Source organism: Acidimicrobiales bacterium (assembly GCA_035546775.1).
GTDB lineage: Bacteria > Actinomycetota > Acidimicrobiia > Acidimicrobiales > JACCXE01 > JACCXE01.
Map to the genome: position 1 here is coordinate 114,716 of DASZWD010000072.1, position 56,169 is coordinate 170,884.

The following is a 56,169-nucleotide window of genomic DNA, read 5'->3' on the forward strand; positions in this document are numbered from 1 at the left end:
GAGCTGGCCCGGCACGCGGTCCTTGAAGAACTCGGTGACGCTCCTCGCGTCTTGCTCGGCCTCACTGAGTGATGTCACCGGCGCATCATGGCGCGTCCGTTACGGGTTCGTCGTGACATTCGGCGCCGCGCACCCACTGCTCGGGCCGTCGACGGAACCCGCGTCGCTGGCGCTGCCGGGGCTGTCGTTGCTGCCCGCACCACCGTTGTTGCCGCTCGACGCGCCGTAGCCGCCGATGCCGGGGCTGGCGCACGACGTGGTCGTGCCCCCCGACGGCGGCGTCACCGTGAGCGAGGCCAGCACGACGTCGGACCCGTTGCGGCAGTGCAGGTTGTAGGCGCCCTGCTTCAACGTGACGGTGAGCGTCTTCTTCTTGCCCGCAGCGACATGGTCGAGCGACGCGATCGTCTGGCTCTGCTGCTCGACGGCGAAGGACGTGACCTTGGACGAACCGCGGTTGGTGACGTCGAAGGCGACCTTGCCCGCCTTGACGGTGGCCGCCGGTGGCGAGCACCCGGCGTCGGACAGCGACACCGCTACGTGTGTGGCAGAGGACGAACTGTCGCCGCAGGCGCCGAAGGCCAACGGAATGAGGGTGAGTACGAGGAATAGACGGAACAGCACGCAGAGGGCGTTACCCACCGCGGCACGGGAGTCAAAAGTCCCAGCGGGTGGCGCTCTGCGTGAAACCGTTGTCCTCGTCGACGAAGCCGAACGCCCGCGTCGGCCGTACGAGGAAGACGGGCGAATCCATGCCGGAGGGGTCGAAGTCCCACACGTCCTTGTAGGCGGCGACGAACTCGGCCGTGCGCGCCGCGTCGAGTAGCTCGGCTACGCCTTCGACGATCACCGATTGGGTGCCGCGCTCGGGCACGATCGAGACCCGCGCGTCGCGCGCGATGTGGCGCGCCTTGGCAGTGGCCGCACCGGTGCTGAAGGCGACGCCGTCGCCCAGCCACACCGCCCAGATCGGCATGAGATGCGGCGACCCGTCGGGGCGCGTCGTGGCCAGCCACCAGATGTGGCGGCCGCGTAGGCGCTCGTCGGCCCACGACCACGGCAACAGGCCGAGCCCTCCGTCGGCCGGCGCAATGCCGTATTCCGCCGGGACCTCGGGGCGCGAAGCGATAGGCGTCAACATGCAGCGCACGGTACGCCCGGGGTGTAGCGCGCTACGCGGCGGTGGGCACCGACGACGTCGGCAGCGGGCGGCTCGGCCGCGCCTTGCGGGGCCGCAGCACGTAGGCGGTCATCGGCAGGAAGTACACCAGCCAGCCGACGCCCTCGATCAGGGTGGGCTTGGGCTGGATGCCGAGCATGCCGGTAAGCAGCGCCGAGATCACCGAACCAGGCTTGATCAGCCACGACAGGTCGACGGCCTGGGCCTGGCCGACGTTGATCCAGCCCGCTTCGTGCCCGGTGTGCATCGCGAAGGCGACGAGGCCCGCGGCCACCAGGACAAGCACGAGGCCCGTCGCCTTGAAAAACTTGGCGAGGTCGATCTTGATGCCGCCCTTGTAGATGCCCAGGCCAATGCCGACGGCGACGAGCAGACCCAGCAGCGCGCCACCCCCGGCGGCGGCGCGGTTCTGCGCCGACTGGAACGCGGCGACGAGGAAGACGGCGGTCTCGAAGCCTTCGCGCAGCACGGCGAGGAAGGCCATCAACACGAGCGCACCTCCCGACCCCGCGGCCAGCGCTACGCCGGCACGCTCTTCGAGTTCGCCCTTGAGCGCCCGGGCGTGATGCGCCATCCACACGATCATCGAGGTGACCAGCGCCACCGCCACGAGCGCGATCACCGTCTCCAACTGCTCCTGCTGGCGCTGGGGCAGTTGCTGGTTGACAATTTCGAGCACGACGCCGGCCACCAGACACAACGCCGTTGCGAGGCCGACACCCAGCCACACGAAGCGCAGGTGCTTCAGAGCGCCGCGTTGGCGCAGGAAGGCGGCGATGATTCCGACGATGAGCGACGCCTCGACGCCCTCGCGCAGCCCGATGACAAAGGTAGGGAGCACTAAACCGAAATATTAGGCGCGCCTAACAAAGCGCGGCAAGTCATCGAATGTTCATGCCCGGAGGAACGAAACGGCAGTCGCGGTCGCTACCGTCGGCCCCATGGCTCCCGGGATCTGCCTGCTGCGCCGGGGTCCCCGCGCGGAGCCGACACTGCCGCCCGGCCACCTGCGCTGGTCCCGCACGCTGGTCCAGGGCCGCCCGGCGGTGTACGGCGAGGCGGGAGAAGGCCCGCCCGTCGTGTTCCTCCACGGCTGGGGGCTCGGCCACCACGCCTACAAGCGCCCGCTCGCCCGCTTGGCGCTCCGGGGCATGCGCGTCCTCGCGCCGGCGATGCCGGGCTTCGGTGGCACCGGCGATCTGCCCGCGGGCGCGGGCATTCACGCCTACGGGGTGTGGGTCGACGCCTTCATGGACGCGGTGGGCGTCGACGAACCGGCGGTCGTCATCGGGCACTCCTTCGGCGGTGGCGTCGCCATCTCGCTCGCCCACGACTACCGGTCGCGGGTGGCCAAGCTCGTGCTCGTCAACGCCGTCGGCGGTGCCGCGTGGGGCGAGGGCGACCGCTCGCTGTCGGACCGCCCGCTCATTCACTGGGCCGTGCAGTTCGGCAAGGAGTTGTGGCCGCCGCAAAAGGGCATCCGACTGGCGTTGTCCGTGCGCGAGGACCTGATTCCAAACCTGCTGTTCAACCCGCGGGCAATGTTCAGCGCCGGCGCCCTCGCGGCGCGCGCCGACCTGCGCGGCGAGCTAGAAATCCTGCGCGACCGGCGCTTGCCCGTCGTGGTGCTGTCCGGCGCCGACGACGAGGTCATCCCGATGTCGGCGTTCGACGCGCTCTGCAGTGCGCTGGGAATCGAAGGTCAGGTGTTGCCGGGCGACCACTCGTGGCTGCTCGCCGACCCCGACGCCTTCGACGAAGTCATGGCCAACGTGATGGGACTGGGGGGTTGTTAATGGCGACGATTCAGGAACTGCGGAAGGAACTGGCGGCGACGACGGTGCCCGACAACGTCATCGAGACGCTGCTCAAGGGCGCGTCGTCGCTGTGGCTGTCGAGCGACAGCGACGCCCAACTCGCGGGCGACCTGGCGATGTGCCACCCGCCGCTCAAGCGCAGCGAGGTGCGCGCCCGCGCCGTCGGCGGCGACGAGTCGTGGCGGCTCACGGTCGTCGCCCACGACCGCAAGGGACTGCTGGCCGACACCGCGGCGATCCTGTCGCAGGACGGCTTCTCGATTCAGAGCGCGTCGGTGGCGACGTGGGACGACCTCGACCTCGCGGTGTTCGCCATCACCATCGCCGGCGACGAACCGGCGACGGCGCGGCTCAACAACATCGGTAAGTCGCTCAAGGCGGCCAACAACGGCGACCGGCCCGTCGTGGCGTTCGCGCCGACCGGGCGGGCCTACGTACGCCGCACCGGCGTCGCCAACGGCGAGGACATGATCAGCGTCGTCGCGCCCGACCAGACCGGCCTGCTCGCCACGGTGTGCCGCTGGTTCTCCGACGCCGGCGTGAGCATCGAGGCGGCGTGGATCAACGGCGAGCACGACCAGGCCAACGACGTGTTCGTCGTCGACGGCGACGTCGACTGCGGCGCCCTCGAACGCACGCTCACCCTCGAGGTGCACAGCATCGAAGCCGTCGTCGGCTCGATGTTCGCAGACGCCCGCAAAGTCGGCGAGACGCTCGTGCGCGGCGCCGCCGACTTCATGCGCGGGCTGCTGCGCCGCCCCTAAAACGACCTTTGGCGCCAAAGGACGGGTGACCCGCCCTTTGGCGCCAAAGGTGCGTACTGCTGGAGCGGTAGACCGGGCTCGAACCGGCGACCTCGACCTTGGCAAGGTCGCGCTCTACCAACTGAGCTACTACCGCAGGAGACCGAAACCTTACTTGCTGTTGGCGAGTTTCAGAAGTTCGTCGAGCGAGTCGTCCAGATAACGGGCGATGTCGTCCACGTTCGGGATCGTGTCGGCGCAGGCCACGAGGCCGAAGTTCATCGTGTCCATGTAGCTCATCACCGTGATGTTGAGCGCTCCGCCGTCGGCGATCGGGCCCATCGGATACATGGCGATCATGCGGGCGCCCGCCGAATACAGCGGGAAGGGCGGACCGGGGACGTTGGAGATCGTCACGTTGAAGATCGGGCGGTGACGGTCGGCCATCTTCATTGTCGAATACAGCCGGGCGGCGCGCGCCGCGATGGCGGGCGCGGCGAACTCGGCCCAGTTGGTGAGCGTGTCGGCGCCGATCGCCTTGTCCTGCTCCTTGGCGTTCTTGGTGGCCTCGCGGATGGTGGCGAGCCGCTCGAGCGGGTCGTCGACGTTGCTGGCGAGGTCGACGAGCATCGACGAGACGCGGTTGCCCATCGCCCCCTTCTCGTCTTCGGCGCGCACCGAGATCGGGATCATGCCCACGAGCGACCCGTCGACGAGTTCGCCCTTGGCGTCGAAGTACCGCCGCAGGGCGCCCGAGCACAGCGCCAGCACGATGTCGTTCACCGTGCCGCCGAGCGCGTTCTTGACGTGCTTGACGTCGTCGAGGCTCATCTGGGTGAAGCCGAACTTGCGGTGCGGGCTGATCGCCACGTTGATCGACGTGGCCGGTGCGCTGAACGGCGCCGGCGGCGGCGTGGCGTTGGGTTCGCGATTGCGGCGGCGCAGGTTGAGCGCCATCTCGGCGGTGCGGCGGACGGCCTTCGCCGCCGCGATCGGCTGGCGCGCCAGGCTCTGCGCCGCGAAGCCGACGAGTTCGGCGTCCGACGGGATGCGATCCGGCTTCCAGGTGTCCTCAGCCGGGTCGAGCCACATGGTTTCGGGACTCAGGTCGAGCAGGTTGGCCGTCAGTTCCGCGCCCGAGACGCCGTCGATCGCCGCGTGGTGGGTCTTGGTGACGCACGCGATGTAGCCGTCCTCGAGGCCCTCGACGACGTACATCTCCCACAGCGGGCGGTCGCGGTGGAGCGGCCGGCTCATCACGTCGGCCGCGAACTCCGCCAGTTCCTTCGACCCGCCCGGCGCCGGCAGGGCGGCGCGGCGCACGTGGTAGTCGATGTCGAAGTCGGGGTCCTCGATCCACAGCGGGTGGTGCAGCCCGAACGGGATGGTGACGAGGCGGCGGCGGAACGGCGGCAGCAACGGCAGCCGGTTCTCGACCATCGCCTTGACCTTCTCGAACGAGTAGCCCTCGGGCACGTCGGTCGGGTCGAAGATGGCCGTCGACGCGACGTGCATCAAAATGCTCGGCGTCTCCAGGTAAAGGAAGGTTGCATCGAGCCCAGTCAGTCTCTGCATGCACGCAACCGTACGCCGGATTTGTTACGACTTCCCGAAGAAGCCGTGACAAACGGCCCTGGTTTCGCATCGGGCGGTTGCGGAGCATCGGGGCATGACACGGCGTTGGAAGCTGATAACTGCGAGCGCAGTGGCAGGGTTACTGATCGTCGGCGTCGCGGCGGTTGTCGCGCCGAGCAGCGGCAACGCGGTGCTGCTCCCGCAACCAATCACGTTGACCTTCGCGGGTGAGCTCACGGGCGGTGAGGGCCTTGGCAACTTCACGTCTCCGCACCCCCCGATCGAGGGCGGCGTGAACCGGACCTACACCGTGCCCCGAGGCCAGCGCCTCGTCATCGACTCGGTCTACGTCGAGGCCGAGGAATTCGTCGTCGCGCCCTACAGCGGCCGCAGCGGCATTCAGGCCGGCGTGGTCAGCGGTTACGACCTCGGCAAGAACTGCGCGTTCCCGGGCTGGGAGCGCGACTACGGCGTCACCCTGACGAACCCCGTCTCGCAGCCTCCCGAGGACAACATCACGCAGAAGCAGTTCTATGCCACGATCCCCGGGCCGATCTTCGTCGAGGGCGGTCGCACGGTTAGCGGCCTCGCCCTCGCGCCCGGCGGCGATGACGTCGTGTGGATGCATGTCGTGGCGCACGGACACCTCGAAGTGTCGCTGGTGAACCCGTCACCGCCGACCTGCGGTTAGCGCCCTACTTCAAGAGTCGAGACATCCTGCGGTCGGCCAGCGGCTTGCCCTCGGTCTGGCAGGTGGCGCAGTACTGAAGCGACTTTGTCGCAAAACTGACCTCGCGCACGATGTCGCCGCACACGGGGCAGGGCTCGCCGGTGCGGGCGTGGACGCGCATCCCGCTGCGCTTCTCCTGCTTGAGCCCGGCCGCCGGAAGCCCCCGACTGCGCTCGACGGCGTCGGAGAGCACGTCGCGCATGGCGGCGTGCAGACGCGTGAGTTCCTCCGCGCTGAGCTTGTTCGCCTTCTTGAACGGGCTGAGGCGCGCCGCGTGGAGGATGTCGTCGGAGTAGGCGTTGCCGATGCCGGCGATGAGGCGCTGGTCGACGAGGGCGCCCTTCAACTGCACGCCCCCGGCCTCCTCCAGGATCTGGCCGAGCGCGGCTTGGTCGAGGTCGAACACTTCGGGGCCGAGGGAGGCGACGAACTCGATGTCGTTCGGGTCGCGCACCACGTAGACCGACAGCCGCTTCTCCGTCCCCATCTCGGTGACGTCGAATCCGGACTTGTTGTCGAGGGCGATGCGCAGCGCCAACGGTGACTTGGTCGGCTTGATCGGCGTCGTCGGCACCTCGTCCATCCACTTGATCCACCCGCCGCGGGCGAGGTGGAGGACGAGCCACACGCCGCCGGTGTCGAACTCGAGGTACTTGCCCCGGCGCGTCACCCGCTCGATGGTGCGACCGGCGAGCGCGTCGATCGGCGGGTCGTAGGTCTTCAGCGCGGCGATGTGGGCGACGCGGACTTTGGCGATGACGTGGCCGGCGGCGCGTTCGCCGAGGAAGCGGGCAAGGGCTTCGACTTCGGGAAGTTCAGGCACGACCCGTCGACCCGAAGCCGCCTTCACCGCGCTGGTGGTCGTCGAGCGCGTCGACCTTGGTGAACACCGCCTGCTCGACGCGCTGGATCACCAGTTGGGCGATGCGGTCGCCGACCTCGACCTTGTAGTCCGAGTCGCGATCGGTGTTGACCAGCAGCACCTTGAGCTCGCCGCGGTAGCCGCTGTCGATCAGGCCGGGCGTGTTGAGACACGTAACGCCGTGCTTGAGGGCCAGGCCGCTGCGCGGCAGGACGAAGCCGGCGAAACCCTCGGGAATGGCGACGCGCAGGCCTGTCGCCACCAGCGCCCGACCGCCGTTGGCGTGCAGGGTGACGGGCTCCGCGGCCGTCAGGTCGGCGCCGGCATCTCCCGGGTGGGCGTACGCGGGCAGGGTCTCGCCGACGACGGGCACCTCAGGATTCACGTCTGCAATCTACGGTGTCGCCGATGCCTGACCGCCCGCTCGTGTGGATGGACCTGGAGATGACGGGCCTCGATCCGTCGCGTGATCGGATCGTCGAGATCGCCACGCTGGTCACCGACGCCGACCTGAACATCGTCGCCGAGGGGCCCGACCTCGTCATCCACGTCGACGACGACCTGCTCGAAAACATGAGCGAGGTCGTCAAGAACATGCACGCCAAGAGCGGGTTGACCGACGCCATCCGCGCCTCGACCGTCACCCTCGAAGACGCGGGCGCCCAGACGCTGGCCTTCATCAAGCAGCACGTCCCGTCGAACCGGATGGCGCCGTTGTGCGGCAACTCCATCGGGACCGACCGCCGGTTTCTCGCCGCCTACCTGCCCGAGATCGAGGACTACCTGCACTACCGCTGCGTCGACGTGTCCACCGTCAAGGAACTCGTCGACCGCTGGTACCCCGAGATCTACAGCAAGCGCCCCGACAAGACCGGCAACCACCGCGCCCTCGGCGACATCGTCGACTCCGTCAACGAACTCCGCTACTACCGCGACGCCGCCTTCCTTCCCCGGGTCTAGCGAGCACGCCACTTCTGGTGTCTCCACGGCAGGGTCTTTCTGTCCTGGAGACACCAGAAGCTGGGCGCACGCCAAGTACCCTCGTCGTCCGCCATGGCGCACGAGTTCATTTACACAATGCAGCGGGTCTCGCGGGTGCATCCGCCGGACAAGCAGGTCCTCGAGAACATCAACCTGTCGTTCTACCCGGGCGCCAAGATCGGAGTGCTGGGGAGCAACGGCGCCGGCAAGTCGTCGCTGCTCAAGATCATGGCCGGCCTCGACGACGGTTACTCCGGCGAGGCGCGGCTGACCAAGGGCTTCAGCGTCGGCTACCTGCCGCAGGAACCGCAGCTCGACCCGGACAAGGACGTGGCGGGCAACGTCGCCGAAGGCGTCGCCGAGACGATGGCGATGCTCAAGGAGTTCAACGAGGTGTGCGAGGCGATGGGTGACCCCGACGCCGACTTCGACGCCCTGCTCGAGAAGCAGGGCCAGCTCCAGGACAAGATCGACGCCGTCGGCGGCTGGGACATCGAGCGCACGCTCGACATCGCCATGGACGCCCTGCGCCTGCCCCCGGGCGACTCCCCCGTCACCCACCTCTCGGGTGGCGAGCGGCGCCGCGTCGCGCTGTGCCGGCTGCTCCTCCAGCGCCCGGACCTGCTGCTGCTCGACGAGCCGACCAACCACCTCGACGCCGAGTCGGTCGCCTGGCTCGAGCGGTTCTTGAAGGACTACGAGGGCACGGTCATCGCCGTCACCCACGACCGCTACTTCCTCGACAACGTCGCCGGCTGGATCCTCGAACTCGACCGCGGCCGCGGCATCCCGTGGGAGGGCAACTACTCGAGCTGGCTCGAGCAGAAGCAGACGCGCCTCGCCCAGGAGGAGAAGGCCGACAAGGTGCGCGAGCGCACCCTCGCCCGCGAGCTCGAATGGATCCGCATGGCGCCCAAGGCGCGCCACGCCAAGGGCCAGGCGCGCGTCAACGCCTACGAGCAACTCGTGGCCGAGGCCGAAGCCGCCGACCAGCGCCAGGAGCAGGTGCAGATCGCGATCCCCAACGGGCCGCGCCTGGGCGACGTGGTCGTCGAGGCCAAGCACATCACCAAGGCGTTCGGCGACAAGCTGCTGATCGACGACCTGACGTTCTCGCTGCCCCGCGGTGGCATCGTCGGCGTGATCGGTCCGAACGGCGCCGGCAAGACGACGCTGTTCAAGATGATCACCGGCGACGAGAAGCCCGACTCGGGCGAGCTCACCGTCGGCTCGACCGTCCAGATCGCCCACGTCGACCAGTCACGCGAGACGCTCGACCCCGACAAGACCGTCTTCGAAGAGATCAGCGACGGCCTCGACCACATGGTGATCGGCAACCGCGAGTACCGCAGCCGCGCCTGGGTCGCCGGGTTCGGTTTCACCGGGACGGATCAGCAGAAAGTCGTCGGCACGCTGTCGGGCGGTGAGCGCAACCGCGTGCAACTCGCCAAGGTGCTGCGCGCCGGCGGCAACTTGATCCTCCTCGACGAACCGACGAACGACCTCGACGTCGACACCCTGCGCGCCCTCGAAGAAGGGCTGCTCACGTTCCCCGGTTGCGCGGTGGTGATCAGCCACGACCGTTGGTTCCTCGACCGCATCGCCACCCACATCCTCGCCTTCGAGGGCGACTCGCAGGTGGTGTGGTTCGAGGGCAACTACCAGGACTACGAGGCCGACCGGAAGCAGCGCCTCGGGGGCGACGCGTCGCAGCCGCATCGGATCAAGTACAAGCCGCTCGTCCGCAACTAGACCATCGTCCATGGTCGCCGTTCGCCGCCTGCGCGCCGTCGTCATCGCCGTGTGCGCCGCCGCGATCCCGACGATGATCGTGGGGTCGGTGCTCGACCGCAACGGTGTCGCCCTCTTCGGCGGACTGTGCGCGGCGATCGCCATCGGTGGCCTACTGGTCGCCACCACCGTCGCACCGGTGGCGCGTCCCATCACGGCCGAGGACGAAGCGGCGCGCGTCGAAAGCCTCATCGCGGAAGTCACCGCCCAAGGCGCAGACGAGCCCACAGCGCGCGCGCTGGCGCAAGCTGCCATTCGGCTGGGACGCGCGCAACAGGGCGGCTCCGAGCAGGAGCGCCGAGGCCCGGAGCGCGGCGGACGCTCGACGGGCCCCGACGCCAACGGTGAGGGTTCGCCCGTTTGATCCGGCTGTCAACCCAAACCGCCTAGGGTTTTGCGCGATGAGTCAGTCACGAGCCGTCGAACGGAGCATTGAGCCGGGCAATAGTGCCGTATGCCCGGTTTGCGGCGAGACCGTGAAGTTCAAAGCGCGCACGCAAGGGCGTCAGGTCATCGCCAACATCTACGTGGACGGAAGCTGGGATCGCGTCGAGCACTACCACGTCGAGTGCTACGCGCAGGCGGGGCAGCCGTACGGCGAGCCGCAATAGTGGCGTAGTGCGCACCCGCGTCACCCGCAGCTTCAGCTTCGAAGCCGCGCACCAACTCGAGTGGCATCCCGGCGCGTGCCAGAACCTCCACGGACACTCGTACCGGCTCGAAGTCACCGTGTCCGGTCCCCTCACCGCCGACGGGATTGTCATTGACTTCAGTGATCTTTCAGCGCTCGTGCACCGCGAGGTGATCGACCGTTTCGACCACACCTACTTGAACGACCTGCTGCCGAACCCGACGGCCGAGTTGATCGCGGCCGACATCTGGGAGCGGCTGGCGCACGCGGGTGCCGTGCTGCATCGCATCCGGCTGTGGGAGACGGAGAACAGTTCGGTCGAGATCGAGGCATGATCCGCACCGTCGTGATCCTCTCCGGCGGACTCGACTCCACGGTGTGTCTCGCCGAAGCGGTGGCGTCGAGCGACGCCGTCATCGCGTTGTCGATCGACTACGGGCAGCGTCACGCCGTCGAACTGCAACGGGCGCGCGCCATCGCCGCGCACTACGGCGTCGAGCACATCGAGCAACGCCTCGACCTGTCGGCGTGGGGCGGCTCGGCGCTGACCGATACGTCGATCGACGTGCCGACCGCGGCTGACGCGGCCGCCGGCGGCGCCGGCATCCCGATCACTTACGTGCCCGGACGCAACCTCGTCTTCTTGTCGCTGGCGGTCGCGCTAGCCGAGGCGCGGGGCTATGACAACGTCAGCATCGGCGTGAACGCCCTCGACTATTCGGGGTATCCGGACTGCCGCCCCGAGTTCATCGCCTCGTTCCGCGCGACCGCCGCCCTGGCGCTGCGCACTGCCATCGAAGGCAACCCCGTCGACGTCGTCACGCCGCTGATCGACATGAGCAAAGCCCAGATCGTGCGCCGCGGTGTCGAACTCGGCGCGCCGCTCGCATTGACGTGGTCGTGTTACCGCGGCGGCGACGCGCCGTGCGGCGACTGCGACTCGTGCGTGCTGCGGGCCAAGGGCTTCAGCGACGCCGGCGTCGTCGATCCTGCACTGTGATCGTCGTCAACGAAATCTTCGGGCCGACGTTCCAGGGCGAAGGCCCCGCGCTCGGACGCCGCTGCGGGTTCGTGCGTCTCGGGCGGTGCAACCTCGCCTGCGCGTGGTGCGACTCGAAGTTCTCGTGGGACTGGTCGCAGTACGACCCGGCGAGGGAGTTGCACGAGATGAGCGTGGACGACATCGTCGCCGCGCTCGAACCGATGCACGTCGACACCGTCGTGGTCACCGGCGGCGAGCCATTGCTCCAGCGCTCGAAGCTCGACGAACTGGTGCGAGCGTTCGCGGCGCGCGGCTGGCGGACGCACGTCGAGACGGCGGGCACGCTGGCGTGGGACACCGCCCTCGTCGAGCAGTGGGTCGTGTCGCCCAAGCTGGCCAACAGCGGCATGGACGCCGACCGGCGCGTGAAGCTCGACGTGCTGCGCGGCTTCGCGGCGCGTGGCGCGGCGTTCAAGTTTGTCGTCACCGAGGTCGCCGAACTCGACGAGGTCGCGGCGATCGTCGACGCGGCCGGCGCCGCGAACGTGTGGATCATGCCGGAAGGCACCGACGCCGACACGGTCCGCAGGCGCACGGCGGAGCTCGCCGACGCGGTAGCGGCGCGCGGGTGGAACCTCACCACCCGCCTACACGTACTCGTGTGGGGCGACGAGCGCGCCCGGTAGCCCGCTAGCTGAACGCGGACTTGATCTTCTTGAACAGCCCGTGTGGAGCGTCGTTGACCTTTTCGCCGCGCAAGCCGGCGAACTGGCGCAGCAGCTGATCGGTCTCAGCGTTGAGGTCGGTGGGCGTGTCGACGGCGAGGTGAATGTGAAAGTCGCCGCGGCCGCGACCGCTGGTGTGGGGCACACCACGGCCACGCAGGCGCAACACCGCGCCCGACTGGGTGCCGGGAGAGATCGGGATCTCCTCGAGGCCTTCGAGGGTGAGCACCTCGACATTGGCCCCGAGCGCGGCTTGCGTCATCGGGATGTGCAACTCGGTGTGCACGTCGACGCCCTCGCGTTCGAAGTGGTCGTGGGGCTGCACACGGGCGTGCAGATACAAGTCGCCGGCCGGTCCGCCGCGGGGGCCCGCCGCCCCACGCCCGTGGCTGCGCAGCGTCTGGCCGTTGTCGATGCCGGCGGGCACGGTCACGACTTCGACGCGTTCTTCCAGGCGCCGCCCGTCGCCGCGACAGTCCTTGCACGGCGAGGCGATGACGGTGCCCAGACCAGCGCAGGCGTTGCAGCGGCCCGTGGTCACCATCTGGCCGAGAATGCTCTGGCGCACGCGGCGCACTTCGCCGGTGCCACCGCACTGCGAACAGTTGACCGGCGCGGTGCCGTCGGCCGCGCCGGAGCCCTTGCACGTGGTGCAGGTGACGGGGAGGCGCAGGCGCACCTCTTTCTCCGCCCCGAAAACCGCTTCCTCGAAGGTGAGGTCCACCACCGCCTCGGCGTCGGCGCCTCGCATCGGCCCAGCGCTGCGCCCGCCGCCGAATCCCGAGCCGAAGAACTGCTCGAAGATGTCACCGAGGCCGCTGGCGAAGAAGTCTTCGGCGTTGCCGGGACCGCCGGCGCTGCCCATGCCGGCCGAGCCGAACATGTCGTAGCGCTGCCGCTTGTCCGGGTCCGACAACACCTCGTAGGCCATCGAGACTTCTTTGAAGCGCTCATGCGCCTCGGTGTCGTCGGGATTGGCGTCGGGGTGCAGCTCGCGGGCGAGCTTGCGGTAGGCGCGCTTGATGTCGGCGTCGGTGGCGTTCTTCTCGACGCCTAGGAGCGCGTACAGGTCATTCATCGGAACTCAGATTCTCGCCCAGACGGCGACTCACCGCGGAAACCGCCGCCAGGGCGTGGGGATAGTTCATGCGCGTCGGTCCGAGCACGCCGACAGTGCCCGCGGGCTGACCGGCGATGGTGATGGGCGCGACGACGACGGCGCACTCCGCGAGCGGTGCGACTCCATGCTCGGTTCCAATCGCCACCGACCGCCCGGTGTTGAGCACGTCGCGCAGCAGCCCGACCACGACGTACTGGTGCTCGAGGACGCCGAGGACGCGCCGCACGGTGTCGACGGCTTCGAAGGCATCGGCGACGCGCGCCGTGCCGCCCACGAATACGTGGTCCTGACCGGCGACGACCGACTCGCGCCGGCGGTACGACGCCTTCACGGCGTCGATGACCGCGTCGACCCGGCGGTTGCCGGTGGCGAATCGGCCGGTGAAGGCGAGTGGCTTGCCGGTGAGGCGGGCGCTGAGCGCCGCGCTCGCGGCCGCCAGGTCGTCGTCAGTGGAGCCGGCGGGCAGGTCGAAGGTGAGTTTCTCGACGATCTGGTTCGACAACACGACGACGGCGAGGCCCTCGTTGCCGCCCATGTCCACGAGGTGGATCGAGCGCACGTGCGCCGCCTCGGAACCCGGCGACACCACGACCGCCGCGTAATTGGTGAGCGTCGCCAGCAGATTGGTCGTCTCCGCCAGCATCTGTTCGAGGGCGACGTGCGTGCGGTCGAAGAACTCCGAGACCCGCTGCTGCTCGGGCCGGTCGAGGTTGGGGTCGGTGAGGGCGTCGACGAAGAAGCGGTAGCCCTTGTCGGTGGGCACGCGGCCGGCGCTGGTGTGGGGATGGCTCAGGTATCCGTCGCGCTCGAGGGCCGCCATGTCGTTGCGGATCGTGGCCGACGACACGCTCACGCCCGCGCTCTGACGCAGATGGGCCGAGCCCACCGGTTGTGCCGTCTCGATGTATTCCTCTACCACCGCGCGCAGCACGGCGGCCTTGCGTTCGTCGAGCATCTGGCACTCGATGATACCGAGTGCTAACCAGGCTCGGCGGTAGCGTGGCCCCGGGATCGCGGCGTGAGAGACCGGGCATCGGACACGACGACAACGGATACGGCACCGTGACTAGCCTCGGATCAACCGTGGAGATTTCCAACCCCGAGTCGAACGTTTTCGACTACCTCCGAATCTTGTGGCGCCGACGCCTCTTGGTTGCGGCCGCGGCAGTCGTAGCGGCGGCGATCTCGCTGTTCCTCAGCGCTCGGGCCACACCGATCTACTCGTCAACCAGCCGCGTCCTGTTCGCGGCGCAGGACACGTCGGTGTTCCAGAGCGGCGGGTACGTGGCGCCGGATCCGGCGCAGATCGCGACCCAGGAACAAGTCATGACCTCGCCGGCGGTGTCGGGCGCCGTCGCCAAAAAGCTCGGAGCCGCAGCCGCGGCAGTCACCAGCGTCGAGGCACACGGCGTTGGGCAGACGCGCGTGCTCGAAGTCACCGTGCACGCCACCTCGCCGACCGTCGCGGCCAAGGCAGCAACCGCCTATGCCGAGACGTACCAGCAGCAAAAGCGCGACGAAGCGATCCGGCAGTCCGTGCAGATCAGCACCGAGCTCTCGCAGAAGACCGCCGAGGCGCAGCAAAAGGTGCAGGACCTCGAAGCGCAGATCGCACGGGCGACGGCAGCCAAGGCGTCAGCCGCCGAACTCGAGGGCCTGAAGATCCAGCGCGATGCCGCCCAGACGTCCTACATCGTCTACCAACAGAAGGCGGACCAGGCGTCGGTCGACGCGTCGGTCGCCAACGGCGGCGTCCAGGTGTTGGTCCGCGGCGTGGTGCCGCGAGCGCAGATCAGCCCGAAGCCGCGGCAGAGCGCCGCCCTCGCCGTGGCCCTCGGCCTGCTGCTCGGCATCGTCGCCGCCATCGGGCTGGACTTCCTCGACGACTCGGTCAAGAACGTCGAAGAAGTCGAGCGCATCGTGCGGCCGCTGCCCATTCTCGGCGCCATCCCGGCGATCGTCGACTGGCGCAACCGGCACCAGGCACGCCTCGTCACCATCGAAGACACCGGCTCGACGCCCGCCGAGGCGTACCGCTCCTTCCGCACCAACGTGCAGTTCGCCGGCCTGCGCCGCGAAGCCCACGTGCTCCAGATCTCTAGTCCAGTCGCCGCCGAAGGCAAGACCACGACGCTGTCGAACCTTGCCGTCACGCTGTCGCTCGCCGGCCAGCGGGTGACCGTCGTCGACTGCGACCTGCGCCGGCCCCGCGTGCACGAGTTCTTTGGTTGCACCAACGAGCTGGGATTTACCTCGGTGCTGCTCGGCGACGCGCCCCTCTCGCACGCGTTGCAGCGCGTGCAACTCCCGAACGGCGGCAGCATCCAGCTGCTGGCGTCGGGCCCGCTGCCGCCGAACCCCGCGGAGTTGTTGGGCACCGTGCGCGTCAACGAACTGCTCGCCGCGTTGCGGGCCGAGAACGACTACGTGCTGATCGACGCGCCCCCAGTGCTGCCCGTCACCGACGCCGTGGTGCTTTCCGCGCGCGTCGACGGGGTCGTCCTCGTAGCTACCGCCAAGGTCACAGGCCGGCGCGACCTGACGAAAGCGCTCAACACCTTCGAAGCGGCGCAGGCGCCGCTGCTCGGCGTAGTGGTCAACGGCGCCGAGGTCACGTCGAACTACGCGTACGAGTACTCGTATCGCCCGCACTCCGAGGACACCAACGGCAACGGCACGCGCGAGCGCACCCGCAGTCGGGTCCGCAGCAACTAGTCGAGCTTTGCCCGTGGGTTCAGTCGCGATCATCACCGGCGCGGGCGGCCTGATCGGCTCCGCCGCCGCCACGCGTTTCGCCTCGCTCGGCCTCGACGTCGTCGGCGTCGACAACGACATGCGCGCCGTGTTCTTCGGTGCTGAGGCGTCGACGGCGGCCAACCTGCGTCGCCTGGGCGACACCCTCGGTGCGGCCTTCACGCACCGCAACATCGACGTGCGGGACGAGGCCGGCATCGACGCGTTGTTCGCGTCGATCGGTCGCGAGATCGCCGTCGTCGTGCACACCGCCGCGCAACCGTCGCACGACTGGGCGGCGCGCGAACCGTTGACCGACTTCGGCGTCAACGCCGTCGGCACGCTCAACATGCTGGAGGCGACGCGCCAGCACTGCCCGGAGGCGCCGTTCATTTTCACGTCGACCAACAAGGTCTACGGGGACACCCCGAACCGCCTGCCGCTCGAGGAACACGCAACGCGCTGGGAGATCGCCGCCGACCACCCGTACGCGGGCGGTATCCGGGAGGACATGTCGATCGACCACGCGCTGCACAGTATTTTCGGCGTGTCCAAGACCGCCGCTGACCTCATGGTGCAGGAGTACGGCCGCTACTTCGACATGCCGACCGTGTGTTTTCGCGGCGGCACGCTCACCGGGCCGGCGCACGCGGCAACGGAGCTCCACGGCTTTCTCGGCTACGTGATGCGCTGCACGATGACGGGCACGCCGTACACCGTCTTCGGCTACGGCGGTAAGCAAGTGCGCGACGCGATCCACTCCGACGACGTCGCCAGCGCGTTCGAGGCGTTCTTCCGCGCCCCGCGAGTCGCCGAGGTCTACAACCTCGGCGGTGGGCGGCACGCCAACTGCTCCGTGCTCGAGGCGATCTCCATCAGTCAGGAGATCGCCGGGCGCGAACTCACGTGGACCTACGACGACACCAACCGCATCGGCGACCACCTCTGGTGGATCGGCTCGAACGACCGGCTGGCGTCGCACTACCCCGAGTGGGGCCTGACCCGCGACATCCCGATGATCCTGCGCGAGATCTACGACGCCAACGTGGAGCGGTGGACCACGTAGAGATCCGCCCGGCGTGGCGCGGCCTGCTCCACAGAGGCGCGGTGCCACTGTTCGCCATCGCCTTCGTCGCGTTGGCCGTCACCACCCCGTCGGCCCACGGCAATCGTCTCGCCGTTGTCGTCTACGGCCTCGGCGTGTTGGCCATGTTCAGCATCAGCGCCGCGTATCACGCGTCGACGAAGCGACCGCGCCGGTTGTCGCGCGTGCTGCAGCGCCTCGACCACGGCGCGATCCTGCTGGCGATAGCCGGCACGTACACCGCCGTCACCGCACTCGCGCTCACGCCGCCGCGGCGCACGCAACTGCTGACGGCCATGTGGATCCTGGCCGCGATCGGGATCGTGCTGCAGGTACTGATCGTGCGGGCCCCGCGCTGGCTCGGCGCGCTTGGCTATCTCGTCGTCGGATGGTTCGCCGCCTTCGACGTCCCCGGCTACCTGCGCGGCACGACAACGGCGGAATTCGCGTGGATCGTGATCGGTGGGCTGCTCTACACGACCGGCGCGGTGGTGTACGCCCGCAAACGACCCGACCCGTCGCCGGCGACGTTCGGGTACCACGAGGTCTTTCACGCGCTGACGGTCGTGGCGGCGGCCGCCCACTTCGTCGCGGTCGCCCTCCTAGTGTCGCGGGCGTGAACGTCCTCGACGCCTTCGGGCCGCGGTCCTGGACGCGGCCTGAAGCGATTGCGTTCGGCCGCGAACCGATGGCGACCTACCTGTCGCGCGGCGACGAGGTGTCGCTCGACGGCGAGTGGGCGTTCACGCTGCTGCCCAAGCCCGAGTCGGTACTCGCCGACCACGTGGAGGGCGACACCGCGCGCTGGTCCACGATCGAGGTGCCCGGCTGTTGGACGATGCAGGGCTTCGACCGTCCGCAGTACACCAACGTGCAGATGCCGTTTCCGGGTCCACCGCCGTCGGTGCCGCGCCACAACCCGACGGGCGTGTACCGGCACAGGGTCACGATCCCCGAGGCCTGGGACGCGCAGCGCATCGTGTTGCACGTGGGCGCGGCCGAAACGGTGCTGTACGTGTTCGTCGACGGCGCTCCCGTCGGTTTCGGCAAGGACTCGCGGCTGCCACAGGAGTTCGACCTCACGCGCTTCGTCACCGCCGGAGACACCGCCGACATCGCGTTGGTGGTCGTGAGGTGGTCAGAGGCCACCTACTTGGAAGACCAGGACCACTGGCACCACGCCGGCCTGCACCGCTCGGTCTTCCTCTACGCCACGCCCGCGGTCCACGTTGCCGACGTGCACACCGTGGCCGACATGGACGGAACCCTCACCGCGCGCGTGCGCGTCGGGGGCACCCCGGGCACGACACGCGGCTGGCGGCTGCGGGTGACGTGCGACGGACGCTGGGCCGACGCGAGCTGTCGCTTCGAGCACGACAGCTGGATCGTCAATTCCTACGCGTTCGAAGGCCGCGGTGCGACGCTTCAGGTGACGGTCCCCGAAGTCGAGTTGTGGAACGCCGAGAGACCGCGGCTGTATTCGGTGGCGGTCGAACTCGTCGACGCCCAGGATGCGGTCGTCGACAGCGTGACACTCGACGTCGGGTTCAGGCGCGTCGAGATTGTCGGGGCCGAACTGCGTGTCAACGGCCGACCGATCCTGGTGCGGGGGGTGAACCGTCATGACACCGACGCCCACCGCGGCAAGGCGGTCACCCGCGCATCGATCGAGCGCGATGTGCTGCTGATGAAGCAGCACAACTTCAACGCCATCCGCACCGCGCACTATCCCAACGACCCGTATCTGTACGACGTCTGCGACCGTCTCGGGATGTACGTGCTCGACGAGGCCAACATCGAGTCGCACGCCTACTTGCGGTCGCTGACCAAGGACCCGCGCTGGGCAGCGGCGATGCTCGAACGCGTGGCGCGTATGGCCCAGCGCGACAAGAACCACGCGAGCGTGATCATGTGGTCGCTGGGCAACGAGTCGGGCGTGTCGCCCGCGCACCGCGCGGCCGCGGCCTGGCTGCGGGCCTACGACCCGACGCGGCCCGTCCACTACGAGAGCGGGATCAGCGAGGACATGATGGCCGAAGGCGGCCAGTCGTACTCCGTCGCGATCCTCTCCAAGGAACGTCCCGAGACCGACGTGATCGCGCCGATGTACCCGCCGGTCGAGGCGCTGGTGCGCTGGGCCGAGTCGGGCCCGCCCACCAAGCCGCTGATCATGTGCGAGTACATCCACGCGATGGGCAACTCGTGCGGCGACGCCGACGAGTACTGGGAGGCGATCCGCGCCCATCACGGCCTGCAAGGAGGCTTCGTGTGGGACTGGGCCGACCAAGCCCTCGTGCAGGGTGACCGGCTGGCCTACGGCGGCGACTTCGGCGACTACCCGAACGACGGGGCGTTCTGTATGAACGGGCTGGTCGACACGTTCCGCGTGCCCCACCCGTCGCTGCTCGAACTGGCCCACGTGATGAACCCGGTGCAGATCACCGTCGAGGGCGACGGGTTTCGCGTCACCAACGACGACACCGGCGAGTCATCGTGGGTCGCCGCCGAGCCCGGCGACATCGCGACGCTGGAGGTCGACCGTGCGTTCGCGCAACTTGTGCGGCGCCTGCCCGACGACGCGCCGGGTGATGCGCCGGCGACGCGCCGCGAGGGGGAGCCGTCGTTGTCCCTGTGGCGGGCGCCGATCGACAACGAGACATTCGGCCCGGGCCACGCGGCGCGGTGGAAGACGCTCGACTTCGCCTCGGTCGCACTCGTCACCCAGCGCGACGGCGACGTCGTCACCCACACCGTCGAGCAACCCTTCGACGACATCGCCCGCGTCGGCGTGCGCCTCGACCTCGGCGCGGGCGTCCACGCCGTGGAGTGGTTCGGCAAGGGTCCGCACGAGAACTACTCCGACCGGTGCGCGTCGGCGCGCTACGGGCGCTGGACGACGCTGGTGGACGACTGGGCCGTCCCCTACGTGCACCCGCAGTCGAGCGGCAACCGCACGGGCATGCGCTGGATGCGGTTCCTCGACGCGGCCGGCGAGCCGCTGCTCGTCGTCGACCACATGAACGACCTCAACGTCGTCGTGGCGCGCCACACCGACGAGGAGATCGACGCCGTCGCCCACCTCGAGGAGCTCCCGCCGTCAGACCGCTGCTACGTGTGGATCAGCGTGCGCGAGCGCGGCGTCGGCTCCGGCGCCTGCGGCCCCGACGTCTCCCCGCCCCACCGCATCGGCCCCGGCACCTACACCTGGAGCTACCGCCTCCGCTAATCGCCCCGCTTCTGGTGTATCCACGGAAGGGTCTTTCTTTCCTGGAGACACCAGAAGCGTGAAGAAGCGCGACTGGTTACTTGGGGGCGAGGGCGCGGACGGCGGCCATCGTGTCCATGCCGAAGGGCATGGTGGCGAGGACGGGGGTGGTGACGCCGTTTTCGACGTAGCGGGCGATCTGCTCGCGGCAGTAGTCGGGGTGGCCGTGGACGATGAGCTGGTCGACGACGTGATCCGGGATCGCGGCGGTCGCGGCCTTGCGGTCGCCTTCCTTCCAGTGCTTCCACATCGCCGCGAGGTCGTCGCCGCGACCGAGCCACTCGTGGAACTTGGCGTACACCTCGACGTTCAAGTACGCGGCGACGGCGAACTTGCCGGCGGCGCGCACGGTGTCGGCGTCTTCGGACGGGCACACGAAGATGCGCGCCACGATCTCCTTGCCGGGGCCGACTTCCGGGGCCACCTGCTTGACGTCGTCGGGCGACAGCCAGTTGATGATGGCGCCGTCGGCTTCGCGCCCCGCCATGCGCAGCATGCCGGGGCGCAGCGCGGCCACGAGGATCGGCGGCGGCTGGGGCACCCGCATGGCGAGACGAAAGCCGCGCACGGTGAAGGTGTCGTATTCCTTGTCGACCTTCTCCCCCGACAACGCGTCCTTCAAGAAGCGGACCATGTCGCGGGTCTTCTTGTACGGCTCGACGAAGGGCACACCGTTCCACTTCTCGACGATCACGTCCGACGACGTGCCGATCCCGAACGCGCAGCGTCCGGGGGCGGCGGCCGCCAGCGACGCGGCGGACTGCGCCATCAACGCCGGCGCGCGCGTGTAGGCCGGCAGGATCGCCGGGCCGACGCGCAGCCGGGGCTCCCAGGCAGCGGCCAGGATCAGAGGCGTCAGGCCGTCGGCGCCGTTGGACTCACCCGTCCACACGTCGGTGTAGCCCAAGTCGGCGACTTCCTTGTACAGCGCGGCGTGCTCGCTCAGCGGAGCGTCAAAAGGAACAGTGATCCCGTACGGAGACATGCCGAATGTCTACCGCTTATCGCCACATCCTGACCTTGACCGACTGCGACGCGGTGGCGAGAAGGGTCCGGTCTTCTGACCAAAGGTGGACGAGGCCGTGGGCGAAGCCGCTGTGTATTGCCTGGATGCGCACGTCGAGCAGGACCCACTCGGTCGGTACGAGGGTGGCGACCCGTAGCGTGTTGTCGAGGCTGTTCCCGCCCGCCATCCGGCCCGTCGCCTGTGACACGCCGAAGGGCACGAAGTCGCCGAGCACGGCCAGCGCGGCGGGCGACATCTCGAGCAGCTCGGGCATGCGACACCACAGCGCGGCGCGACCGTCGCCGGGTGTGCCGTCCATGTCGCGGGGCGAGCGGCCCATGGCGACGCGCTCTTCGATGCGCGCCGAAATCGTGGCCGACGGGTCGTTGCGGAACTCGCGGTCGCGGCAGGCATCAGGCGGCGGCACGTCGGGACAGATCGCCCACTGGCCGGTGATGTCGACGTCGCGCGCACCGAGCGCCGCCTGGAGCGTGATGACCTCCTGTCCGCCGTCCGACATGACGACACGCCCCTGCGTGATCTGGTTGCCGACGACCGCCAGCGTGACGTCGAGGTCGAGCACCGCCGGCGGGCGGGCAAAACTCAGGTACTGGGCCGTGGCCCACACGAGGGGCCGACCGCTGGCCTGCTCGAGGGCGACGACGCCCGCCGCCAAGCCGGCGCCGCCGAAGAGAAACCGCCCACCGGTACAGATGCCGTTTGTCACGGGTAAACGGAATTTCAACGGGTCTTCGGTGGGTAACAAACCAAGGAAGGCAGCCGCATCCATTGGGCTCAATCTAGGGACGGAACAGCCGATCTTAAGAAGTGAAAGCGGAGTTCAAGCTAGAGCTGTACGGCCCTATTTCGGTGTTACACCCCTTCGGCACACTGGAGTCATGGCAGTGCAAGAACGTGAGCAGCTGCAGCAGCAGCTAGACATCAAGGAAGGACGACGCTCCTACTGGCGCCTTGACCCGCGCACCATCGCGCGAGGCAAAGAGGGCGTGCGCGCCGCGCGCGAAGCGCTGCGTGAAGCCCAGGCGCGGCGGGCGGCAACGTCTCACCACAAGCACGCGGCGTAACGGCGTAACTTCCCGCCCATGGGAATCATCGGGTGGGCCGTCGTCGGATTTGTCGCCGCGGTGATCGCGGGCTGGCTGACGGGCCGGCGGGGCGGCGGCTGCATCACCCACATCGTCGTCGGTGTCATCGGCGGCTTGATCGGCGGCGCACTCGATCGCTGGAACGGCGGCCCCGGGATCAACCACTTCGGATTGCGTTCGATCCTGGTGGCAGCGATCGGGGCCACGATTTTCCTCGCCGTCCTCAACGCCATCGGCAGCGGCCGGCTCCGGCGCTAGCTCAGCGGTACGCCCGCGCCTGGAGCTCGAACAACTCGGCGTACAGGCCGTGGCGGGCGACGAGCTCGGCGTGGCTGCCGACCTCCCGCACGGTGTTGCCGTCGAGCACCACGATCAGGTCGGCCATGCGCACCGTCGAGAACCGGTGCGACACCAAGACGGTGATCGCACCCGTCGCCGCCGCCGACTGGCGGGCGGCGCCGGCGTAGCGCTCGAACAGGGCGTGTTCGGTCTGAGCGTCGAGCGACGCCGTCGGTTCGTCGAGCAGGAGGAGCAGCGGGTCGGGCCGCATCATCGCCCGGCCCAACGCCAGCTTCTGCCACTGGCCACCCGACAACTCGGCGCCGTCGCCAAAGCTCTTGCCCAGCTGGGTCTCGAAGCCGGCGGGCAACGACTCGACCACGCCGTCGGCCGACGCCCGCTCGAGCGCCGCCTGCACGGCGCCGACGTCCTCGAGGTCGTCGAGTTGGCCGACGCCGACGGTCTCGCGGGCCACCAGCTCGAAACGGGCGAAGTCCTGGAAGCCGGCGGAGAGCCGCTGGCGCCACTTATCCGGATCGAGGCGCCGCAGGTCGACACCCTCGACGCGCACCGCACCCTGCGTCGGGTCGTAGAACCGGCACAGCAGCTTGACCAGCGTCGACTTGCCGGCGCCGTTGTCGCCCACGACCGCCACCGTGGCTCCGGCCGGAATGCGGAACGACACGTCGGACAGCACGTCGACGTCGGTGCCGGGGTAGCGGAACGACACGTGGTCGAATTCGATGCCGGTCACGAGGCGGTCGGGCGGCGGCGTTTCGTTCTCGACCGGCTTGGTGGCCTCCGCGGCGTAGTCGACGAGCCACAGGTAACGACCCGTCGTCTTGAGCCCCGAGATCAACCACGTCGCCATCTGCACGACCCCCGACACCTGCTGGTTGACCTGGCCCGCGAGCGTGATGGCGAGCACGACCTCGCCGGGCGACGCCTGGCCGCTGAGGGCGCGGTGGGCGACGAGCGTGAGCGCGCCGGCGAAGCCGAGGCCGAACACGCCCCACCCGATCGCCGAGAGCAGCGCCGCGAGACGGGCGGTGCGGTCCTGGATGGCGTCCATCTCGCGCCACAGCGCGCGGTGACGTCCGACGAGGGTCGGGTTGAGCCCGAAGATGCGGATCTCCTTGGCCGGCGCGGCGGTCGTCGCCGTCTCGATCAGGTGACGGGTGACGCGCATCGGCTCGGCGCAGCGCTCGAGCACGCGCTGGCGGCGCTGCTCGGCGGTGGCCGCCGTCAGCAACGACGGGATGCCGAACAGCGGCAGCAACACCAGGGCCGGGTGGATCGTCGCCAGTAGGCCGACCGTGCCGCCGATGCGGCACAGCATCCCGATGTTCAGCACGACGGCGTGGACCGACGAACTCAACTGGTCGCGCTGCGTACGCAGGATTTCGATCTCGTCGAGGTAGTCGGCGCGCTCGTGATGCTCGAGGGTCGGAATGGCCAGCGTGAGGGCCATCACCCGCCGGTCCATCAGCTCGCCCACCTTCTCGCGCAGGACCATGTTGAGGTTGAAGCCGCCCCAGCCGGCGCACACCGACGCCACGGCGCACAGGCCCATGATGACGGCGGCGCGCGTGGCCGTGTCGCCGTGATGCGCGGCGATGGCGTTGATGAGGTTTCTCAGCCAGACGGCCGAGAGCACGTCGGCCACCGGCTGGACGAGAGCGAGGCCGAGGTTGATCGACGCCCGGAACGCATCGGCCTGGAAGGCGGCGACGAACAGCACCCCGAAGCCGCGTGCCATCGTGCGCACGCTCGTGTGCTTGCCCGGGCGCACGTCAAACATCGATTCGCGCCTCGCGGTCGGTGAAGCGCGCCGCTTGCAGCCGGAACATCGTGGCGTAGCGGCCGCCGGCGGCGATCAATTCGTCGTGCGAACCGTCCTCGACGACTTGCCCGTGTTCGATGACCACGATCCGGTCGGCGCGGCGCACCGTGGAAAACCGGTGGGAGATCACCAGCGTCGTGAGCCCGCGGGTCAGGTCGAGGAACCGGTCGTACAACTCCGCCTCGGCGCGCACGTCGAGAGCCGCGGTGGGTTCGTCGAGGATGAGGATGCCGGCGCCGTGGTCGACGGCATACAGCGCACGGGCGAGCGCCAGGCGTTGCCACTGCCCGCCTGACAGGTCGGTACCGTCCTTGAACTGCCGCGACAGGACCGTGTCCCATCCGTGGGGCAGCGCGGCGACGAGGTCGGCGGCGCCCGCGCGCGCCGCGGCGCGCTCGAGCGCGGTGGGGTCGGCCGGCACGTCGGGATTGCCGAAGCTGACGTTGTCCGCCGCGGTGAGTTGGTACCGCGTGAAGTCCTGGAAGATGGCGGAGAGGCGCCGCTGCCACTCGCGGGGCGCCAGCTCGGTGAGAGGAACGCCGTCCACGAGGATCTGTCCCTCGGTCGGGTCGTAGAGCCGGCACAACAGCTTCATAAGCGTCGTCTTGCCGGCGCCGTTGTCGCCCACGATCGCCAGCGACTGTCCGGCCGTGATCGACAAGTCGAGCCCGTCGAAAACCTTCTCGCGTCCGGGGTAGGCAAACGACACGTTCTCGAAGCGCACTTCGCGCGCCGGCATCCCCGCCGCGGGCTGCGTTCCCGGTAACACCCGCGCCCGCTCGCGAACGACGGCCTCGAGGTCGGTCACGGCGCTGATGGCCGGCGCACCCCACATGATGTTGAGGTCGTTGTCGCTCAGGTTGGCGATGGCCCCCATTCCGCTCATGGCCCCGAGGAACACGACGGCGCGGTCGAGCGAGATCTCGCCGCGGATGGCGGCGTGGGCGACGATGAGGGTGGCGCCGCATTCGACGAGGAAGAAGAGCGGACCGCAGATCGCCAGGGTCTGCCAGCTGTCGTGCCGCTCGCGCCACAGGTCGCGCATGGCGCCGACCCACGACGTATGGAAGCGGTCGACCACCCACTCGCCCAGCCCGAAGATGCGCGTTTCTTTGACGGCGCCCGGGGTCAGGGCGAGGTCGCGGAAGTACTGCGAGCGCCTCAGCGTCTCGGCCTGGCCGGTGATGCCCTGCACGTCGCGGAAAAACTGGCGTCGAAACGTGCGGATGATCGCCAGCCACACGACCACGAGCGCCAGCGGAAACCACCAGTGGAACGCCAACAGCACCGCGCCCGATGCGAGGGCCGTGGCGTACTGCGCTGCCATGGCGAAGACACCGGCGACGACCAGGCGCGGCGTGACCTGGTTGGTGCCGACGCCCTGGGCGAGCATGACGAGGTCGAGCGTGGCCGGGTCTTCGAGGTGACCGATTCCCGCCGGCGCGCCCGCGGCCTCCATGGCGCGACTGCGCAGATGGCCGGTGAGGCGGCGCCCGAGGGCGTCGGCGCACAGGCTCAGCAGCGGGTTCATCAGCTGGGAAGCCACGAATGTGATGCCGAGGATCAGCAACCAGCGGTCGACACCGGCGCGGTCGTGGTGCAGGACCGCGCCGACGAGTTGTCCGCCCGAGATCGTGGCGATCGCCGGCGACGCCCCGGTGAGGACGACCAAGACGACCGCGCCAATCGTGAAGCCGAGGCTCGCCTGGGGCAGCACCACAGCCATGGTGCGCAGCGCCGGCCAGATCGACTTTTGCTTGCTGTCGCCCCCCAGCGAGTGCATCGCTACTTCTTGCGCTTCGGGTGGTCGACGGGGGCGTACAGCGCGAACAGCAGGGTGTAGCGGTCGGCGTCGACGTCGACGCGGTGGCGGTCGCCGTTGCCGTACTTGTCGAGCAGGTCGCCGAGCTCGCGCTTGAACGCCTCGCGCTCGTCGTTGGTCAGCCACAACTGCACGCGCCCGACGTTGGTGTCGACCGCCTCGTCGAGCTCGGCGCTCACGACCTGGAACAGGTTGTTGGTGACCTCACGCTTGAGGTCGACCGGCAGCGGCAGCGCGTCGCTGACGGCGAAGTGCTTGGCCACGAGCGCATAGGTCCGCTCGACGATGCCCGACACGATGCGGGTCTGCGTGACCCTCACCAGGCCGTGCTCTTCGAGCAGATTCACGTGGTAGTAGAGGCGATTGGGCTTCATGTCCATCGCCCGGGCGAGCGCCTTGACCGTGGTGGGCGCGGCACCCAACTCCTCGATCAAACGCAACCGCAGCGGGTCCGACAGCAACCGCAGCGTCGCCAGGTCTTCGATGATCTTGACGTCGGGGGTGGCCTCGTCGGCCTCTGCTTCCGGCACCGCATCCAACAGTTGCGTCATGCTCATGGAACCTACACCGTCCAATTTCTTTTGACAAGCATGCTGAAGTTGACAGATTAGAAACTGCGTTTTACAAATTCATACATGAACGACGAGGCTCGACGCAAGATCCTGGAGAAAGTTGCCGCCGGACAGATGGATCCCGGCGATGCCGCGGACGCCCTCGCCGCCCTCGACCGCGCCACGCCCGACGACGCTCCCGGCGAGCCCGCCTCGGCGGCCGAGTCCGCTCCCCCCGCGGACGCGGCCACCGAGCGGGTCGTCGGTCGACGCGTGCGCGTCGTGCGCGTCGACGCCAACTTCCGCCCCGTCGAGATCGTCGGCGACGAGGGCGTCCAGGAAGCCGTCGCCGAAGGCACCCACCGCATCCGCTGGGAAGGCGACACGCTTGTCATCGACGGCGCCACCGGTTTCGACGACGACGAGGGCTGGGACGACGACGACAGCCACGACTTCGGCGAGTGGTTCCGCACGCGTGGCCCGCGTATGGCGCGCAGCGTCCGGTTCAGCGGGCAGTCGCCGGCGGAGTACCGGCCCAAGCCGCTACGAGTCCGCATGAACCCCGACGTCGAGCTCGACGCCCGCGTCGAAGCGGGTCCTCTGCGCATCGTCCGGGTCAAAGCGCCGATCAAGGCGCGGGTCGCCGCGGGCCCGCTCAAGATCGAGGGCTTCGAGTCACCCCTCGACGTGCGCGTGGCCGCCGGCAAGGTCGACGCCACCGGTCGCATCGACCACGGCGACTCCACCATCGACTGCGACGCCGGCAAGGTGCGCCTGCACCTGACGCACGGCAGCCACGCCCGCGTCAGCGCGTCGGCGACGCTGGGCAAGGTCGACTTCGGCGGCCGCAAGGGCAAGACGAAGCGTGATTACTTCGAGGACGTGCGCGCCCACGGCATCCGCGGCGACCTCGGTGATCTGTCGGCTCTGGGCGATCGCATCTCGTCGATACTGAACAACGCCTTCTCCGACGAGCACGAAGTCGTCGTCGGCCGGGGCACCGCGACCGTCGACATTCGCGTGTCGATGGGCGCCGCCGACATCACCTTCGACGACTCTGCCGGGTCATGACGCCGCGCCACCACCACGCGCCGCGCGACTGCCCCGTCTGCGGGCAGCGCCTGGCGCTCACCCGCCTCTCATGCGAGGACTGCGGCACTGAGTTGTCAGGCGCTTTCGCTGCCTGCGAATTCTGCGCCCTCAACGACGAGGACCGCGATGTGCTGCGGGTCTTCCTGGCGTCGCGGGGCAACATGAAGGAAGTGGAGCGCCACCTCGGCGTCTCCTACCCCACCGCCCGCAGTCGCTTCGACGCGCTCCTCGGACGCCTCGGCCTCGCTCCGGCACCCGAGCCGGCGCCGGACGCTGCCCGCGACGAGCGCGTGGCGTTGCTGGAGAAGCTGGCGCGGGGCGAAGTCGACGTCGACGCCGCCGAAAACCTGCTCTCGTAACGCGTCACACCCCTCCGAGATAATCGAGGCATGCGGTGGCTGGTCCTCCTCCTGCTGTTCCTCACGGCGTGCGACGCGTCGCGGGCGGCTACGCCCGCCGCGCCGGTCGTGGGCTCGACTCCCGCGGGCACGGCGGTCGTGTCCGAAGAGGTCGACGGCGACACGATCCACGTTCGCATCAACGGGGCCGACGAGCGCGTCCGTTTCATCGGGATGGATACGCCCGAAACGCACGGCAAGGGTGGCTTGGTCGAGTGCTTCGGCCAGGAGGCGGCCGACCACACCGCGCAGCTGCTCCCGGTGGGCACGCCAGTGCGGCTGGTACGCGACGCCGAGTTGCGCGACCGCTACGGCCGTCTCCTCGCCTACGTCTACCGCGCCCGCGACGGGTTGTTCGTCAACCTGGCGCTCGCGCGCGACGGCTACGCCGACGTGCTCACCTTCCCTCCCAACGTGGCGCACGCGCCGGAGTTCGTGGCTGCGGTCGCCGACGCCCGCGACCACAACCGCGGCCTGTGGCAGAAGTGCGGGTCCGCCGATGTGCCGATCGACCCCAAGTGAGCCAATAACGTCTGCCGCGTGACGAACGCGGCCGCGCACCTCGGGCTTGATCCAGCGACGCCGCTCGTCATCGTGACGGCCGACGAGCTCGGCTTCGGCTACGCCAGCAACGAGGGCGTGCGCCGCGCCCTCGACCACGGCGCGGCCACCTCCGCCGGTCTGATGGTGCCGGCGCCGTGGGCCCGAGCGGCGGCGGCGGCGTATCGCGGCCAGGACGTGGGTGTCTCGCTGACCCTCAACGCCGAGCACGACCTTTACCGCTGGGGGCCGATCACGCAGGCGCCGTCGCTGCTCGACGGCGAGGGCGGCTTTCCCCGCACCCCGGCCGACCTGTGGGAGCACGCCGATGTCGACGAGGTGCGCCGCGAGCTGCGCGCCCAGCTCGAGCGCGCCGTGTTGTGGGGTTTCGACGTGAGCCACGTGTCGAGCCATCTCGACGCCGCCGTGCTGCGGCCCGAGTTCTTCGACGTGGTGCTCGAACTGGCGCTCGACTACGCCCTCGCCCTGCGCCTGCCCAACGCCGACGTCCAGGCCGACACCGGCTTCCCCTTCCGCGAGCTCGCGGGCGACGAGGGCGTCGTCGTGCCCGACCGCGTGGTCGTGTTCCGGGGTGCGGCGGCCGACGCCTACGCGGTGATCGGCGGCCTCGAACCGGGCGTCACCGAGCTCGTCTTCAGGCCGGCCGTCGACACCGAGGAACTGCGAGCGCAGACAACCGACGCCGCTGACCGCATCGGCCACCTCGACTTGCTGTGCAGCGCCGAATTCGCCGATGCCTTGGCGGCGCGAGGCGCCGAGCGGATCTCGTGGCGCGCCCTACGCGCCGTGCAGCGTTCCCGTCACCAGGGGTGAGCTCGTGGGCGCTACTGCGCCCTGGGCCCGTTCGATGGTGACCGCCAGCGTCGTGATCGGCACCTTGGCGCTGAACGAGGCCACCTTCGGGTCCGTACCCAGGATGCCGAGCGACACCATCTTGCCGGCGGAGTTAAGGCCCCACAGCTGATACGTGTGCGCCGCGTCGAGGCGGTGCATCGCCATGTGCAGCAGGTAGCCCTGCCCGCTCGACGTCAGCACGGCATCGGCGGCGACGGCGCCGTTCGCCGTGACCAGGTGCGCCCGGGAGCCGCCGCTGGCGCCGTAAGTACGTTCCGCCAGTGCCTGCAGGTTGGCGGTGCGCGACGGGCGCAGGTCACGAATCTCGTTGCGTTGCTGGATCAACACCGCCGAGTTGAGGGCGACGAGCAAGGCGGCAGCCACCGAGAGGGCCACGATGAAGCGCCGGCGACGTTTGTTGGTGAACGGGAGCACCCGCGCCATGTCGGGCGGTGGCATCTCGAGGTTGGCGGCGATGCGGTCCCAGAGGCCGTCGGGCGCCGGGGCGCCGGCGTGGGCGAGGAACGACGCCGTGTCGCGGTGGTCCCGCAATTCCGCACGACAGCGCGGGCAGGTTTCGAGGTGCGACTCGAAGGCTTGGGCCTCGTCCGGGTCGAGCGCGTCGAGGGCGTAGGCCCCGACCAACTCGTGCAGGTCGTCGCTATCCATGCGCCGCGCCATCTATGCCTCCGCTCCGACGATACCGGCGGCTCGCAGCACCACACGGAGGCGCTGCAAGCCGACCCGGATACGACTCTTGACGGTGCCCTCGGGCTCGCCCAGCAACTCGGCGACCTCCCGATACGTGTAACCGCCGAAGTAGGCGAGCTCGATGGCGCTGCGCTCGTTTTCCGACAACTCCCCCAACGCGTCGCGTACGTGTTGCGACATCGCGAGGTCCCACACTTCGTGCTCGAGGTCGTAACCGGCCTCGGCCGTCGTGCGCCGGGCGTCGACCTCTTCGCGCCGGCGGCGGGCGCCGCTCGAGCGGGCGAGGTCGACGGCCCGGCTGTGCGCTTGGGTCAACAGGAACGACCGCAGGGTGCCGCGATCGGGGTCGAAGCGGTCGGGGTTCGACCACAACTTGAGCAGCACCTCCTGCAGCACCTCCTCGGCCGAGTCGGTGTCGACCACGACGCGCCGCGCCAGCCCGTACACCGCGCCGGCGTGGCGGCGGTACACCTCGGCCAGGGCGTCCTGGTCGAAGCGCGCAATCGCCAACACCAGCGCGGCGTCACTGAGCTGTCGCGGATCGTCGGGCACTGCCGTCAGTCTTCCTTACAGCCCCGTACCGACGGCGACGGCGCCCTGCGTGGTGTGGAACGCCTTGGTCGGGAACTGGTCGGCCTTCAACACGCCGTTGAGCACCGCTGCGTGGCGCGCTTCGACGCCACCGACCGACATCGCCGCGGCGTTGTAGGCGAGGTTGTCGAAGGCACCGACCGTCGACTGATACGTGGCCGCGGCCACGTTCTCGAGATCGCGAGCGAGCATGACCACGTCGCCCTCGGTCTTGAGCGCCGCGATGCGCGCCGCCAGCGATTGCATGACAGCGGGATTCGCCGTCGTGAACGGCGTCCCGCCCGCTTCCTTCGTCGCCCCCTCGAACAACCCGGCGTGGTCCTTGTGCTGCGCCTGGAACAGCTTGGCGACGTCGGCGACCGTGGCGCTGATACCCAGCGCGCCGGCGTTGTCGATCGCCTTCTGGTAGACGTCGATGGCGACGTGCTCGAGCGAGCTGGCGGTGCGCAGGATCGCGATGTCGGTCATCGTGCCGTTGCCCTTGGCGGCCGTCGTGGCCGAAGCCGCCGACTTGTTGTCGTTCTTGCCGCAGGCGGCGAGCACGGCCGCCGACAGCACGCCGACGCCACCGATCTGGAGGAAGCGGCGGCGGTTGAGCCCGCTCAGGAGGATGTCCTGCTTCTCGACGTCGGACGCCTTGGACGACGGGTCAAGGATGCGGTTGACGAGATCGCGCATGCCGCCCATGGCGCCCTCGTGGGCGACCTGGGTTTCACGCGCTTCGCGTCGGAGGTGATCGCGGTTGATGTTCATCGTGGGTCAGGACTCCTTAAGCGAGCGGGAACTTGGCGGGATCGAGCGCGGCCTTCTTGGTTTCGAAGGGCGGCAGGTAGGTCTCGTCGGTGGCCGCCAACCCGAGGACGTTGGCCAGCACGACAGCGTGGGCGCCTTCGATCGGCAAGATCGACGCCGTGAGCTTGAGGGCGTCCGCACTCTGCAATGCGCCCAGGGCGAACAGGTACGTCGCGGCGGCGGCGTTCTCGGTGTCGTAGGCGATCTTGACGACCGCCTTCTCGTCCTTGGCGGCCGACAGCTGATCGCTCAGCGCCTTGAGCAGCATCGGGTTCGTGGCGTCCTTGGCGATCTTGTTGCCCGATGCCGACTGGAACGCGTCACCGTGCTCCTTGTGGTGGCCGGCGAACATCGTGGCCGCCGCGCCAATCGCCGCGGTCGTCACCTTGCCGCTGGCCGCAGCCGCCTTGTACGCCGCGACCGCCGTGTACTCCACGGAAGCAGCGAAGGCCGCGATCGTGGCGTCGTCGAGCGTGGCGGCGTTGGCGGCCACGAGACCACCGAGGGGCAGCACCGCGCTGCCGATGGTGACGGCGGCGCCGGTGATGGCGGCCGTCTTCATCAGGTCGCGGCGCGAGCTTGCCCGGACCTCGGCGTGCAGGTCGCGCACGTCGCCGGTCATGGTGCCCATGCCGTCGCGGTGGAGTTCGTCGACGTCGCGCAGGCGCGCTCGCAACTCCCGTTCGGTCAGTTCCATCAATGCTCCTATGAGGTGACGATGACGGTGCCCGTCATCGAGTTGTGGACACCGCAGATGTAGGGGTAGGTGCCGGCGGTGGTGAAGCGGTGCGAGAAGGTGGTTTGGCTCGATTGCGGACCGAACTTCGGACCGGCAACGTGCAGCGAGTCGATCTGCACCGAGTGATCGAAACTGTCCTTGTTGGTCCAGGTCACCGTGCCGCCGACGCGCACACGGATCGTTTTCGGTTGGAAGGCAAAGCTCTTCACCGTGACCGCCGCCGCGTTCGGCGTTTCGGCGCCGCCGCCGGCGCATGCTCCCAGGAGAACGCACGCAAGGCCGGCGGCGGCAACGAAACGGGGAAGCCGGGCAGTCACGGCTCTACTCCGTCGCCGCGGCGCGGCCTGGATGGAGTTTTGTTAGTGAGAGTTCTTGAGCAGGGCCAGAAGGGCGCGGCCGTCGCCGGCCGCCTTCACGCGGCCTTGCATGAAAGCAACGGCCAAGTCGAGCTTGCCGGCCTGTGCCAGCTCGGCGTCTTCGGGCGACGCCGTGAAGACGACTTCACCTTCGACGTCATCCGACGTCATCACCCACTGCGCGTCTTTCGGCACGAAGGATCAGGCGCGGGAGGGAACGTCGAGGCCGGCGAAGAGATCGGTCTCGACCTCGCCTTCGCCGCGGGGCCCGCGGGCGAGGACGTAGTCGTCGTAGGGGTGGATCTCCCGCATGACTTCCTTGGGCAGGCCGAACCAGAACTTCGACGTCGGGTCGATCTGCGTGGCGTGGGCCAGCAGGGCGTCCTGGCGCACGTCCTCGAAACCGCCGAGATAGATCTGCGTCGTCGTCTCGTTGTCGGACTCGTCGGGCTTGCGGTCTTGGAACCACTTCTCGTCGAAGGGCGATTCGAGGCCGAGTTCGAGGAACTTCTCGTGCATGCCCACGACGCGCTTGAACGACCACGCCGTGTAGTAGATCTTCGAGACGGTCCAGGGCTCGCCGGCGTCGGGATACTGCGCCGGGTCGGCGGCGGCGTCGACCGCCGCCATCGTGACCTCGTGCACCCGCAGGTGGTCGGGGTGCGGGTAGCGCTCCTGCTTCTCGTGGTAGGTCACGACGACTTGGGGACGCGTGCGGCGCAGCACGGCGACGAGGCGACCCACCGCTTCTTCGAGCGGCGCCTGCGCGAACGACGCCGGGTTCCGGTTCGCCTCGCTGTCGGGCATGCCTGAGTCGCGGTAGCCGAGCAGGACGACCTCGTCGTAGCCGATCACGTGGGCGGCGGCGTCGAGCTCGCGCATGCGCACCGCACCGATGTCGTTGCGCACCTCTTCGGTGTCCATCGCGGGGTTGAGGATGTCGCCCTCTTCGCCACCGGTGCAGCAGACCAGCACGGTGTAGACGCCTTCGGCGTGGTACTTGGCGATCGTGCCCGCGCCCTTCGATGCCTCGTCGTCGGGGTGGGCGTGCACAGTGAGGATGCAGCGACGCTCGTCCATAGCATCCACGCTAGTGGGCCGGTAAAGCATCGCTCGCGCCCGGTCCTGGTTGACGAATTCACGCTCCGGCAGCGCCCGGGTGAGTCCGGTGCGCCGCCGTGCCGTCAAGACGATGTCGCGCGCTTCGCGCGCCGCGTGGCCGATGTGGAGCAGCGCCGCCATCGCCGCCACGTCGTCGGGCGCCGGCTTCGGCTTGCGCTGTTTGGGCGCTGATACCTGGCGTTCGAGGCGCTCGATTTCGTCGTGGATGTGTTCGACGCGCATCGCCAGCTGTTCGAGCAGCGGGTCGACGTCGGCCGGGTCGTAGCCGCGATACCGCTCGCGGAAGCCGACCGTCCGCACCACGTCGGGGGTGAGATCGTCGAACTCGTAGTTCACGCGTTGACCGCGAGCCGCGGGTCAGAAGTCAACAAATCGTCGAGGTGCGCGGCCACGGGCGCATCGGCGGCGGAGGTGCACGCCAGGTACGTGCGCACGATCACGGCGCGATGGCGTTCGAGCAAATGGTCGACGAGGCGGTTGAGGTCTTCGAGCGACGGCATGTCGAAGGACTCTTCGCCCAGGAACTCCGACGACTCGTGGTCGAGGCCGGCCGTCAACTCGGCCGCCATCTCGACCTGCTTCGTGGGCGACAGGCTGCGCAGGCGGGTCCGGATGAGCTTGCCCATTCCGCCCTTGACGAACTTCGGGTCGAGGCGCACGTTGAGGCGTTGCGTCAGGGCGTTGCGCACCTGCGGCGGTGCCGCCTTGAGGTGGTCGTTCAAGTCGTCGAGCGTGATGGCCTCGAGCGTCTCGGAGAGCCGCTCACGCCGTTCGGCCAGCACCTCGGGCGGCGACGGGACGTACTCGTCGTCGTGCTCGTGCTCGTGTTCGCAGTCTTCGTCGTGGACGTGATCGTGTTCGGTCACAGCAGAAGGTTACGTGGGGCGAGTGGCTCCCACAGAATGGCTGTCTTCTTGGGCGCTCCGCTTCGCTACGCGCCGCGAGGAATCTCCGACCAGGGAATGTCGCGGTCGTTCGCCGGTTCCTTGGGCAGGCCGAGCACCCGCTCGCCGAGGATGTTGCGCATGATCTCCGACGTGCCGCCCTCGATGGTGTTGGCCCGGCTGCGCAGGAACCCACGCACGGCCGAGCCGTTGGTGGCGTCTTCCGGGCGCCACGCGGTGGCCGACGCGCCGAGCATGTCCATCGCGGTGGACTGCAGCCGCTTGTTGTACTCGGCCTGGAACAGCTTCGTGATCGAACCCTCGGGGCCAGGTCGCTTGCCACCCTTGCGCGCCGCGGCGGCGCGCAGGTTGGTGATCTTGTTCACGCGCCCTTCGACGAGGAGTTGCACGAGCTTGTTGCGCAAAACGGGGTCGCTCTCCCACTGCCCGCTGTCCTTGGCCTGACGGATCAGCGCGTCGACCGGGCCACCGCCGGTGTTGCCGCCGCTGACAGATCCCTCGCCCGACAGCGCGACGCGTTCGTTCATCAGGGTCTCGGTGGCGACGGCCCAGCCGTTGCCGACGTCGCCGACGCGCATCGAGTCGGGAATGCGCACGTCGGTGAAGAACACCTCATTGAACTCGGCGTCACCCGTCATCTGCTTGAGCGGGCGCACCTCGACGCCGGGCGCGTGCATGTCGACGATGAAGTACGTCAGGCCCTTGTGCTTCGGCGCGTCGGGATCGGTGCGGGCGACGAGCATCCCCCAGCGCGCCATGTGCGCCATGGTCGTCCACACCTTCTGGCCGTTGACGATCCACTCGTCGCCGTCGCGCACCGCCCGCGTCGCCAGCGTCGCCACGTCGGACCCGGCCGACGGCTCACTGAACAGCTGGCACCAGATCTCCTTGTGCTGCGCCATCGGCGGCAGCAGCGTGCGCTTGATGTCCTCGCTCGCCCACTGCATCAGCGTCGGGCCGCCCATGCCGATGCCGATCACGTTGAAACTGCGCGGCACCTTGTAGCGCGCCAACTCTTCCATGACGACGCGGGCGCCTTCGGGATCGAGCCCGCCCCCGCCGTACTCCTTGGGCCACGTGGGCGTGGCGTAACCCGCCTCACCGAGGCGGGCGCACCAATCGTTGTATTCGACCTTCTTCCGCCCCTCGGCCAGCTTGGCCGCGTCGTTGTTTTCGATGCCCTCGACCCACTCGGCGGGGAGGTTGGCGTGCAGCCAGCCGACGACTTCTTCACGGACACTCATACGAGCGCGGACCTTACGCGAAACTGCTGTCGTGACGGAGTTCGACGACGACACGGCGCTCACGCCTTCTAGCGACGGCGTGTTCACCGGCGCGGTAACCGATCGGTGGATGATCGGCGGCGGGCCGAACGGCGGCTACATCGCGTCGTTCCTGATGCGCGGCCTGATGGCGGTGTCGCCCCAACCCCATGCCCTGTCGCTCACGACCCACTATGTCGGCCGACCCGAGCCGGGGCCCTGCGAGGTCCGCGTCGGCATTACGAGCGCGACGAAAAGCCATGCGTTCATGGACGCGTCGCTGTCGCAGGGCGGCACCATCCGGGCCCACTGCATCGCCGTGTTCGGCCAGCGACGCGACGACCAACCCGTCGACATCCTCCGCACGTCGCCCGCCACAAGCGAGCCCGGTGTGGGAATGCCGCGTGAGTCGCTGGCGGGCAGCCCCTTCCCGATGAGCTTCCTCGACCGCTTCGACTATCGCGACCCATCGGCGACCGACATGTTCGCGGTGAGCGACGGGCCGGCGCGCGTGGGGGGCTGGACCCGGCTCGTCGACCGCGAGCTCGACGAGCTGGCGGTGCCGCTGTTCTGCGACTGCTGGCCTCCGCCGATGTTCCGCCGCCACGGCCCGGGCATGGCGCCCACAATCGAACTGACCGTGCACTTCCGCCACCAGCCCGAGCCCGGATGGACCTGGTGCACATTTGAGAGTCAGACGCTCGCCGGCGGGTACGTGGAAGAAGACGGCGAGATCTGGTCCGAGTCAGGCGTGCTCATCGCCCAGAGTCGGCAGCTGTCGCGCTTCAGCGTCTTCTAGGTTCGCGACCATGCCGGTGCGTGAGCTGCTCGACGAGTCGAAGGTCTGCTGGATCGACGTCGTCGACGCGACGCCCGACGAGATCGCACAGCTCGCGTCGAGGTACCACCTCGACGCGATGGCGGTCGAGGACATCAGCGAGCCGGGCCAGCGCCCGAAGCTCGAGCTGTACCCGCACCACGCGTTCCTCGTCGCCTACGCCGCCAACCTCGCCGAGGTCGACGTGTTCATCGGCGACGACTGGGTCATCACGGTGCGCGAGCGCAACCGCAACGGCGACGTGTGGGAGCCGACGCCGGCGCGCACGCGCTGCGACCGCGTCGAACCCGGCGCGCGCGGGACCGGCATCGTGGTGCACGCCATTCTCGACGAGATCGTCGACGGGTACTTCGACCGCCTCGACGCCGTCGAGGACCGCATCGAAGACCTCGAGAACGACGTGTTCGAGCCGCCCCGCGGCATGACCGAGACGCAGATCCAGCAGCGGCTCTTCGACATCCGCCACGAGCTCGTCGCGTTCCGCCGCAAAGTCATCCCGCTGCGCGAGGTGCTCGCCGCGCTGCTGCGCGGCGAGGTGCCGGCGTTGACCGGCCCGCTCCTGCCGCTGCTGCAGGACGTGTTCGACCATCTGCTGCGCGCCGTCGACACCATCGACAGCCATCGCGAGCTCATGGGCAACGCCGTCGACGCCCACCTCGCGATCATCTCGAACCGCATGAACGAAGTGATGAAGCTCATGACTTCTTGGGGCGCCATCCTTCTCGGGTCGACGCTCGTGGCCGGCATCTACGGCATGAACTTCCTGCACATGCCCGAACTCCAGTGGCGCTACGGGTACGCGTACGCGCTCGGCCTCATGCTGACCATCACCGTCCTCGGCTACTGGTACTTCCGCCGCCGCGACTGGTTGTGACCCGCACTCTGCGCTCGGCCAACGCCGAGTTCCAGGTGCTGCGGGCGCTGGCGGCGAACCGCCAGACGCGCAACCGCGAGAACGCGTTCGTCGTGCAGGGGGTGCGCAACATCGACGCGGCGCGGGCGCACGGCTGGACGGTGCGGATGGCGCTGACGCCGATGGGTGGGTCGCGCTCGACCTGGGCCGACGGTGTCGTGGCCGGCGTCGAGGACCACGTCGAGCTGGCGCCGTCGCTGTTCGACGAACTCGCCGAGCGCGAGGAGCGTCCCGAACTGCTGCTCGTAGTCGAGAAGCGACGCGTCTCCCTGGACGGTGTCGTGCTGGCAACGGTGCTCGACCGCCCGTCGAGCCCCGGCAACATCGGCACGATCATCCGCACCGCCGACGCGCTCGGCGGTGACGCGGTGATCGTCATCGGCCACGGCGCCGATCCCTACGACCCGCGCGCCGTGCGGGCATCGACCGGTTCGTTCTTTGCCGTACCGGTGGTCGAGGCGCCCAACGCCGACGCTCTCGGCGAACTCGGCGTCACCCTCGTGGCCACCGACGAGCACGGCGACACGCCCCTCGATCAGCTCCCCGCCGGACCGCTGGCGTTGCTGTTCGGCAACGAGACGACGGGGCTGAGCCGTGCGCTGCGCGAGGCCGCAGCCGTCACCGTGGCGATTCCGATGACGGGCACGGCGTCGTCGCTCAACGTGGCGGCGGCGCACGCCATCGTGTTACACGCCGCTAGTACCCGACGGGGATGAGTTCGTCGGCGCCGGTCTCGTCGTCTTCGATCAGCTCGTAGCCGCACAGCTGCGCCAGGAGGGTGTGGCCCTCGTCCGGACCGGTCGCGATCAGCTCGTCGCCCACCTGGAGCACGACCTCCTTGCGCGGCCGGTACAAATAACGGCTGTCGCGCCGGATGGCGAGCAGGTAGAAGCCGGTCTCAGTCTCGAGGCGCAGCGAGCCCAGCGACGCGCCCTCGGCGGTTGACCCGGCGGCCACCGGCACCCGCACGACGACCTCATCAGAGTCACCGAACGCGACACCGAGAATCGGGTGCAACTCTTCCCCCTCGGTGACGAGACGCACCATGCTCTGGGCCGCGCCGGTGACGACTTCGGCCGCCTGGGCGAGGTGCAGCAAGCCCCGCAGCGGCGACGGATCGATCTGGCCGTCGGCCGACCGCAGCACCCACAGCTCGAGGCGCTCCTTCATGTCGTCGACGCGATCTTCGAGGTGGTCGACTTCGGCGGCGAGGCCGCGGTCGCGCAGCACCAGCGCCGAATACGCCAGACCGACGGCGACCTCGGACAGGTTCTTCATCTCGACCAGCACGTCGATGGCGCGGTCGAGGTCGGAGGGGACTTCTTCGGCACTCGCCTCCGGCGGTTCGTAGTTCGGGGCACCGGCCATGGCGCGCAGCCGTGGGATTCCGGCCGACGCGCCTTGAGTGAACACCACATCCCCCGGCACGAGCACGACGTCGCCGTCGATGTCGGTCATCCAGTCGCGCACACGCCGGATCGCCACGACGCGCATGCCGCAGACCGTCGGCAGCTCGAGATCGCACAGTGGGCGGTGCGCCATGTGCGAGCCGTCGCGCACCCGCACCCGGTGGGACACCTCTTCGGCTGCCGAGAGATCGGCGACGAGGGCCCGCGGGATCCCGAGGCGGCGCGTGACAATGGCGCCGATGTCGACGGCCGCGCCGCCGACGCGCTCGATGGCGCTGATGACCGACAGCACGCTGGCCATTGCTTCGGCGTCGCGAGGCGAACGGGCGGCGATGACGGCGGTGGCGCGGCCCTGCTGGGCGAGCTCGGCGAGCCGATCCTCCAGTTCGTCGACCTCGTCGGCCATGCCCGGGTCGCCGAAGTAGAGCGCGGCGTACGCCAGGTCGACCATCAGCTCCGAGGTGTCTTTCGCCTCGGACAGCAGGGTCCGCAGATTGCGGGGTTTATCGGTGTCCATATGTCGCGTTCAGCCTCATGAATGTACGCCAAAAAGGAGCAGGGCCAAGATGAGTGCCATCGCGCCGACCAGATCCATCGAGGACGTGATCAGCGGAATGCCGTGATTGTCGGGGTCGAACCCGAACCGGTACGTGACAACGCTGCCGTAATAGGCGATCAGCGTCGCCACCAGCGTCGAGAGGAACCCGCCGACGAGTGACACCGCCACCATGCGCAGCGACCCCGGGCTGGCGAGATGTAGCACGAAGGCCACGAGGTCAGACGACAGCGCGACGAACACGAACGTCGGGACGGCGAAGACGAACGCCATGGCCATGTCGTCGCGCGCCGACCGGTTGGGCACGAGCTCGCTGGTGACGGTACCGAGGTGCAGCTTGCTCGCCAGGCGGCTGGCGACGATGCCGCCGAGCGCGCCGGTGTCTTCGAGGAACGGCGGGATGAGCACGAGCAGCGCCGGGAATGCGCTGAAGGCGTCGAGCCGCTTCTGGATCGTGAGCCCGGCGACGAGGTCGATGGTGCCGGCGATGAGGAGGATCGGCAGCGACTCGACGACGACACGCCGCATGATCGGCAGCTTCGTTCGCCACGCCGAGAACGCGCCGGCGAGGGCGATAACGGCGAGCACCGGCGCCAACGTGTTGGTGACCGCCCCGTGGCCGACGAGCAGGCTCGCCAGTACGAGCGCCGGCAACGTGACGATGTCGCCCGCAGCGGTGACGAGCGGTGCGGCGACGTTGTCCATGTCCCAGCCGCGGTTGGCCGCCTGCGCGGAGACCGCCAACGTGAGCGCCAACACGACGATCGACGACAGCACGCCGCCGATCACCGAGACCACGACGTAGTCGGCAACGGTGATGGTGTGCTCACCAAAGACCGAGCCGACGGCTTGGGCGAGCACCGCCAGCGCCACCGACAGCAGCAGCGTGAGCGCCACGGCCGCCAGCACGTTCTGACCGACGAGCGTGTCGCGCCGGCGCGTGAGCGTGAAGGTACCGGTGTGGATCGACGTCCCCAGGCGGCTGCCGAGGGCGCCGAAGATGTTGCCGCGCATGCCGATGGCCGCGGGGACGAGGATCAGCAGACCGGGAAGGCGTTCGAGGGTGTGGGTGGCGGAGCCGAGCGTGACGCCGGCGATCAGATCACCGAGCGACGAAACTGCGAGCGCGGAGACGCCCTGACGCAGCCCGGCTGCGTCGGTAACCAGAGTCGACCAGAAGCGTGTGAACGCGCGCTTCACGACTCGGAGGCTCCCCGTGGATCCGCATGCGGGCAAGGTTACCCTCGCGCCCACCCAGCCCACCCGGCATCTTCGGGTCGCCTCGCTACGCTCGGCTCCCATGTCTGATTTCGACGCGTTGGTTGACGAGTGGATCGACTACGAGCTGTCCGAAGTACCGGTCCGCGCCACGCAACTCGGTATCGACGGTCACAACGAGCTGCTCGGCGACTTCAGCGAGGCAGCGCACGCACGGCGCGACGTCGCCGACGACGAGTGGTTGGCGCGCGTGCAGCAGATCGACGAGTCGACGCTCACCTTCGACCAACGCATCGACCGGGTCCTGCTCGAGTCGACGCTCACCGGCCGCAAGATCAACCGCACATGGACGGGATGGCGGCGCGATCCGGGGAGCTACCCGAACGTCGGGCTGCAGGGCGTGTTCGCGCTGTTCTTGCACCGCGTCCATCCCGAGCCGGACCTGGCGCGCTTCGCCATCGCGCGGATGCAGGCGTTGCCCGCGGTCCTCGAGGACGCCAAGCGCAACATCGACCCTGACCTCGTGCCGCCGCTGTTCGTCGAGCGCGCCGTCGGCCCGTGCCGAGCGGGCATCGGTTACTTCCGTGACCTCGTGCCCGCCGAGATCGGCGACGAGAAGCTGCGCGCCGAAGTCGCCGAAGCCGGCGACGCAGCCGCAGCCGCGCTCGAGGGCTATCTGCGCTGGCTCGACGAGCTCGCACCCAAGGCGCAGGGCGATTGGGTGTACGGCGAGATGCGGTACAGCGCGCTGCTGCAGGAAAAGGAAGTACTCGGGTTCAACACCGAGGGACTCAACGCCCTCGGCCACAGCGCGTTCGACACCGTCGAGGTGGAGCTTGCCGAGGTGGCCAAGCGCATCGACGCGACCAGCGATTGGCGCACCATCAACAAGAACCTGACGCAGCAGCATCCGGCGTCCCCCGAAGACATGCGCGCCCGCTACGAAGCGTGCACCGCGCAGGCGCGCCAGTTCCTCGTCGACCGCGGCCTCGTCACGCTGGCCGACGGCGAGGAGTGCATCGTCGAGCCGTCGCCTCCGTTTCAGCGGCCGATTCTCGCCGTCGCCTCCTACGCCACTCCCCCGGCGTTCAAGCCGACCCTCACCGGACACTTCTTCGTGCCCTTCCCGCCCGACGGCACGCCCGCGGACCAGGTCCAGCAGCGACTGGCGACCAACAGCTTCCACTCGATCCCCACGATCACCGCGCACGAGGCCTATCCCGGGCACCACTGGCACCTCACGTGGATGCAGGGCAATCCGCGGCCGTTGCGCAAGATGCTCACCACGCCGTACTTCTCCGAAGGCTGGGGTCTCTACGCCGAGCGCGTGATGTACGAGAACGGCTTCTTCGCAAGCGACGCCGAGGTCCTCGGCCACCTCGACGCCCGCATCTTCCGGGCGGCGCGCATCATCGTCGACACGTCGCTGCACACCGGGTCGATGACCTTCGGCCAGGCAGTGGAGTTCATGACTGCGAATACGTCGTTGTCACCGGCGACGGCCGTCGCCGAAGTGAAGCGCTACTGCGCCTGGCCGACGCAGGCGGCCTCGTATCTCACCGGTTGCCTGGAGATCGAGCGCATCCGGCAACGGTTCCTCGACGCCGGCCGCGGTGACCTACGCGACTTTCACAACCGCCTCGCGGGGTCGGGCGCGCTGCCGATCGGGCTCGCCGAACGCGCCGTAATGGAATCGACCTGACCGACGCCCTCACCCTCCTGGTACTCGCCTTCATCGGCTATCGCATCTTCGGCGGCGCGCGCCTGCTCGGTCGGCCCGAAGTACGCGCCCATGTCGGCGACATCGTGCGCGGGTTGCGCTTCCGCCACTTCGCGCTGGCGTGGCCCGTGCTGTTCGTCGTGCTGCTCGTTGCCAGCGTGCTGCTGCTCGTACCCGGCTTGTCGTGGGGGTGGTGGAGCGCGATCGGTGGCGTCGGCACACCGGTGTTCGGTGTGTCCAACAACACCGCCGGTAGCCCGCTCGAGTGGGTCATCCCGGCGCTGTTCGCCGTCATGCTCATTCCTGCGCTGCCGCTGTTCGCCGAGGCCGAGGAGCGCATGTTCCGCCTCGGCGCCGAGCAGTGGTCGAACGGACGACGCGTCCGGCGTGCCGTCGAGTTCGGGTTGGCGCACGCGCTGATCGGTATCCCGATCGGCGTCGCGCTCGCGTTGTCCATCGGCGGGCTGTACTTCACGTGGGCCTACCTGCGCGGCGGCGTGCCCGAAAGCACGCGCGCCCACCTCGCCTACAACCTCACGATCGTGTTCATCATCGCGGTGGCGCTACTTGCCGGCTAGCTCCATGCCCTTCTCGACCCACGACAGGTCGTAGGGCGGGCCAAGACTGACCAGAACGTGGTCGGCCCCGGCCTCCACGTACTGCGGCAGCGCATCGATGAACGGCGCCACCACCATCACGGTCCGCTCGATCGCCTTCGGGTCGCGGCCGACCTTGTCGCACCACTCGTCGAGGATCCTGTTCTTGCGCCCAAACTCCTCGGGGGTGCCGCCGGCGTTCCAGGCATCGGCGTGTTCGGCCACGAGGCGCAGCGTCACCTTCTCGCCACCACCGCCGATCAGGATCGGCAGGTCGCCCATCGGCGGCGGGTTGAGCTTGGCCAGGCGCGCCTTGATGCGAGGCAGCGCCGCCTCGAGTTGCTTCAGCCGTCCGGGCGCGGTGCCGAACTCGTATCCGTACTCCTCGTAGTCGCGCTCGAACCAGCCCGAGCCGATTCCGAGATACAAGCGTCCGCCCGAGAGGTGGTCGACGGTGCGCGCCATGTCGGCTAGCAACTCCGGGTTGCGGTAGCTGTTGCACGTCACGAGCATCCCGAACTTCGCCTGCTGCGTTTCACAGGCGATGGCGGCGAGCAACGACCAGCCTTCGAAGTGTGCGGCCGACGGGTCGCCGTAGAGCGGGTAGAAGTGGTCCCACGTCCAGATCGAGTCGACGCCCATGGCGTCGGCGCCCTTCCACGCGGCGCGCAGTTGGTCGATCGTCGTGTCTTGCGGATGCAGTTGCACCCCCACCTTGCAGATAGCCATGCGCTGCAACGTAGTCAGTCGAGTTCGGCGGCGATCGCCGCGATGCCCGCCTTCGTCGTCACCGCGCCGACGTGGCCCGTGCGGATGTCGAGGGCGTTGTCGGCCGCCTGCGGCGGGCGGGCGTCGTCACCGGCGAACCGATCGCGGCTCGACCACAGCGCCGACCAGCGCGCCGCGGGTTTGGCCGCCACGTCGTCACGAAAGCGCGCGCAACAGGGCGCCGCGCCGCAGTCGAGCGCGCCCATGAGGTTGACCCCGCGAGCGCGCAGGCCGCGCAGCGCGGCGGCGACTTGGTCGACGCCGGGTCGATCCGGCGGACCGATCGACCACGGCGTCACCACGGTGACGAGGCGGGCGACGAGGTCAGGACGGCGCACGGCCACGACGCGTCCGAGCTGGCCACCGCGGCTGTGCCCCACCACGGCTACGTGGTCGCCGGCCGCGAATTCGTCGAGCCAGGACTCGAGGCGTTGCACCGTCGCCTCGCCGCAGTCGAGGTTGAAGCCCAGTGGCGCGACGCGCACGTCGTGGCCGGCGCCGCGCAAGGCGTCACGCAGCGGGCGGAGCAACGCCGGCGGCGCGCCGAACCCGCCGACGAGCGCGACCTTCACGCGCGATCGGCGGCGACGCGCCGGCGCAGCACTGCGGCGACGGCCGCCGCCCCCGCCACGGCGCCCACTGGCAACGACGGTCCGCCGGTTCGGGCCAGGATGCCGCCCCCGACGGGCACCGGATCAGACACCGTGGCCGCGCACACGGCGGTCTTCGGTTTCACGCCCGACTCCTGAGTCGGCATGTGCTGCTCCTGCCAACCCGAGACCTTCGGCAGCGACGCGCATTCGTCCTTGGCCACCTGTAACAGCTCGACGGCGTCGGGCAGCTGCGGCACCGACGCGTCGGTCACGCAGCCGAAGTTGAACGCCGAGGTGAGGTCACCCGCCGTCGTGCGCCGCCACGCGCTGAGGTTGGGTACCTCGACGCCGAAGCGCTTTTCGAGCAGCCGCAGCGTCGACGTGTGGTCGAACGTCTCGCTGCACACGTAGCCGCCGCGGCTGAACGGCGAGATCACGAGCGTTGGGACGCGAAAGCCGAACCCGATCGGCCCGGCGAAGGGCGTCGACTCGGGTGCAGCCGCCAACCCGCTGGCGGTGAGGTACTCGCCCTCCGTGCCCGGCGGCGGCGTCGGCGGCACGACGTGATCGAAGAAGCCGCCGTTCTCGTCGTAGGTGACGATGAACGCTGTCTTGGCCCACACCGCCGGGTTCGACGTCAGCGCGTCGAGGATCGACTGGATGAACACCGCGCCCTGCGCCGGCATCGCTTCGGGGTGCTCTGAGTTCCTCTTCGACTGGATGATCCACGACACCTGCGGCAGGTTCCCGCTCTGCACGTCGGCGCGGATCTTCGCGGCGGTCTGCCCGTAGGGGATCAGCGTGCGGCAGCGCCGGTTGAGCTCGCTGTTGGGCACCTGGTGCTGCAAGAAGTACTTGAGGACGTTGTCGTCGTAGTCGTCGGCCTCGGTGTACACCCACCAGTCGACGCCGGCCGCCTGGAGTCGCTCGGGATACGTCGTCCAACTGAAGTCGTAGTTGGGGTACTTCTGGTTGTTGGTTTCGGGACCACCGTGCTTGCCCTCGTGGTCGAGCATCCCCGTCATCATGTAGAGGCGGTTCGGGATCGTCGGGCCGAGCACCGAGCAGAAGTAGCGATCGCAGATCGTGAACGCATCGGCCAGCGCGTAGTGGAACGGCAAGTCGGCGCGGGTGAAGTAGCTCATGGTGCGAGCGCCACCGACCGTCGGGTCGTGGTCCGACACGAGGTCGGCCACCGAATGCGACGTGACGAACGCCGCGTTGGTGCCGTTGGCCAGCGACACGTGCTGGCTCTGCCACGTGTGGTCGACGTCGGCCATGCATTGCGCGGCGGACGCCGTCGGCTGCACGCGCCACGGCAACATGGTGGCGCCGACGCCGTTGAGCGGATTCGGGTCGATCTGCTCGAAGACGCTGCGACCGGTGATCGGGTCGCGATGCACCGTGGGGTCGGCGAAGCCGGCGACGCCCGCCAGCGTGCCGAAGTAGTGGTCGAAGCTGCGGTTCTCCTGGCACAGGATGACGAAGTGCTCGATGTCATCGAGCGCCGAACCGCTCGGCGCCACCGTCGCCAATGCGGCGCGCGTTGCAGTCGACATCCCCGCGAACGCGGCGGCGCCACCCACGAGCCCGGCGCCGAGCAACTTGCGTCGTGTGATCGTCACGCGCCGAACGCACCTCGAATCGTGTCGCGCGCCGCGGCGATGGCGTCCCAATACCCGTAGGTCCCCGCAGCCTTCAACTCGGTCGCGGCTGCAATCACGGCCGCGTACGCGGCGTACATGAGCGAGCCGCCGACCGAGATGCGCGCCGCGCCGGCGGCCGCGACCTCACCGACCGCCGGACACCCCTGCAGCACCAGGACGTTGACGGGCGCGTCGACGGACGACACCACCGCGCGCACCTGCTCGATGGCGCGCAGGCCCGGCACGAAGATCACGTCGGCGCCAGCCGCGCCAAACGCCTGGGCGCGGGCGATGGCATCGTCGAGATCGTCGACGCCGTGGATCAGGTTCTCGGCCCGCGCCGTGAGCACCAGGTTGTTGGCGTGCGCCGCCTCGGCCGCGGCGCGCACCCGTTCGACGGCGAGTGCCCGGTCGTAGATGGCGCTGCCCGACCAGTCCTCGATGGATACACCGGCCAGACCAGTGGCGCCCGCCCGGGCGACGCTGTCGGCCACGAGCATCGGTTCGTCGGCGAAGCCGTTCTCGTAGTCGGCGGCGACGGGCACGGCGACGGCTTCGCTCAGCGCCGTGCAGTGCTCCAAGACCTCGCCGCGGGTCATGCGCCCGTCGAGGCGACCGAACGTGCCCGCCGCCCCGCTGCTCGTCGTCGCGATCGCCTTGAAGCCCAGCGCCGCGAGGATCTTGGCGGAGCCCACGTCGAAGGCGTTCGGCTGGAGCAACGGGTCGCCCGGGACGTGGAGGGCGAGGAACTCCGCCGCCTTGCCCGAGAACGTCGTCATGGCTCTTAGGCTCGCACAATGGCCGCGGGACTGACCGAGATCGTCATCGACTGCAACGACATGCGACGCGTCGCCGAGTTCTGGAGCGCAGTGCTCGACTGGCCCGTGCGCGAGGCCGACAACGGCGAATTGTGGATCTCGGCCACGGGTGACTACGACGCCCGCCCCTTCATCGTGTTCGTGCCCGTGCCCGAACCCAAGACCGTGAAGGACCGCATCCACCTCGACATCAACCCGCGCGGTTGCGAGCAGGCCGAGGAACTCGAGCGACTGCTGGCGCTCGGCGCCACCCGCGTCGACGTGGGCCAGGGGGAGCAGCGCTGGATCGTGCTCGCTGACCCCGAAGGCAACGAGTTCTGCCTCCTCGCCCGCCGCATCGACTAGGTCGCGCCCCGCACTCGTCGGCCAGACTGCTCCCATGCTGGGGCACTTCCGACGTTCGTTCTTCGTAGCTGTCGCCGTGGCGACCTTGGTTGCCGTCGGTGCGCCCGACGCCCACGCGGCGGCCACCTATTCCAATCCGCAGTACCGCGCCCACGACCTCGACAACGTGGCGCGCTCGACGGCGCACGGGCGCCAGATCCAGTACGTCACCGACGTCGACTACGACCGCGCCTTCACCCCGGCCGCCGCCGAGTCGTTCCTCAAGGACCTCGGCCGCCAGGTCGCCGACCTACCCCACGGCCGCGTGTACGCCACGCTCGGCCAGCTGTTGCCGGGCGGATCCGTCGGCGACCCGACGCGCTACCACGAGGGCAACCCGATTCCCGTCGCCTTCGCGTCGCGCACCGGCGCCAAGCTCCTGGGCCGGCTGTGGACCGACGGCAAGCCCGGCCTGCACCCGGCGGTCGTCATCACCCCCGGCTCGATCCAGGGCACGCAGCACTTCTACTGGTGGGCGGCGCGCACGCTCGCCCGCGCCGGTTTCGTGGTGCTGACCTTCGACGCCCAGGGCCAGGGCGAGAGCGAGACGTTCGGTCACAAGCCGGGCAAGATCACCCCGACGCGCAATGGCTTTCCGTTCCAGCAGGCGCCGAACTTCATCAACGGCACCGTCGACGCCATCCGCTTCATGCTGTCGTCGACCGCCGCGCCCTACGTGCCCGGCGGCTGGAGCGACGCGAAGGCCGCGACGGTCCGCCACTCCGACGACTCGCTGATGTGGGTCAACCCACTCGAACCGATCGTCGATCCGAACAACCTCGGCCTCGCGGGCCACTCGCTCGGCGCGAGCGCCATCTCCGTCGTCCAGCAGTGCAGCGACGCCGCGACGCTGTGGAAGACGCTGTCGGTGTGCGCCGGGCGGTCGTATCCGATCCGCGCCGTCGTGGCGTGGGACGGCCTGTCGTCGGCGGGCATCGTGCCGGTCGTGCCGGCGATGAACCAGCAAGCCGACGGTTACTTCCTCAATCCCGAGCCGTCCTACACCGCTCCGTCCAAGACGGCCCACCTGGCGCCGATGCAGGCGTGGGAAGCGAAGGGCGTCGACGTGTACTCGTTCAGTGTGCGCGGTGGCACCCACATCGAGTGGGTCGACGTGCCCTACATCCTGCCGTCGACGACGTATGGCCACCTGCTCGCCGATCACTACACGCGGGCGTGGATGCAGCGCTACGTGGCGACGGACCCCGCAACGCGCGCCGCCGCGTCGGCCGAGTTGCTCGCCGCGCCGGTGCACCAGACGGGGGCCAAGGCGCAGCGCCCGTGGCGCGCCGACTTCTTCTCGGCGCGGTACCTCGGTGGGTTCGCCTTCCACGACCCGAGCGGTGGCCTGCACACGACCAACGACATCCGCGTGTACGGCGGCGTCAGCAAAGTCGGCGACTGGAAGGGCGCCAATGCCGACAAGCCGGCGGTGCGCTACTAGCGAAGAGGGACGCCTCCGCGAACCGGCGTTCGGGGAAGCGCGAGAGCGGTTCCGCGGAACCGATTTGCCCGCGCAGGGGTGGTTCGTCGAAGCGATCCTGGCGCTCCCCGGGACCGATGACGGGCGCTTGGAGCACGGCGACGAAACAGCGTTCGGGCGTTACGACGACGGTCCGGCCTGGCCGTGTCTGCCGTCGCCGTGGATTCGCCCGGTGATCTCGCGGGTTGCGCCGGGCTATCCAACCCATCCGACGTCTCTTCCCGAGTACTTCTGCCGGACGAAGTCGGTGGCGGCTGGCCCGCGCCTCTGCAATCGCGGCGGACTCGGTCCTCGCGCGGCGCTCACCCACCCGGGCATCGACCCGGCGATAGGAGACGCACAAGACTCATGCCCGTTTGTGGGGGTAAAAACTGTTCTCGGAGCCGAATTCGCCCCCAGAAAGCGTCGCCAAAGTGCCGGGAGACGACACGAACCGTCGGCTTAGCGGAAGTCCCGCGACTGCGGCACGGAGGCGATCGGCAAGGACAGCGTTTCGATCTTCTCGGCTCGCAGGTTGATCACGTTCGACGCCGACTCGACGACGCCACGAATCAACAGCGCGCTCGCGCCCCGCGCCGCGCGGCGGTAACGGTTCCACACGCCCTGCGAGCACACGACGTTGACCAGACCGGTCTCGTCTTCGAGGTTGAGGAAGGTGGCACCACCCGCGGTCGCCGGGCGCTGGCGGTGGGTGACCACTCCCCCGACGGTCACCTTGGTGCGGTCGGGCACGTCGCGTAGGGCGATCGCCGGCAGCGCGCCCAGCTTCACCAGGGTTGGTCGCAGGTGGGCCATGGCGTGGCTGTTGGGCGACACGCCCGTGGCCCACAGATCGGCCGCCGTGGTTTCGACCGCCGTCATGCCCGGCAGCCGCGGCGCACCCACGCCGACTACGACCCCGGGAATCGTGTTGGGTCGCGCCGCTTCGGCCACCGCGCCCGCCGACCACAACGCCTCACGCCGGGCGACGCCGAAACAGTCGAACGCGCCGGCCGTCGCCAGCGCTTCGAGTTGGGTGACGGTGAGCTGCGCGGCGCGCGCCACCTCGTCGATCGACGTGTAGGGCCGCGCCGCCGCGATGCGTTCGGCCACGTCGTCGCCGATCGAGCGCACCGCGCCGATGCCGAGTCTTATCCCGAACCCGCCCGCCGACTCCGTGTCCGCCTCGAGGCACGCGCCGGAGCGCGACGCGTTCACGTCGGGGCCGAACACCCGCACGCCGTGGCGGCGCGCATCCGCGGTCAACGTGGCCGGCGACCAGAAGCCCATCGGCTGGGCGTTGAGCAACGCGGCGCAGAAGGCCGCCGGATAGTGGTACTTGAGCCAGCACGACGAGTACACGAGGTAGGCGAAGGACACCGAGTGACTCTCGGGGAAGCCGTAGTTGGCGAACGCCGCGAGCTTGTCCCAGATGAGGTCGCCGGTCGCCTCGTCGATGCCGTTGCGCGCCATGCCGTCGAAGAACCGCTTGCGCAGCGCGTCCATGCGGGCGTGCGACCGCTTGGACCCCATCGCCTGACGCAGCTGGTCGGCGTCGGCCGCGCTGAACCCGGCGACGTCGATGGCCATCTGCATCAGCTGTTCCTGGAACAGCGGTACGCCGAGGGTCTTCTTGAGCGACTTCTCCAGCAGCGGGTGCAGGTAGGTGACGGGTTCCTCGCCGTTACGCCGCCGGATGTAGGGATGCACCGAGCCGCCCTGGATCGGGCCGGGACGGATCAGCGCGATCTCGACCACGAGGTCGTAGAAGTTGCGCGGCCGCAGGCGCGGCAGCGTCGCCATCTGCGCCCGCGACTCGATCTGGAACACGCCGACGGTGTCGGCCGCGCACACCATGTCGTAGATGCAGTCCTCCTGCGGAATGGTGGCGAGGTCGACGTCGACCCCGTGGAACTCGCGCACCAGGTCGACGGCGCCGTGCAGGGCTTCGAGCATGCCGAGACCGAGCAGGTCGAACTTCACCAGGCCGACGGCCGCGCAGTCGTCCTTGTCCCACTGCAACACCGTGCGCCCCGGCATGCGTCCCCACTCGACGGGCACGACTTCGAGCACCGGCCGGTCGCAGATCACCATGCCGCCCGAGTGGATGCCGAGGTGGCGCGGGAAGTGCTCGACCTGCAACGCCAGATCGATGACCGGTTGCGGGATCGTGATGTCGGTCATGGCCGCGGTCTTGGCCACCCCACCCCACGAGTCGACTTCTTTCGCCCAGGCGTCGAGCTGGCCGGGCGCCGCGCCCAGCGCCCGGCCCATGTCGCGCACCGCGGATTTGGCGCGGTAGGTGATGACGTTGGCCACCTGCGCCGCGTTCTGCCGTCCGTGCTTCTCGTAGACGTACTGGATGACTTCTTCGCGGCGGCCCGACTCGAGGTCGATGTCGATGTCGGGTGGGCCGTCGCGCTCAGGCGACAGGAAGCGTTCGAACAGCAGCCCGAGCGACACCGCGTCGGCGTTGGTGATGCCGAGGGCGTAACAGACCGCGCTGTTGGCCGCGCTGCCCCGTCCCTGGCAGAAGATGTTGCTGCGGCGGGCGAAGTCGCACAGGTCCCACACCACGAGGAAGTAGCCGGGGAAACCGAGTTGCTCGATCAGCGCCAGCTCGTGGTCGATCTGCTTGTAGGCGCCGGGCACGCGTTCTTCGCCGCGGCGGCCGTAGCGCTGCTGCGCGCCCATCTCGGTGAGCAGACGTAAGTAGGTCATCTCGGTGTGGCCCGGCGGCACGGGGAACGGCGGCAGGCTGGGCGCCACCAGCGACAGGTCGAAGGCGCAGGCGCGTCCGAGTTCCGCCGCCGCTTCGACCACGCCGGGATAGCGGGCGAAACGGCGCGCCTGCTCGCCGCCGGAGCGCAAACACGCGCTGGCCGACGACGGCAGCCACGGTTCGATGTCGTCGAGTGAACGACGGGCGCGCACGGCGGCCAGCGCAGTGGCCAGCGGGCGGCGCGCCGGTGACGCGTAGTGCACGTTGTTGGTGGCGACGACGCCGAGGCCCTGGCGCGCCGCCAGCTGCACCAGCGCGTCGTTGCGCGCCGAGTCCATCGGGTCGCCGTGGTCCCACAACTCCACGACGACGTTGTCGCGCCCGAAGCAGGCGACGATGTCGCTGAGTTCGCGCGCCGCGGCCGCTGGTCCCTCGCGATGCAGCGCGGCGGGCACGCGGGACTTGCGACACCCCGTCAGCACGACCCAGTTGCCCTTGTGCAGTTCGCACAGCCGCGCCTTCTCGTAGGTGGGATAGCCCTTCTCGCCGCCGGCGAGGTGCGCCTCACCGATGGCGCGGGCGAGCGAGGCGTAGCCCTGCGGGTTGCGGGCGACGATCAGCAGGTGGTCGGCGTGCGGGTCGGCGGCCGCCACCTTGTCCGAACCGGCGCGGGGTTCGAGCCGCTCGACGCCCGGCGGGCGCAGGCTCAACTCCGCGCCGAAGATCGTCGGCAGCCCCAGCGCCCGCGCCGCCTCGGCGAAGCGCACGACGCCGTAGAACCCGTCGTGGTCGGTGACGGCCAGCGCCTCGAGGCCGAGGCGAGCGGCCTCCTCGGCGAGTTCCTCGGGCGGCGACGCCCCGTCGAGGAACGAGAAGTTCGAGTGGCAGTGCAACTCGGCGTAGGGCGTCGTCGCCCGCCGACGGATGAGCGCCGGCGGTTCGGTGTACTTCTCCCGGTGGTTCGACCACGCCGGGCTGTCGCCCCCGTCGGCCCCCGCCGGCCGGTCGGTGAGGCGCCGGTGCAGCGCCGACCACGACATCGCCGGATTGTTGAACGCCACGATCCGAGGATATCGAACATCTGTTCGATCGTGTCAAGAGCGACCGTAGTTCCACCCCCGTGTGCGGAGTTGCTGCGGGTGTTCCCGGACCAACCCCGCACACGGGTACGTTTCAGGCCCGTGTCCGAGCCTGATCTCGCCGCGATCGTGGACCAGATCCAGCGGCGGGCGGAGGTGGCCGTCGACGCACGCGAGGCGGCCTCAGTGCGGCGAACCCTCGACGAACTTCCCCGCCTCACACGGCCCTTCGACGAGCACGCCGACCCCGTCCACATCACGGGCTCAGCGGTGATCGTGGGACCAAGGGGCGTCATCCTGCACAAGCACCGCAAGCTCGGCATCTGGGTGCAGCCCGGCGGCCACGTCGACCCCGGTGAGACCCCAGGTGAGGCGGCGGCGCGCGAGGCGACGGAAGAAACCGGCCTGCCCGTCGAGTTGGCCGACGACACCGTCATCCACGTCGACGTGCACCCGGGTCCCAACGGCCACACCCACCTCGACCTGCGCTACCTCTGCACCGCGCCCGACCGCGACCCCGTTCCCCCGCCCGAGGAGAGCCAGGAAGTCCTCTGGCTCAGTTGGGACGACGCCATCGAACGCGCCGACGACGGCCTGCGCGGCTTGCTCCTGGTGCTTCGCCCCTAGACCTGGCGGCCGAGGAACGCCGCCACCTGGTCGGCGGCGCAGGCACCCGCCGGCGCTTCCTGCTTCGGGCCGAACGGCATCCCTGAGCCCTCTGGGCCGCGGAACATGTCGGGAATCGACTGCTGGACCTGCGGCAGCAACTGCGCAGCCAGCTCGGGGTTGAGGTCGGTGGACTGACCGGTGGCCTTCGCCAGATCCCAGGCGTGGGTGAAGATGTCGGTCGTCGCCAAACCCATCAGTGCTCCGGCGGGCATCGGCCCGAACGGCAGCTGCGCCGTCTTCTCGAGTGCGCCGGGCGCCGTGAACAGCGCCAGCGTGCGCGCCGCCGCGTCGTCGAAGGCCGCCTGGTAGTCGCCGCCGGTCACGTCGCCGACGCCGGCGGCCTGCTCCCCCATACCGGCGGCAAAGAAGTCGGCGCCGTCGACGAGATGGTTCACGACGTCGCGCACCTTCCACGCCACACACGGCGACTGTTTGTCGAGGTCTTCCTTGCTCACGTTGGCCAGCACCCCACAGGCGGTGGCAATCGCTTGCTCGAGCGGTTCGGTTGCACTCATCGTCGGTTCTCCTTGTTGGATTGTCAGTAGCTTGCCTCTAACCACCAGCGGCCGCCTTCGATCAGGCACAAATGCGCCGCGCCGGATTCACAACGCACCTGGAGACGGGCTCGCCGGCGGCGCCCGTCCACATCCCACCAGCGTTCTTCGGCCGGCCACGGCCCGGCCCACCCGGTCACGCGGTCGACGCCGTGGGGCCCGACGATCGTCATCGGCGGCGACGACAGTTCCCCCCGCCCGCTGACCCGCACCGCGGCGCCGCTCATGTCGAGCACGTCGAGGGCGACGGGTTCGGCGAGCACGACCGCCGGCGACGGCGACGGCAGCCGCCCGGGCCACGGCGCTTGGGCGCGCACGGCGTCGACGGCGCGGGCGTCGCCCCACGGGATCATGCGGACCTGCTCCGCCGGCCCGCGCCCTCCGACGAGGACGGCGGTGGTGGCGGCGTCGGGCCCGAGCAGGCCCTGCACGCGGGCCACGGCGCGGGCGACGCGCTCGCCCGCTTCGGTCGCGCCCCCCCACAGGCTCTGCACGCTCGCTTCGTGGTCGTCGACTTCGTCGGGGCGCAGACGCAGCAGCGTGATGCCCGCCGTCGGCTCGTTCTCTTCGGCCCGGGTGGCGACGTCGGTGAGCCAGCCCTCGGCCTGCCAGCGCACGCGTTCGGCGACGGCGCGGGCGTCGAGGGCGCCCTCGGAGCGCCAGCGCCGCTCGCGCCGCTCGCCGTGTTCGGTTTCCACTTCGATGACGAGGGCGGTGGCGACGAGGCCCCGCGCCGCCAGCCCGTCGGCCAACTCGGACGCGAGGCCGCGCGCCGCGAACGCCACGCGGTCGACGGTGTCGGCCGGCGGGTCGAAGGTGACCTCGACGGCCAACTCCGGTGGTGGCTCACGCGGCGTGAGGGCCCGCACTTCGAGTCCGCGGGCGCGGCGGTGCGCGGCGACGCCGGCGGCGCCGAAGCGGCCGAGCACGTCGGCCGCGTCGAGGCCGGCGAAGACACCGAGGGTGCGCAAACCCAGGCGGCGGGCGACGTCGGCGATGGCCGCGTCGCCGATGGCCGCGATCGGCATGGGCGCCAAGAACTCCGCCGACTTGCCCGGCGGCACGACCAGCACGCGCTCGGCCGCCGAGTACGCGGCGCGCGCCGCGAGCGACGCCGCGAAGTTGCCGTCGGCCACGCCGATCGCCGGGCCGCGTCCGGTCTCGACGCCCAGCCGCGTGCGCGCCGCGTCGACGACGACGTCGCGAATCTGGACGCTCAACGCCGCGTCGCCCCCGAAGTACCGCGACGGGCCCCGCGCCGCGAACGCCAGCACGCCGGGGCGTACCACTTCGACGCGGGGGCACAACTCCTCCACGGCCGCCACCACCGCTTCGAAAGCACGCGCGTCGGCGCCTTCGTCGACGGCCAACACGTCGGCCGCCGGACACCGTCCTTGCGCCTCGCGCCGGCGCATCCCGACGCGCACGCCGTCGGCATAGGCAGCGACCGACACGGCGAGCACCTTGTTGTTCGCCACCACGACGACGGGGTCGCGGGCGCGTCCGGCCACGACGACCGGCCAGTCGTCCCACCACACCACCACGGTGCGGGTCGGCGTCACAGGACGAGGTCCACCTGGCGGGGTCGCACCGCGCCGCGGCCGTCGAGGTCGACGGTGACGCGGCACGACCGCAGCGTGCCGTGCCCGTCGCCCAAGCCGTCCCACGCCACCGCCGCGGTGACGAGGCGGGCGTCGCTGGGCCACGCGGCGACGCCGGGCCCGACGGCGACGATGGTGGTGCCGCGCTCGCGCGCCCGCCCGCTCAGGCGGCGCACTTCAGCGGGGCGCGGCCGGGCCGGGACCGACAGCACGACGACGTCGAAGGCGTCGACCGCGGCGATGGCGACGGTTCCCCAGAGGGTGACCGGGGCGTCGAAGAACACGAGGCGCTCGAGCGCCAGGCCGGCTTCGGCGGCAGCGAGGACCCCGAGACCGGGTACGCCGACGGCGGCCACCCAGCCCTCGGGCGGCACGACCCCGGCGGCCAGCGTGATGGCGTTGCGCATCGCCGCGCCATCGAGCGACGGCCGCCC

61 protein-coding genes and 1 tRNA gene (2 of these 62 only partly in view) are annotated in these 56,169 nt (G+C 69.4%); 28 read left to right on the forward strand and 34 right to left on the reverse strand.

Annotation, left to right across the window (positions count from 1 at the left end; translation table 11 throughout):
- The 4 genes in view from VHC63_18220 to efeU are tightly spaced (at most 31 nt apart) and all read right to left on the reverse strand, a layout consistent with a single transcriptional unit that may run on beyond the window.
- A protein-coding gene (locus VHC63_18220) for a PaaI family thioesterase (protein HVV38550.1) crosses the window boundary here: on the reverse strand, positions 1-78 show its 5' portion. Its footprint begins 360 nt before the window's first position; only the first 78 of its 438 coding nucleotides appear in the window; it begins with the start codon at positions 76-78; the stop codon falls past the left edge of the window.
- A gap of 21 nt (positions 79-99) precedes the next feature.
- Positions 100-642 (reverse strand): cupredoxin domain-containing protein, encoded by a 543-nt coding sequence (locus VHC63_18225; protein ID HVV38551.1) that lies wholly within the window; start codon positions 640-642, stop codon positions 100-102.
- 13 nt (positions 643-655) lie between these two features.
- A complete protein-coding gene (locus VHC63_18230; GenBank protein ID HVV38552.1) occupies positions 656-1,141 on the reverse strand; it encodes a pyridoxamine 5'-phosphate oxidase family protein in 486 nt (161 codons plus the stop codon).
- A 31-nt stretch (positions 1,142-1,172) separates the two neighbouring features.
- Entirely contained in the window at positions 1,173-2,021 is an 849-nt protein-coding gene (efeU, locus tag VHC63_18235; GenBank protein HVV38553.1) for an iron uptake transporter permease EfeU, read from the reverse strand.
- 100 nt (positions 2,022-2,121) lie between these two features.
- Between efeU and VHC63_18240 the strand changes: the two genes are divergently transcribed.
- Together VHC63_18240 and VHC63_18245 are read left to right on the forward strand one after the other, a co-directional pair.
- Positions 2,122-2,976, forward strand: a complete 855-nt coding sequence (locus tag VHC63_18240; GenBank protein HVV38554.1) for an alpha/beta hydrolase — start codon at positions 2,122-2,124, stop codon at positions 2,974-2,976.
- Positions 2,976-3,761, forward strand: a complete 786-nt coding sequence (locus VHC63_18245; protein HVV38555.1) for a hypothetical protein — start codon at positions 2,976-2,978, stop codon at positions 3,759-3,761. Before VHC63_18240 ends, VHC63_18245 begins: the two co-directional genes overlap by 1 nt.
- A 60-nt stretch (positions 3,762-3,821) precedes the next feature.
- Here the strand turns inward: VHC63_18245 and VHC63_18250 are convergent.
- Together VHC63_18250 and VHC63_18255 are read right to left on the reverse strand one after the other, a co-directional pair.
- Positions 3,822-3,897, reverse strand: a tRNA-Gly gene (locus VHC63_18250).
- A gap of 14 nt (positions 3,898-3,911) precedes the next feature.
- Positions 3,912-5,315, reverse strand: coding sequence for a wax ester/triacylglycerol synthase family O-acyltransferase (locus VHC63_18255; GenBank protein HVV38556.1), 1,404 nt, complete (start codon positions 5,313-5,315; stop codon positions 3,912-3,914).
- 94 nt (positions 5,316-5,409) lie between these two features.
- Here VHC63_18255 and VHC63_18260 point away from each other — a divergent pair, with 94 nt between their 5' ends.
- The gene (locus VHC63_18260; protein HVV38557.1) at positions 5,410-6,006 is read left to right on the forward strand and encodes a hypothetical protein; all 597 of its coding nucleotides are present in this window, start codon (positions 5,410-5,412) and stop codon (positions 6,004-6,006) included.
- 4 nt (positions 6,007-6,010) lie between these two features.
- Here VHC63_18260 and VHC63_18265 read toward each other — a convergent pair whose 3' ends face one another.
- Both VHC63_18265 and dut read right to left on the reverse strand, forming a co-directional pair.
- On the reverse strand, positions 6,011-6,868 hold the full coding sequence (locus VHC63_18265; GenBank protein ID HVV38558.1) for a DNA-formamidopyrimidine glycosylase family protein: 858 nt from the start codon (positions 6,866-6,868) through the stop codon (positions 6,011-6,013).
- Positions 6,861-7,292 (reverse strand): dUTP diphosphatase, encoded by a 432-nt coding sequence (dut, locus tag VHC63_18270; protein HVV38559.1) that lies wholly within the window; start codon positions 7,290-7,292, stop codon positions 6,861-6,863. The genes VHC63_18265 and dut overlap by 8 nt, the downstream gene beginning before the upstream one ends.
- A gap of 23 nt (positions 7,293-7,315) precedes the next feature.
- Here dut and orn point away from each other — a divergent pair, with 23 nt between their 5' ends.
- From orn to VHC63_18305, 7 genes are all read left to right on the forward strand, one after another.
- The gene (gene orn, locus VHC63_18275; protein ID HVV38560.1) at positions 7,316-7,867 is read left to right on the forward strand and encodes an oligoribonuclease; all 552 of its coding nucleotides are present in this window, start codon (positions 7,316-7,318) and stop codon (positions 7,865-7,867) included.
- 93 nt (positions 7,868-7,960) lie between these two features.
- Entirely contained in the window at positions 7,961-9,640 is a 1,680-nt protein-coding gene (gene ettA, locus VHC63_18280) for an energy-dependent translational throttle protein EttA (GenBank protein ID HVV38561.1), read from the forward strand.
- 10 nt (positions 9,641-9,650) lie between these two features.
- On the forward strand, positions 9,651-10,043 hold the full coding sequence (locus tag VHC63_18285; protein ID HVV38562.1) for a hypothetical protein: 393 nt from the start codon (positions 9,651-9,653) through the stop codon (positions 10,041-10,043).
- A gap of 112 nt (positions 10,044-10,155) precedes the next feature.
- Positions 10,156-10,290 carry a hypothetical protein gene (locus VHC63_18290; GenBank protein HVV38563.1) on the forward strand — a complete coding sequence of 45 codons (135 nt, stop codon included), beginning with the start codon at positions 10,156-10,158 and terminating at the stop codon, positions 10,288-10,290.
- A gap of 7 nt (positions 10,291-10,297) precedes the next feature.
- Positions 10,298-10,645, forward strand: a complete 348-nt coding sequence (gene queD, locus VHC63_18295; GenBank protein HVV38564.1) for a 6-carboxytetrahydropterin synthase QueD — start codon at positions 10,298-10,300, stop codon at positions 10,643-10,645.
- The gene (queC, locus tag VHC63_18300) at positions 10,642-11,310 is read left to right on the forward strand and encodes a 7-cyano-7-deazaguanine synthase QueC (GenBank protein ID HVV38565.1); all 669 of its coding nucleotides are present in this window, start codon (positions 10,642-10,644) and stop codon (positions 11,308-11,310) included. Before queD ends, queC begins: the two co-directional genes overlap by 4 nt.
- The gene (locus VHC63_18305) at positions 11,307-11,978 is read left to right on the forward strand and encodes a 7-carboxy-7-deazaguanine synthase QueE (protein HVV38566.1); all 672 of its coding nucleotides are present in this window, start codon (positions 11,307-11,309) and stop codon (positions 11,976-11,978) included. The genes queC and VHC63_18305 overlap by 4 nt, the downstream gene beginning before the upstream one ends.
- Positions 11,979-11,982: 4 nt before the next feature.
- Here VHC63_18305 and dnaJ read toward each other — a convergent pair whose 3' ends face one another.
- Together dnaJ and hrcA are read right to left on the reverse strand one after the other, a co-directional pair.
- Entirely contained in the window at positions 11,983-13,095 is a 1,113-nt protein-coding gene (gene dnaJ, locus VHC63_18310) for a molecular chaperone DnaJ (protein ID HVV38567.1), read from the reverse strand.
- The gene (gene hrcA, locus VHC63_18315) at positions 13,088-14,092 is read right to left on the reverse strand and encodes a heat-inducible transcriptional repressor HrcA (protein HVV38568.1); all 1,005 of its coding nucleotides are present in this window, start codon (positions 14,090-14,092) and stop codon (positions 13,088-13,090) included. Before hrcA ends, dnaJ begins: the two co-directional genes overlap by 8 nt.
- Before the next feature lie 128 nt (positions 14,093-14,220).
- Here hrcA and VHC63_18320 point away from each other — a divergent pair, with 128 nt between their 5' ends.
- Genes VHC63_18320 through VHC63_18335 form a run of 4 tightly spaced genes read left to right on the forward strand, consistent with a single transcriptional unit; the run spans position 14,221 to position 20,180 of the window.
- Entirely contained in the window at positions 14,221-15,852 is a 1,632-nt protein-coding gene (locus VHC63_18320; GenBank protein ID HVV38569.1) for a CpsD/CapB family tyrosine-protein kinase, read from the forward strand.
- Positions 15,853-15,865: 13 nt separating this feature from the next.
- Entirely contained in the window at positions 15,866-16,936 is a 1,071-nt protein-coding gene (locus tag VHC63_18325) for an NAD-dependent epimerase/dehydratase family protein (GenBank protein HVV38570.1), read from the forward strand.
- A complete protein-coding gene (locus VHC63_18330) occupies positions 16,924-17,574 on the forward strand; it encodes a hemolysin III family protein (protein HVV38571.1) in 651 nt (216 codons plus the stop codon). Before VHC63_18325 ends, VHC63_18330 begins: the two co-directional genes overlap by 13 nt.
- The gene (locus VHC63_18335; GenBank protein ID HVV38572.1) at positions 17,571-20,180 is read left to right on the forward strand and encodes a glycoside hydrolase family 2 TIM barrel-domain containing protein; all 2,610 of its coding nucleotides are present in this window, start codon (positions 17,571-17,573) and stop codon (positions 20,178-20,180) included. Before VHC63_18330 ends, VHC63_18335 begins: the two co-directional genes overlap by 4 nt.
- Positions 20,181-20,256: 76 nt before the next feature.
- On the opposite strand, the gene VHC63_18340 is transcribed toward VHC63_18335, so the two are convergent.
- Together VHC63_18340 and VHC63_18345 are read right to left on the reverse strand one after the other, a co-directional pair.
- Positions 20,257-21,204, reverse strand: a complete 948-nt coding sequence (locus VHC63_18340; protein HVV38573.1) for an LLM class F420-dependent oxidoreductase — start codon at positions 21,202-21,204, stop codon at positions 20,257-20,259.
- Between the two features lie 16 nt (positions 21,205-21,220).
- Positions 21,221-21,952 carry an acyl-CoA thioesterase gene (locus tag VHC63_18345; protein HVV38574.1) on the reverse strand — a complete coding sequence of 244 codons (732 nt, stop codon included), beginning with the start codon at positions 21,950-21,952 and terminating at the stop codon, positions 21,221-21,223.
- Positions 21,953-22,124: 172 nt separating this feature from the next.
- On the opposite strand from VHC63_18345, the gene VHC63_18350 reads away from it, so the two are divergent.
- Positions 22,125-22,310 (forward strand): hypothetical protein, encoded by a 186-nt coding sequence (locus tag VHC63_18350; GenBank protein ID HVV38575.1) that lies wholly within the window; start codon positions 22,125-22,127, stop codon positions 22,308-22,310.
- An 18-nt stretch (positions 22,311-22,328) separates the two neighbouring features.
- Positions 22,329-22,589, forward strand: a complete 261-nt coding sequence (locus tag VHC63_18355) for a GlsB/YeaQ/YmgE family stress response membrane protein (GenBank protein HVV38576.1) — start codon at positions 22,329-22,331, stop codon at positions 22,587-22,589.
- A 1-nt stretch (position 22,590) separates the two neighbouring features.
- On the opposite strand, the gene VHC63_18360 is transcribed toward VHC63_18355, so the two are convergent.
- The 3 genes from VHC63_18360 to VHC63_18370 are packed head-to-tail and all read right to left on the reverse strand — an operon-like array spanning position 22,591 to position 26,826.
- Complete coding sequence (locus VHC63_18360; GenBank protein HVV38577.1) at positions 22,591-24,411, reverse strand: ABC transporter ATP-binding protein; 1,821 nt, start codon at positions 24,409-24,411, stop codon at positions 22,591-22,593.
- Positions 24,404-26,236: an ABC transporter ATP-binding protein gene (locus VHC63_18365; protein ID HVV38578.1), complete on the reverse strand. Its 1,833-nt coding sequence runs from the start codon at positions 26,234-26,236 to the stop codon at positions 24,404-24,406. Before VHC63_18365 ends, VHC63_18360 begins: the two co-directional genes overlap by 8 nt.
- A 2-nt stretch (positions 26,237-26,238) precedes the next feature.
- The gene (locus tag VHC63_18370; GenBank protein ID HVV38579.1) at positions 26,239-26,826 is read right to left on the reverse strand and encodes a helix-turn-helix domain-containing protein; all 588 of its coding nucleotides are present in this window, start codon (positions 26,824-26,826) and stop codon (positions 26,239-26,241) included.
- Between the two features lie 84 nt (positions 26,827-26,910).
- On the opposite strand from VHC63_18370, the gene VHC63_18375 reads away from it, so the two are divergent.
- Genes VHC63_18375 through VHC63_18390 form a run of 4 tightly spaced genes read left to right on the forward strand, consistent with a single transcriptional unit; the run spans position 26,911 to position 29,690 of the window.
- On the forward strand, positions 26,911-27,897 hold the full coding sequence (locus tag VHC63_18375; GenBank protein ID HVV38580.1) for a hypothetical protein: 987 nt from the start codon (positions 26,911-26,913) through the stop codon (positions 27,895-27,897).
- A complete protein-coding gene (locus tag VHC63_18380; GenBank protein ID HVV38581.1) occupies positions 27,894-28,277 on the forward strand; it encodes a DUF2089 domain-containing protein in 384 nt (127 codons plus the stop codon). The genes VHC63_18375 and VHC63_18380 overlap by 4 nt, the downstream gene beginning before the upstream one ends.
- 30 nt (positions 28,278-28,307) lie before the next feature.
- Positions 28,308-28,838, forward strand: a complete 531-nt coding sequence (locus VHC63_18385; GenBank protein HVV38582.1) for a thermonuclease family protein — start codon at positions 28,308-28,310, stop codon at positions 28,836-28,838.
- Between the two features lie 18 nt (positions 28,839-28,856).
- On the forward strand, positions 28,857-29,690 hold the full coding sequence (locus VHC63_18390) for a ChbG/HpnK family deacetylase (GenBank protein ID HVV38583.1): 834 nt from the start codon (positions 28,857-28,859) through the stop codon (positions 29,688-29,690).
- Here VHC63_18390 and VHC63_18395 read toward each other — a convergent pair.
- The 9 genes from VHC63_18395 to VHC63_18435 all read right to left on the reverse strand — a co-directional run bounded on the left by VHC63_18395 (position 29,655) and on the right by VHC63_18435 (position 36,171).
- Complete coding sequence (locus VHC63_18395) at positions 29,655-30,380, reverse strand: anti-sigma factor (GenBank protein HVV38584.1); 726 nt, start codon at positions 30,378-30,380, stop codon at positions 29,655-29,657. The two genes, VHC63_18390 and VHC63_18395, sit on opposite strands and share 36 nt — an antisense overlap.
- Before the next feature lie 12 nt (positions 30,381-30,392).
- Positions 30,393-30,974 (reverse strand): sigma-70 family RNA polymerase sigma factor, encoded by a 582-nt coding sequence (locus VHC63_18400; GenBank protein ID HVV38585.1) that lies wholly within the window; start codon positions 30,972-30,974, stop codon positions 30,393-30,395.
- Positions 30,975-30,989: 15 nt separating this feature from the next.
- On the reverse strand, positions 30,990-31,766 hold the full coding sequence (locus VHC63_18405) for a ferritin-like domain-containing protein (protein ID HVV38586.1): 777 nt from the start codon (positions 31,764-31,766) through the stop codon (positions 30,990-30,992).
- 16 nt (positions 31,767-31,782) lie between these two features.
- Positions 31,783-32,502: a ferritin-like domain-containing protein gene (locus VHC63_18410; protein ID HVV38587.1), complete on the reverse strand. Its 720-nt coding sequence runs from the start codon at positions 32,500-32,502 to the stop codon at positions 31,783-31,785.
- Between the two features lie 8 nt (positions 32,503-32,510).
- Entirely contained in the window at positions 32,511-32,861 is a 351-nt protein-coding gene (locus VHC63_18415) for a cupredoxin domain-containing protein (protein HVV38588.1), read from the reverse strand.
- A gap of 42 nt (positions 32,862-32,903) precedes the next feature.
- Complete coding sequence (locus VHC63_18420; protein ID HVV38589.1) at positions 32,904-33,095, reverse strand: SCP2 sterol-binding domain-containing protein; 192 nt, start codon at positions 33,093-33,095, stop codon at positions 32,904-32,906.
- A 6-nt stretch (positions 33,096-33,101) separates the two neighbouring features.
- On the reverse strand, positions 33,102-34,358 hold the full coding sequence (gene mca / locus VHC63_18425; GenBank protein HVV38590.1) for a mycothiol conjugate amidase Mca: 1,257 nt from the start codon (positions 34,356-34,358) through the stop codon (positions 33,102-33,104).
- On the reverse strand, positions 34,355-34,888 hold the full coding sequence (locus VHC63_18430) for a hypothetical protein (protein HVV38591.1): 534 nt from the start codon (positions 34,886-34,888) through the stop codon (positions 34,355-34,357). Before VHC63_18430 ends, mca begins: the two co-directional genes overlap by 4 nt.
- Positions 34,889-34,953: 65 nt before the next feature.
- Complete coding sequence (locus VHC63_18435) at positions 34,954-36,171, reverse strand: acyl-CoA dehydrogenase family protein (protein HVV38592.1); 1,218 nt, start codon at positions 36,169-36,171, stop codon at positions 34,954-34,956.
- A gap of 31 nt (positions 36,172-36,202) precedes the next feature.
- Here VHC63_18435 and VHC63_18440 point away from each other — a divergent pair, with 31 nt between their 5' ends.
- The 3 genes from VHC63_18440 to VHC63_18450 are packed head-to-tail and all read left to right on the forward strand — an operon-like array spanning position 36,203 to position 38,656.
- Positions 36,203-36,988 carry a thioesterase family protein gene (locus tag VHC63_18440; protein HVV38593.1) on the forward strand — a complete coding sequence of 262 codons (786 nt, stop codon included), beginning with the start codon at positions 36,203-36,205 and terminating at the stop codon, positions 36,986-36,988.
- 10 nt (positions 36,989-36,998) lie between these two features.
- Positions 36,999-37,901: a magnesium/cobalt transporter CorA gene (gene corA, locus VHC63_18445; protein HVV38594.1), complete on the forward strand. Its 903-nt coding sequence runs from the start codon at positions 36,999-37,001 to the stop codon at positions 37,899-37,901.
- Entirely contained in the window at positions 37,898-38,656 is a 759-nt protein-coding gene (locus VHC63_18450) for an RNA methyltransferase (protein ID HVV38595.1), read from the forward strand. Before corA ends, VHC63_18450 begins: the two co-directional genes overlap by 4 nt.
- Here VHC63_18450 and VHC63_18455 read toward each other — a convergent pair.
- Both VHC63_18455 and VHC63_18460 read right to left on the reverse strand, forming a co-directional pair.
- Positions 38,637-39,866, reverse strand: a complete 1,230-nt coding sequence (locus tag VHC63_18455; GenBank protein HVV38596.1) for a TrkA C-terminal domain-containing protein — start codon at positions 39,864-39,866, stop codon at positions 38,637-38,639. The genes VHC63_18450 and VHC63_18455 overlap by 20 nt on opposite strands.
- Before the next feature lie 15 nt (positions 39,867-39,881).
- Entirely contained in the window at positions 39,882-41,105 is a 1,224-nt protein-coding gene (locus VHC63_18460) for a magnesium transporter (GenBank protein HVV38597.1), read from the reverse strand.
- Positions 41,106-41,205: 100 nt separating this feature from the next.
- Here VHC63_18460 and VHC63_18465 point away from each other — a divergent pair, with 100 nt between their 5' ends.
- Complete coding sequence (locus tag VHC63_18465; protein ID HVV38598.1) at positions 41,206-42,825, forward strand: DUF885 domain-containing protein; 1,620 nt, start codon at positions 41,206-41,208, stop codon at positions 42,823-42,825.
- A 104-nt stretch (positions 42,826-42,929) separates the two neighbouring features.
- A complete protein-coding gene (locus VHC63_18470; protein HVV38599.1) occupies positions 42,930-43,421 on the forward strand; it encodes a hypothetical protein in 492 nt (163 codons plus the stop codon).
- On the opposite strand, the gene VHC63_18475 is transcribed toward VHC63_18470, so the two are convergent.
- From VHC63_18475 to VHC63_18490, 4 genes are read right to left on the reverse strand one after another with little or no spacing between them, the layout of a single operon-like run.
- Positions 43,407-44,168 carry an LLM class F420-dependent oxidoreductase gene (locus VHC63_18475; GenBank protein ID HVV38600.1) on the reverse strand — a complete coding sequence of 254 codons (762 nt, stop codon included), beginning with the start codon at positions 44,166-44,168 and terminating at the stop codon, positions 43,407-43,409. The two genes, VHC63_18470 and VHC63_18475, sit on opposite strands and share 15 nt — an antisense overlap.
- Positions 44,169-44,182: 14 nt before the next feature.
- Positions 44,183-44,779: an alpha/beta hydrolase gene (locus tag VHC63_18480; protein HVV38601.1), complete on the reverse strand. Its 597-nt coding sequence runs from the start codon at positions 44,777-44,779 to the stop codon at positions 44,183-44,185.
- Positions 44,776-46,425 carry an alkaline phosphatase family protein gene (locus tag VHC63_18485; GenBank protein HVV38602.1) on the reverse strand — a complete coding sequence of 550 codons (1,650 nt, stop codon included), beginning with the start codon at positions 46,423-46,425 and terminating at the stop codon, positions 44,776-44,778. The genes VHC63_18480 and VHC63_18485 overlap by 4 nt, the downstream gene beginning before the upstream one ends.
- A complete protein-coding gene (locus tag VHC63_18490; protein ID HVV38603.1) occupies positions 46,422-47,225 on the reverse strand; it encodes an isocitrate lyase/phosphoenolpyruvate mutase family protein in 804 nt (267 codons plus the stop codon). The genes VHC63_18485 and VHC63_18490 overlap by 4 nt, the downstream gene beginning before the upstream one ends.
- Before the next feature lie 18 nt (positions 47,226-47,243).
- Between VHC63_18490 and VHC63_18495 the strand changes: the two genes are divergently transcribed.
- Both VHC63_18495 and VHC63_18500 read left to right on the forward strand, forming a co-directional pair.
- Positions 47,244-47,609 carry a VOC family protein gene (locus tag VHC63_18495; protein HVV38604.1) on the forward strand — a complete coding sequence of 122 codons (366 nt, stop codon included), beginning with the start codon at positions 47,244-47,246 and terminating at the stop codon, positions 47,607-47,609.
- Between the two features lie 76 nt (positions 47,610-47,685).
- On the forward strand, positions 47,686-49,092 hold the full coding sequence (locus VHC63_18500; protein HVV38605.1) for a hypothetical protein: 1,407 nt from the start codon (positions 47,686-47,688) through the stop codon (positions 49,090-49,092).
- A 480-nt stretch (positions 49,093-49,572) separates the two neighbouring features.
- On the opposite strand, the gene VHC63_18505 is transcribed toward VHC63_18500, so the two are convergent.
- Complete coding sequence (locus VHC63_18505) at positions 49,573-52,893, reverse strand: error-prone DNA polymerase (protein HVV38606.1); 3,321 nt, start codon at positions 52,891-52,893, stop codon at positions 49,573-49,575.
- Positions 52,894-53,013: 120 nt separating this feature from the next.
- On the opposite strand from VHC63_18505, the gene VHC63_18510 reads away from it, so the two are divergent.
- Entirely contained in the window at positions 53,014-53,538 is a 525-nt protein-coding gene (locus VHC63_18510; GenBank protein ID HVV38607.1) for an NUDIX domain-containing protein, read from the forward strand.
- On the opposite strand, the gene VHC63_18515 is transcribed toward VHC63_18510, so the two are convergent.
- The 3 genes in view from VHC63_18515 to VHC63_18525 are tightly spaced (at most 23 nt apart) and all read right to left on the reverse strand, a layout consistent with a single transcriptional unit that may run on beyond the window.
- Complete coding sequence (locus tag VHC63_18515; protein HVV38608.1) at positions 53,535-54,095, reverse strand: TIGR03086 family metal-binding protein; 561 nt, start codon at positions 54,093-54,095, stop codon at positions 53,535-53,537. The two genes, VHC63_18510 and VHC63_18515, sit on opposite strands and share 4 nt — an antisense overlap.
- Before the next feature lie 23 nt (positions 54,096-54,118).
- On the reverse strand, positions 54,119-55,696 hold the full coding sequence (locus tag VHC63_18520) for a DNA polymerase Y family protein (GenBank protein ID HVV38609.1): 1,578 nt from the start codon (positions 55,694-55,696) through the stop codon (positions 54,119-54,121).
- Positions 55,693-56,169: the 3' portion of a hypothetical protein gene (locus tag VHC63_18525; GenBank protein HVV38610.1), read on the reverse strand. Its footprint extends 186 nt past the window's final position; 477 of the gene's 663 nt are visible here — the last part of the coding sequence; the start codon falls outside the window, past its right edge — the gene reads right to left on this strand; it ends in the stop codon at positions 55,693-55,695. The genes VHC63_18520 and VHC63_18525 overlap by 4 nt, the downstream gene beginning before the upstream one ends.

Bases quoted from the DNA above. Each gene is read 5' to 3' on its own strand.
- VHC63_18230 (HVV38552.1), bottom strand. From the start codon at position 1,141: ATGTTGACGCCTATCGCTTCGCGCCCCGAGGTCCCGGCGGAATACGGC.
- VHC63_18240 (HVV38554.1), top strand. From the start codon at position 2,122: ATGGCTCCCGGGATCTGCCTGCTGCGCCGGGGTCCCCGCGCGGAGCCG.
- VHC63_18245 (HVV38555.1), top strand. From the start codon at position 2,976: ATGGCGACGATTCAGGAACTGCGGAAGGAACTGGCGGCGACGACGGTG.
- VHC63_18255 (HVV38556.1), bottom strand. From the start codon at position 5,315: ATGCAGAGACTGACTGGGCTCGATGCAACCTTCCTTTACCTGGAGACG.
- VHC63_18260 (HVV38557.1), top strand. From the start codon at position 5,410: ATGACACGGCGTTGGAAGCTGATAACTGCGAGCGCAGTGGCAGGGTTA.
- orn (HVV38560.1), top strand. From the start codon at position 7,316: ATGCCTGACCGCCCGCTCGTGTGGATGGACCTGGAGATGACGGGCCTC.
- ettA (HVV38561.1), top strand. From the start codon at position 7,961: ATGGCGCACGAGTTCATTTACACAATGCAGCGGGTCTCGCGGGTGCAT.
- VHC63_18285 (HVV38562.1), top strand. From the start codon at position 9,651: ATGGTCGCCGTTCGCCGCCTGCGCGCCGTCGTCATCGCCGTGTGCGCC.
- queC (HVV38565.1), top strand. From the start codon at position 10,642: ATGATCCGCACCGTCGTGATCCTCTCCGGCGGACTCGACTCCACGGTG.
- dnaJ (HVV38567.1), bottom strand. From the start codon at position 13,095: ATGAATGACCTGTACGCGCTCCTAGGCGTCGAGAAGAACGCCACCGAC.
- hrcA (HVV38568.1), bottom strand. From the start codon at position 14,092: ATGCTCGACGAACGCAAGGCCGCCGTGCTGCGCGCGGTGGTAGAGGAA.
- VHC63_18340 (HVV38573.1), bottom strand. From the start codon at position 21,204: ATGTCTCCGTACGGGATCACTGTTCCTTTTGACGCTCCGCTGAGCGAG.
- VHC63_18350 (HVV38575.1), top strand. From the start codon at position 22,125: ATGGCAGTGCAAGAACGTGAGCAGCTGCAGCAGCAGCTAGACATCAAG.
- VHC63_18355 (HVV38576.1), top strand. From the start codon at position 22,329: ATGGGAATCATCGGGTGGGCCGTCGTCGGATTTGTCGCCGCGGTGATC.
- VHC63_18360 (HVV38577.1), bottom strand. From the start codon at position 24,411: ATGTTTGACGTGCGCCCGGGCAAGCACACGAGCGTGCGCACGATGGCA.
- VHC63_18365 (HVV38578.1), bottom strand. From the start codon at position 26,236: ATGCACTCGCTGGGGGGCGACAGCAAGCAAAAGTCGATCTGGCCGGCG.
- VHC63_18370 (HVV38579.1), bottom strand. From the start codon at position 26,826: ATGACGCAACTGTTGGATGCGGTGCCGGAAGCAGAGGCCGACGAGGCC.
- VHC63_18375 (HVV38580.1), top strand. From the start codon at position 26,911: ATGAACGACGAGGCTCGACGCAAGATCCTGGAGAAAGTTGCCGCCGGA.
- VHC63_18380 (HVV38581.1), top strand. From the start codon at position 27,894: ATGACGCCGCGCCACCACCACGCGCCGCGCGACTGCCCCGTCTGCGGG.
- VHC63_18385 (HVV38582.1), top strand. From the start codon at position 28,308: ATGCGGTGGCTGGTCCTCCTCCTGCTGTTCCTCACGGCGTGCGACGCG.
- VHC63_18395 (HVV38584.1), bottom strand. From the start codon at position 30,380: ATGGATAGCGACGACCTGCACGAGTTGGTCGGGGCCTACGCCCTCGAC.
- VHC63_18405 (HVV38586.1), bottom strand. From the start codon at position 31,766: ATGAACATCAACCGCGATCACCTCCGACGCGAAGCGCGTGAAACCCAG.
- VHC63_18410 (HVV38587.1), bottom strand. From the start codon at position 32,502: ATGGAACTGACCGAACGGGAGTTGCGAGCGCGCCTGCGCGACGTCGAC.
- VHC63_18435 (HVV38592.1), bottom strand. From the start codon at position 36,171: ATGAGTGTCCGTGAAGAAGTCGTCGGCTGGCTGCACGCCAACCTCCCC.
- corA (HVV38594.1), top strand. From the start codon at position 36,999: ATGCCGGTGCGTGAGCTGCTCGACGAGTCGAAGGTCTGCTGGATCGAC.
- VHC63_18455 (HVV38596.1), bottom strand. From the start codon at position 39,866: ATGGACACCGATAAACCCCGCAATCTGCGGACCCTGCTGTCCGAGGCG.
- VHC63_18465 (HVV38598.1), top strand. From the start codon at position 41,206: ATGTCTGATTTCGACGCGTTGGTTGACGAGTGGATCGACTACGAGCTG.
- VHC63_18475 (HVV38600.1), bottom strand. From the start codon at position 44,168: ATGGCTATCTGCAAGGTGGGGGTGCAACTGCATCCGCAAGACACGACG.
- VHC63_18490 (HVV38603.1), bottom strand. From the start codon at position 47,225: ATGACGACGTTCTCGGGCAAGGCGGCGGAGTTCCTCGCCCTCCACGTC.
- VHC63_18495 (HVV38604.1), top strand. From the start codon at position 47,244: ATGGCCGCGGGACTGACCGAGATCGTCATCGACTGCAACGACATGCGA.
- VHC63_18515 (HVV38608.1), bottom strand. From the start codon at position 54,095: ATGAGTGCAACCGAACCGCTCGAGCAAGCGATTGCCACCGCCTGTGGG.